This window comes from Rahnella sp. Larv3_ips (assembly GCF_003697865.1).
Taxonomy (GTDB): Bacteria; Pseudomonadota; Gammaproteobacteria; order Enterobacterales; family Enterobacteriaceae; genus Rahnella; species Rahnella rivi.
Map to the genome: position 1 here is coordinate 1 of NZ_MJIB01000005.1, position 44255 is coordinate 44255.

General features: G+C 51.4%; 46 protein-coding genes and 2 pseudogenes. 23 read left to right on the forward strand and 25 right to left on the reverse strand.

The features are described from left to right. The 3 genes from ED901_RS08570 to ED901_RS08580 all read left to right on the forward strand — a co-directional run. The coding region (locus ED901_RS08570) for a phage tail tape measure protein (protein ID WP_122095646.1) at nucleotides 1–1963 on the forward strand (1963 nt) is incomplete at its 5' end. A 10-nt stretch (nucleotides 1964–1973) separates the two neighbouring features. After that, complete coding sequence (locus ED901_RS08575) at nucleotides 1974–2438, forward strand: phage tail protein (RefSeq protein WP_122095647.1); 465 nt, start codon at nucleotides 1974–1976, stop codon at nucleotides 2436–2438. Next, on the forward strand, nucleotides 2435–3598 hold the full coding sequence (locus tag ED901_RS08580; protein ID WP_122095648.1) for a phage late control D family protein: 1164 nt from the start codon (nucleotides 2435–2437) through the stop codon (nucleotides 3596–3598). The genes ED901_RS08575 and ED901_RS08580 overlap by 4 nt, the downstream gene beginning before the upstream one ends. Nucleotides 3599–3613: 15 nt before the next feature. Here ED901_RS08580 and ED901_RS08585 read toward each other — a convergent pair whose 3' ends face one another. Then, on the reverse strand, nucleotides 3614–3949 hold the full coding sequence (locus tag ED901_RS08585) for a hypothetical protein (RefSeq protein ID WP_122096094.1): 336 nt from the start codon (nucleotides 3947–3949) through the stop codon (nucleotides 3614–3616). A 104-nt stretch (nucleotides 3950–4053) separates the two neighbouring features. Here ED901_RS08585 and ED901_RS08590 point away from each other — a divergent pair, with 104 nt between their 5' ends. Both ED901_RS08590 and ED901_RS08595 read left to right on the forward strand, forming a co-directional pair. Next, nucleotides 4054–4275 (forward strand): DNA-binding transcriptional regulator, encoded by a 222-nt coding sequence (locus tag ED901_RS08590; RefSeq protein ID WP_112168840.1) that lies wholly within the window; start codon nucleotides 4054–4056, stop codon nucleotides 4273–4275. Between the two features lie 137 nt (nucleotides 4276–4412). After that, the gene (locus ED901_RS08595) at nucleotides 4413–5468 is read left to right on the forward strand and encodes a tyrosine-type recombinase/integrase (protein ID WP_122095649.1); all 1056 of its coding nucleotides are present in this window, start codon (nucleotides 4413–4415) and stop codon (nucleotides 5466–5468) included. Between the two features lie 314 nt (nucleotides 5469–5782). Here the strand turns inward: ED901_RS08595 and ED901_RS08600 are convergent, their stop codons facing one another. The 4 genes from ED901_RS08600 to ftnA form a co-directional block, all read right to left on the reverse strand. Beyond that, a complete protein-coding gene (locus ED901_RS08600; RefSeq protein ID WP_235533464.1) occupies nucleotides 5783–6121 on the reverse strand; it encodes a YebY family protein in 339 nt (112 codons plus the stop codon). Nucleotides 6122–6168: 47 nt separating this feature from the next. Further along, complete coding sequence (gene copD, locus ED901_RS08605) at nucleotides 6169–7053, reverse strand: copper homeostasis membrane protein CopD (RefSeq protein WP_122095650.1); 885 nt, start codon at nucleotides 7051–7053, stop codon at nucleotides 6169–6171. Between the two features lie 3 nt (nucleotides 7054–7056). Next, a complete protein-coding gene (gene copC / locus ED901_RS08610) occupies nucleotides 7057–7443 on the reverse strand; it encodes a copper homeostasis periplasmic binding protein CopC (protein WP_205965095.1) in 387 nt (128 codons plus the stop codon). Nucleotides 7444–7579: 136 nt separating this feature from the next. Then, nucleotides 7580–8086, reverse strand: coding sequence for a non-heme ferritin (gene ftnA / locus ED901_RS08615; protein ID WP_056778943.1), 507 nt, complete (start codon nucleotides 8084–8086; stop codon nucleotides 7580–7582). A 406-nt stretch (nucleotides 8087–8492) separates the two neighbouring features. Here ftnA and ED901_RS08620 point away from each other — a divergent pair, with 406 nt between their 5' ends. After that, a complete protein-coding gene (locus ED901_RS08620; RefSeq protein ID WP_056778941.1) occupies nucleotides 8493–8723 on the forward strand; it encodes a DNA polymerase III subunit theta in 231 nt (76 codons plus the stop codon). 32 nt (nucleotides 8724–8755) lie between these two features. Here the strand turns inward: ED901_RS08620 and pip are convergent, their stop codons facing one another. The 4 genes from pip to dbpA form a co-directional block, all read right to left on the reverse strand. Continuing rightward, nucleotides 8756–9712 carry a prolyl aminopeptidase gene (pip, locus tag ED901_RS08625; protein ID WP_122095652.1) on the reverse strand — a complete coding sequence of 319 codons (957 nt, stop codon included), beginning with the start codon at nucleotides 9710–9712 and terminating at the stop codon, nucleotides 8756–8758. Nucleotides 9713–10159: 447 nt separating this feature from the next. Beyond that, nucleotides 10160–12199, reverse strand: coding sequence for a S9 family peptidase (locus tag ED901_RS08630; protein WP_122095653.1), 2040 nt, complete (start codon nucleotides 12197–12199; stop codon nucleotides 10160–10162). A gap of 120 nt (nucleotides 12200–12319) precedes the next feature. Then, nucleotides 12320–12685, reverse strand: a complete 366-nt coding sequence (gene yebF / locus ED901_RS08635; protein WP_122095654.1) for a protein YebF — start codon at nucleotides 12683–12685, stop codon at nucleotides 12320–12322. 164 nt (nucleotides 12686–12849) lie between these two features. Further along, a complete protein-coding gene (gene dbpA, locus ED901_RS08640) occupies nucleotides 12850–14232 on the reverse strand; it encodes an ATP-dependent RNA helicase DbpA (RefSeq protein WP_122095655.1) in 1383 nt (460 codons plus the stop codon). 261 nt (nucleotides 14233–14493) lie between these two features. On the opposite strand from dbpA, the gene purT reads away from it, so the two are divergent. After that, nucleotides 14494–15672, forward strand: a complete 1179-nt coding sequence (gene purT, locus ED901_RS08645; protein WP_122095656.1) for a formate-dependent phosphoribosylglycinamide formyltransferase — start codon at nucleotides 14494–14496, stop codon at nucleotides 15670–15672. Nucleotides 15673–15772: 100 nt separating this feature from the next. On the opposite strand, the gene ED901_RS08650 is transcribed toward purT, so the two are convergent. Continuing rightward, nucleotides 15773–15952 (reverse strand): YoaH family protein, encoded by a 180-nt coding sequence (locus tag ED901_RS08650; RefSeq protein WP_056778924.1) that lies wholly within the window; start codon nucleotides 15950–15952, stop codon nucleotides 15773–15775. 181 nt (nucleotides 15953–16133) lie between these two features. Between ED901_RS08650 and pabB the strand changes: the two genes are divergently transcribed. The 4 genes from pabB to ED901_RS08670 all read left to right on the forward strand — a co-directional run bounded on the left by pabB (nucleotide 16134) and on the right by ED901_RS08670 (nucleotide 21691). Next, on the forward strand, nucleotides 16134–17510 hold the full coding sequence (gene pabB, locus ED901_RS08655) for an aminodeoxychorismate synthase component 1 (protein WP_122095657.1): 1377 nt from the start codon (nucleotides 16134–16136) through the stop codon (nucleotides 17508–17510). Further along, on the forward strand, nucleotides 17507–18109 hold the full coding sequence (locus ED901_RS08660; protein WP_056778920.1) for a CoA pyrophosphatase: 603 nt from the start codon (nucleotides 17507–17509) through the stop codon (nucleotides 18107–18109). The genes pabB and ED901_RS08660 overlap by 4 nt, the downstream gene beginning before the upstream one ends. A 193-nt stretch (nucleotides 18110–18302) precedes the next feature. After that, nucleotides 18303–19667 carry an L-serine ammonia-lyase gene (locus tag ED901_RS08665; RefSeq protein ID WP_056778917.1) on the forward strand — a complete coding sequence of 455 codons (1365 nt, stop codon included), beginning with the start codon at nucleotides 18303–18305 and terminating at the stop codon, nucleotides 19665–19667. 431 nt (nucleotides 19668–20098) lie between these two features. After that, nucleotides 20099–21691 (forward strand): EAL domain-containing protein, encoded by a 1593-nt coding sequence (locus ED901_RS08670; protein WP_122095658.1) that lies wholly within the window; start codon nucleotides 20099–20101, stop codon nucleotides 21689–21691. 54 nt (nucleotides 21692–21745) lie between these two features. Here the strand turns inward: ED901_RS08670 and ED901_RS08675 are convergent, their stop codons facing one another. After that, entirely contained in the window at nucleotides 21746–23305 is a 1560-nt protein-coding gene (locus tag ED901_RS08675) for a TerC family protein (RefSeq protein WP_122095659.1), read from the reverse strand. Nucleotides 23306–23911: 606 nt separating this feature from the next. Between ED901_RS08675 and manX the strand changes: the two genes are divergently transcribed. From manX to ED901_RS08695, 4 genes are all read left to right on the forward strand, one after another. Continuing rightward, nucleotides 23912–24874 (forward strand): PTS mannose transporter subunit IIAB, encoded by a 963-nt coding sequence (manX, locus tag ED901_RS08680; RefSeq protein ID WP_122095660.1) that lies wholly within the window; start codon nucleotides 23912–23914, stop codon nucleotides 24872–24874. 93 nt (nucleotides 24875–24967) lie between these two features. Then, complete coding sequence (locus ED901_RS08685) at nucleotides 24968–25765, forward strand: PTS mannose/fructose/sorbose transporter subunit IIC (RefSeq protein ID WP_056778907.1); 798 nt, start codon at nucleotides 24968–24970, stop codon at nucleotides 25763–25765. 11 nt (nucleotides 25766–25776) lie between these two features. Continuing rightward, nucleotides 25777–26619, forward strand: a complete 843-nt coding sequence (locus ED901_RS08690; protein ID WP_056778904.1) for a PTS mannose transporter subunit IID — start codon at nucleotides 25777–25779, stop codon at nucleotides 26617–26619. Between the two features lie 107 nt (nucleotides 26620–26726). Continuing rightward, nucleotides 26727–27185 carry a DUF986 family protein gene (locus ED901_RS08695; RefSeq protein WP_056778900.1) on the forward strand — a complete coding sequence of 153 codons (459 nt, stop codon included), beginning with the start codon at nucleotides 26727–26729 and terminating at the stop codon, nucleotides 27183–27185. Nucleotides 27186–27251: 66 nt separating this feature from the next. On the opposite strand, the gene rlmA is transcribed toward ED901_RS08695, so the two are convergent. Then, nucleotides 27252–28091, reverse strand: a complete 840-nt coding sequence (gene rlmA / locus ED901_RS08700) for a 23S rRNA (guanine(745)-N(1))-methyltransferase (protein WP_122095661.1) — start codon at nucleotides 28089–28091, stop codon at nucleotides 27252–27254. 147 nt (nucleotides 28092–28238) lie between these two features. Between rlmA and ED901_RS08705 the strand changes: the two genes are divergently transcribed. Beyond that, on the forward strand, nucleotides 28239–28940 hold the full coding sequence (locus tag ED901_RS08705) for a polyphenol oxidase family protein (protein ID WP_122095662.1): 702 nt from the start codon (nucleotides 28239–28241) through the stop codon (nucleotides 28938–28940). 53 nt (nucleotides 28941–28993) lie between these two features. Here ED901_RS08705 and cspE read toward each other — a convergent pair whose 3' ends face one another. The 3 genes from cspE to ED901_RS08720 all read right to left on the reverse strand — a co-directional run bounded on the left by cspE (nucleotide 28994) and on the right by ED901_RS08720 (nucleotide 31470). Continuing rightward, a complete protein-coding gene (gene cspE / locus ED901_RS08710; RefSeq protein WP_002221949.1) occupies nucleotides 28994–29203 on the reverse strand; it encodes a transcription antiterminator/RNA stability regulator CspE in 210 nt (69 codons plus the stop codon). A 41-nt stretch (nucleotides 29204–29244) separates the two neighbouring features. Then, the gene (locus ED901_RS08715; protein WP_072158134.1) at nucleotides 29245–29361 is read right to left on the reverse strand and encodes a DUF2627 domain-containing protein; all 117 of its coding nucleotides are present in this window, start codon (nucleotides 29359–29361) and stop codon (nucleotides 29245–29247) included. A 1119-nt stretch (nucleotides 29362–30480) separates the two neighbouring features. Continuing rightward, nucleotides 30481–31470, reverse strand: coding sequence for an MBL fold metallo-hydrolase (locus ED901_RS08720; protein ID WP_122095663.1), 990 nt, complete (start codon nucleotides 31468–31470; stop codon nucleotides 30481–30483). Nucleotides 31471–31655: 185 nt separating this feature from the next. Between ED901_RS08720 and ED901_RS08725 the strand changes: the two genes are divergently transcribed. After that, a complete protein-coding gene (locus ED901_RS08725) occupies nucleotides 31656–31946 on the forward strand; it encodes a hypothetical protein (protein WP_122095664.1) in 291 nt (96 codons plus the stop codon). 61 nt (nucleotides 31947–32007) lie between these two features. Here ED901_RS08725 and ED901_RS08730 read toward each other — a convergent pair whose 3' ends face one another. From ED901_RS08730 to mgrB, 4 genes are all read right to left on the reverse strand, one after another. Then, a complete protein-coding gene (locus ED901_RS08730; protein ID WP_013576199.1) occupies nucleotides 32008–32244 on the reverse strand; it encodes a DUF4060 family protein in 237 nt (78 codons plus the stop codon). Between the two features lie 132 nt (nucleotides 32245–32376). Further along, a complete protein-coding gene (locus ED901_RS08735; protein ID WP_056778885.1) occupies nucleotides 32377–32691 on the reverse strand; it encodes a phage protein NinX family protein in 315 nt (104 codons plus the stop codon). A gap of 132 nt (nucleotides 32692–32823) precedes the next feature. Then, nucleotides 32824–33096: a YebO family protein gene (locus ED901_RS08740; protein WP_056778882.1), complete on the reverse strand. Its 273-nt coding sequence runs from the start codon at nucleotides 33094–33096 to the stop codon at nucleotides 32824–32826. A gap of 114 nt (nucleotides 33097–33210) precedes the next feature. Beyond that, nucleotides 33211–33333, reverse strand: coding sequence for a PhoP/PhoQ regulator MgrB (gene mgrB / locus ED901_RS25350; protein ID WP_240993898.1), 123 nt, complete (start codon nucleotides 33331–33333; stop codon nucleotides 33211–33213). A gap of 765 nt (nucleotides 33334–34098) precedes the next feature. Here mgrB and ED901_RS08750 point away from each other — a divergent pair. Together ED901_RS08750 and ED901_RS08755 are read left to right on the forward strand one after the other, a co-directional pair. Beyond that, a complete protein-coding gene (locus ED901_RS08750; protein ID WP_122095665.1) occupies nucleotides 34099–36792 on the forward strand; it encodes an autotransporter outer membrane beta-barrel domain-containing protein in 2694 nt (897 codons plus the stop codon). 177 nt (nucleotides 36793–36969) lie between these two features. Beyond that, nucleotides 36970–37206 (forward strand): YobH family protein, encoded by a 237-nt coding sequence (locus ED901_RS08755; protein WP_056778874.1) that lies wholly within the window; start codon nucleotides 36970–36972, stop codon nucleotides 37204–37206. 61 nt (nucleotides 37207–37267) lie between these two features. Here the strand turns inward: ED901_RS08755 and ED901_RS08760 are convergent, their stop codons facing one another. Beyond that, nucleotides 37268–37513, reverse strand: coding sequence for a DUF2766 family protein (locus ED901_RS08760; RefSeq protein WP_056778871.1), 246 nt, complete (start codon nucleotides 37511–37513; stop codon nucleotides 37268–37270). 203 nt (nucleotides 37514–37716) lie between these two features. On the opposite strand from ED901_RS08760, the gene ED901_RS08765 reads away from it, so the two are divergent. From ED901_RS08765 to ED901_RS08775, 3 genes are all read left to right on the forward strand, one after another. Continuing rightward, complete coding sequence (locus ED901_RS08765) at nucleotides 37717–37908, forward strand: YebW family protein (protein ID WP_122095666.1); 192 nt, start codon at nucleotides 37717–37719, stop codon at nucleotides 37906–37908. 128 nt (nucleotides 37909–38036) lie between these two features. Further along, entirely contained in the window at nucleotides 38037–39677 is a 1641-nt protein-coding gene (locus tag ED901_RS08770) for an ABC transporter substrate-binding protein (RefSeq protein WP_122095667.1), read from the forward strand. Between the two features lie 144 nt (nucleotides 39678–39821). Next, complete coding sequence (locus ED901_RS08775) at nucleotides 39822–40037, forward strand: hypothetical protein (RefSeq protein WP_122095668.1); 216 nt, start codon at nucleotides 39822–39824, stop codon at nucleotides 40035–40037. An 81-nt stretch (nucleotides 40038–40118) separates the two neighbouring features. Here the strand turns inward: ED901_RS08775 and ED901_RS08780 are convergent, their stop codons facing one another. Then, the gene (locus ED901_RS08780; protein WP_056778857.1) at nucleotides 40119–40406 is read right to left on the reverse strand and encodes a sigma-S stabilization anti-adapter protein IraP; all 288 of its coding nucleotides are present in this window, start codon (nucleotides 40404–40406) and stop codon (nucleotides 40119–40121) included. 320 nt (nucleotides 40407–40726) lie between these two features. On the opposite strand from ED901_RS08780, the gene ED901_RS25065 reads away from it, so the two are divergent. Beyond that, nucleotides 40727–40939 (forward strand): hypothetical protein, encoded by a 213-nt coding sequence (locus tag ED901_RS25065; RefSeq protein ID WP_162997838.1) that lies wholly within the window; start codon nucleotides 40727–40729, stop codon nucleotides 40937–40939. A gap of 51 nt (nucleotides 40940–40990) precedes the next feature. Here the strand turns inward: ED901_RS25065 and ED901_RS08785 are convergent, their stop codons facing one another. From ED901_RS08785 to ED901_RS08805, 4 genes and pseudogenes are all read right to left on the reverse strand, one after another. Beyond that, nucleotides 40991–42496: a sensor domain-containing diguanylate cyclase gene (locus ED901_RS08785; RefSeq protein ID WP_122095669.1), complete on the reverse strand. Its 1506-nt coding sequence runs from the start codon at nucleotides 42494–42496 to the stop codon at nucleotides 40991–40993. A 241-nt stretch (nucleotides 42497–42737) separates the two neighbouring features. Further along, nucleotides 42738–42905 (reverse strand): annotated as a pseudogene (locus tag ED901_RS08790) (NADP-dependent isocitrate dehydrogenase); the annotation flags it as partial. A gap of 239 nt (nucleotides 42906–43144) precedes the next feature. Further along, the gene (locus ED901_RS08795; RefSeq protein ID WP_162997842.1) at nucleotides 43145–43528 is read right to left on the reverse strand and encodes a DNA repair protein; all 384 of its coding nucleotides are present in this window, start codon (nucleotides 43526–43528) and stop codon (nucleotides 43145–43147) included. Between the two features lie 351 nt (nucleotides 43529–43879). Beyond that, nucleotides 43880–44255 (reverse strand): annotated as a pseudogene (locus ED901_RS08805) (hypothetical protein); the annotation flags it as partial.

Sequence of the window (44255 nt, forward strand, 5' to 3'; positions counted from 1 at the left end):
CATCACTTTTGATAAAGAGATGTCCGGCACACAGGCGATCCTCGGGCTGGATAAAACCGACAAAAAGCTGGCGGCTATCCGGCAGCAGGCGCGCGACATCGGCGGAAGTACGGCATTTTCTCCGATGGACGTTGCGCGCACGCAGGGCGTACTTGCCCGCTCCGGTTATAGCGCCGACTCCATTCTCAGCTCAACCGAATCCACGGTGAACCTGTCGCTGGCTTCGGGGATTGATATCGCCGACGCCGCCGACATCGTCACTAACATGCAGTCGGCGTTCAACATCCCAATGGATCAGATTAAGCGCGTCTCTGACGTGATGACCAAAGGGTTTACCAGCTCGAACACCAACCTGATTGAGCTGGGCGAGGCGATGAAATACGTGGCACCTATCGCCCAGGCGGCGGGTGCCAGTATCGAAGACACTACCGCGATGCTCGGCGTGCTGGCGGATAACGGCATCAAAGGCAGTATGGCGGGCACCGGTGCCAGCGCGATGTTTAGCCGGTTGCAGGCACCGACGGGGCAGTCACCGGCGGCGCTGAAGGAGCTGGGGATCAGCACGCGGGATAAGAAAGGCAACATGCTGCCTGTTCAGAAAATCCTCACCGACATCAACGCCTCATTCAAAAGGAACAAGCTCGGGACGGCGCAGCAGGCCGAATACCTGAAAGTGATCTTCGGTGAAGAGGCGATGAAAGGCGCGGTGAAGCTGGTGGAGGCCGCAGGCAACGGCAGGCTGACCGAAAAGAAAACCGCGTTGGAAAACTCACGGGGTTCGGCGGCGTCGGTCGCGAAAGTGCAGACTGATAACCTCGACGGTGACTTGAAAAACATGCAGTCCGCGTTTGAGGATTTGCAGATTGAGACCTTCGATAAACAGGATTCCAGCCTGCGAAAACTGACGCAATCCGCGACTGACTGGCTCGGCAACGTGGGCAAATGGGTGAAGGCCAACCCGAAGCTGACCGGCACTATCGTTAAGTCAGCGCTGGCGGTGACGAGCCTGGTTGTCGGCCTCGGCGTGCTGGGCGTGGTGGTCGGTCCGGTCGTGAAAGGTCTGGGTTATATCGGCATGGCACTGAAAGGCGTGGGCACCGCGCTGCTGTGGATGGGACGCGCCGCGATGGCAAACCCGCTGCTGGCCGTGGTCGCACTGGTCGCGATGGCGGCGATTTATATCTGGGCGAACTGGAGCACGCTGGAGCCGAAGTTTAAAAAAATGTGGGACGCGATTGCCGCCTGGACGACCGAAGCCTGGGCAACCATCACCGACTGGCTGACCGGCACCTGGAATAGCATCGTTGCCGGTGTGCAGGGATTATCGGATAAGTTCGCGGCGGTCTGGACGGGCATTAGAGACGGGGCAAAAACCGGATTTACCGCCTTTGTCGATTATCTCAAATCCTTTGGGCAGAAGATTATCGACGTGGTGAAAAGCCTGCCAGGCAAATTTAAAGAGGCGGGCAGCAACATGATCACCGCGCTGATGGACGGAATTGCCGCGAAGTGGCAGGCGCTGAAAGACAAGCTTTCCAGCATGACGGATTTTCTGCCGGACTGGATGAAATCGGACGGCGATAAAACCATTTCGGTGAGCGTCAGCAATAGCCTGCCGAAACCGGCGGAAGGACTTTCTTCCCCTGCGCAGTTTTACGGCACCGGCGGCGAAGCTTACGGCTATGCGGGCATGTTCGATAAAGGCGGCGACATTGCCGCTGGTGAAGTCGGCATTGTGGGCGAGAACGGCGCGGAGCTGGTACGCGGTCCGGTGAGCGTCACGGGGCGTCGGGATACGGCGGCGCTGATGCGTAATCAGGCTCCGGCTGCCGCCCCCACTTTCAACGTCTACGCCGCGCCCGGACAAAGTGCGAAGGACGTCGCCGCCGAGGCAATGCGTTTATTTGAAGATTACATGCGCCGCCAGCGTTCTGCGGCGCGCAGCTCAATGAATTACGGCTAAGGGGGTTTCTATGATGCTGGCTTTGGGAATGTTCGTGTTTATGCTGCAAACCCTGCCCTATCAGAGTTTGCAACGCTCGGCGGAATACCGCTGGCCGACCAATGACCGGATCGGCCTGCGCGCCGCGCCGCAGTTTCTCGGCCAAGGGGATGAAAAAATCACCCTGACCGGCACGCTGCTGCCGGAAATTACCGGCGGCAGGCTGAGCCTGGACGCGCTGCGCCTGATGGCCGACCAAGGCCGCGCCTGGTCGCTGATTGGCGGCAACGGTGCGATTTACGGGATGTTCGTGGTGGAAAGCCTCAGTGATGAACATTCAGAGTTTTTCGCTAACGGTGCCGCCCGCAAAATTGAGTTTACGCTGAGCCTCAAGCGGGTGGACGAAAGCCTGACCGCCATGTTCGGCGACATCAAAACTCAGGCGGGCGGCATTGCCAGCAACGCGCAGAAGTATGCAGGCGGGCTGCTGTCATGATGCCTACAATCGCAATGGATAACGGCGCACAGATTGCGCCGGACTATATGGTTAAACTCGCCGGTTCAGACATCACCGCTGATATCAGCAGGCGACTTATTTCGCTGTCGCTGACCGACAACCGCGGCTTTGAGGCTGACCAGCTCGACATCGAACTGAATGACGCGGACGGGCTGATGCAGATGCCCCCGCGCGGCGCGGTGCTGAGCGTCTTTCTGGGCTGGAAAGGTCATGCGCTGTTCCATAAGGGTGAGTTTACGGTGGATGAAGTGGAGCATAGGGGCGCGCCGGATACGCTGACGCTGCGCGCCCGCAGCGCCGACTATCGCGGCAGCCTGAATTCCCGCCGCGATAACTCATATCACGATACAACGCTGGAGGCGATAGCCTCCGCCGTCGCGGCGCGAAACAGTCTCCAGCCCGCCGTCGCCGAGTCGCTCAAGGGTGTGAAGGTTTCGCACATCGACCAGACGCAGGAAACCGACGCGGCTTTTATCACCCGTCTGGCCGAGCTGAACGGCGGGGTTGTCGCCATCAAGGCCGGGAAACTGATTTTTATTAAGCCAGGCTCAGCCCTCACCGCCAGTGGCAAACCGATCCCGCAAATGACGCTGACCCGCAGCGACGGCGACGGCCATACGTTCAATATTGCAGACCGCGATGCTTACACCGGCGTCTCGGCCACCTGGCTGCATACCAAAGAACCAAAGCCCAAAAGGGTAAAGGTACAGCGGAAGAAAAAAGAAAAGCACCTGCGCGCCCTACAACATCCGGCGGCTAAAAAGACCACGGCGAAAGCACAAAAAGTGCCGGAGGCGAAAGAAGGTGAATATTTGGCGGGCAGTGATGAAAACGTGTTTGCGCTAACGACGGTCTACGCCACGCAGAAGGCCGCCATGCGGGCAGCACAGGCCAAATGGGACAAGCTACAGCGTGGCGTCGCACAGTTCTCTATCTCACTGGCTCGCGGACGTGCCGACCTGTTCCCCGAAACCCCACTGGCGGTGTCAGGCTTTAAAGCAGTGATCGACGCACAGCCATGGATAATCAGCAAGGTCACGCACAGCCTGAACAATGGCGGATATACGACCGGGTTGGAACTGGAGGTGTTGTTGTCAGATGTAAGTTATGAGGCATCGGAAAGTGGCGAGGCGTATTAGCGCCTCGTTCTTTTGTCAAGATTTTGGTGTAAACACCCACTCACCCGGTGAAGAGTATTCGGTACCATCATCATCCATAACTTTCGCATTTAGAACTTTAGCGACTTGAAGCATTTTCAAATACAAGGCTGTATCAGGCCATTTCGTTGAGATATTGCCATTACACCACTCAAGCCATGATTCTGGATAAGCGCTTTCACCAGACCATAATGCAAAGAACTCACCACTTGGCTCATAAATGGAAAACTCAGGATCGGTATTAACAACATTCAACCATTCTTCGCTGGAAATCTGACTATCTTCATTATCAGCCCAGAACTCAGCACGTGTGATATGAAATTCGACGCCCACTGCAACCTCTTTGTTTAATGTAAAACACTGTAATAGCGAGTGTATGATTTTCGAAATAACATACAATGATTGAATCTGATTTAAATGATTATATGGTGATTATTATGATGCATTGCCCCAAATGCCAGCACGCAGCTCACGCCCGTTCAAGCCGTTACCTCAGCACTAATACCAAAGAGCGTTATCACCAGTGTCAGAATATCAATTGCAGCTGCACGTTCAAAACTCATGAAACGATCGCTGATATTATTGTCGAGCCAGGAACCGTTCATGCCGTGCTGCTGCATCCGGATAAACATAGCCAGCAGTCGTTGCAAATGCACTGAGACGAAGCCCGCGAAAGCGGGTTTTTACTTTTATAGATTCAGTGAATTAATCCCTTTCCATGTATACGACTGACTAAATCAAACATTTACACTGTTTTTATATACAGTAAAATTCGCATTCTCAAAAGGAGGATGTGATGAGTGTAAGAAAGCTGTCTAACGGTAAATGGTTATGTGAGTGCTACCCGAACGGGAGTGGAGGTAAGCGATGCCGCAGGCAGTTTGATACCAAAGGTGAAGCCGTTGCCTTTGAAACTTACACCATGGATCAAGCAAAGAACAAACCGTGGCTGGGTGAGAAGGAAGACCGGCGGAAGCTGAGCGAACTGGTCGATCTCTGGTACAGCCTGCACGGCTGCTCTCTGAATGATAAAAAGGGACGGCTGGGCAAACTGAAGATTATCAGCGCGGGAATGGGTGACCCGATAGCCAGTACCATCACGCCGAGAGACTGGGCGCATTATCGAGATCAGCGGCTGCGCGGTGAGATTGATAATGGCTACAGTACCAGTCTGGCGACCCGTAAGGTTTCGACCGGCACGGTGAACTGTGAGCACGCTTTCCTGCGGGCGGTGTTCAACGAGCTGAAACGCCTGGGGGAATGGTCGCTGCCAAACCCTCTCGAGAATATCCGCGAGTTTGATCAGCCGGAACGCGAAATGGCATGGCTGAACCAGGAACAAATTTTGCGGCTCATGGCTGCCTGTGAAGAGCATGGGAATGATGAATTAACGCTGATCGTTAAACTCTGTCTTTCGACCGGCGCACGCTGGAACGAGGCAGCCAAAATCAAAAGCTCGCAGATCTCCCCTTACAAACTCACTTTCATCAATACCAAAGGTAAAAAGAACCGTACCGTTCCCCTCGCCCGCCCGCTGTATGACGAGCTGATCGCTCGAAAAGGTGTGCCCTTAGCGCCCTGCTATAAGCAGTTCTATCGGGTGATCAGGCTGGCGGGAATCGAATTGCCGGAAGGTCAGATGACGCACGTTCTAAGGCACACGTTTGCCAGTCACTTCATGATGGCCGGCGGCAACATCATCGTGTTACAGCGCATCCTCGGGCACTCCGATATCCGCGTCACGATGCGTTACGCACACTTCGCTCCCGATCACCTGGAAGACGCAATTTACATGAATCCGCTGGCTCAAATCAGTGGCGATAAAATGGCGATGGGGAATCCAAATGAGTAACATTGAGGGTAAGTAGAATTGAGGTAAGTGCTTGTTTTAAATGTAAGTTATTGATTTTAAAAATCAACAAAAAAAAGACCGAATACGATTCCTATATTCGGTCTAGGGAAATGGCTCTTGGGAGAGAGCCGTGCGCTAAAAGTTGGCATTAATGCAGGCTGCTAAGCCGTACAATGTAAAGGATAGCCGACAGCTGACTATTTTCCACTCAACTCGTAACATAGTGATAATAACAATGCTGTATTATTTTCATTATGTGACAACATTCGCAAAGCATGAGTTTAACAACAGTCACTTATTAGCCGCACAGCAACTCAGCAGAGTGATTCCGCTTTGGTGATAAATGGCGCGAGGCTCATTTTTTGTCCCGGATTCTGCGGGTCATCAAGCCAGATTTTTTCAAGCGGAACCGCCTGAACCTGACGATTTTTCACCTGTTCTTTCGCCACATCGTTCAATGGATATTGCGCCAGTGTGCTGTCGTTAATCACATATAACGCATGGCCGGGACGGCACTGCAGCATCACCTCTTCCCGGGTGAAAGCCCATGCCTTGCCGTATTGTAAACGGCTGACGGTTTCCAGTTGTGGCGCGGCCAGACTGCTGGCGGACAAGGTCAGCAATACGCAGGCAAGCAGTGATTTCCTCATGATATTTCCTCGGTAATAATTTTATTCTTAATACGTTATTAATAACTGTTTCAGCGCGGTGCCAGCGTAGCAAAAAGGCTCACCAGCAGCAGAACGATCAACGCCAGAGCCCATTCTATCCGGGTCATCAGCACAAAACGTCGTTCGGCCTGCTCGGGTTCTTTGCTCATCAGTGGTACCAGATGATAACGGTTATATACGGCGACGGCGGCCATTATGCCAACCAGCACGATTTTGATCTCAAGCAGACACTGGTAAAGCGACGTCATATCCGTCGGCCAGCGTTGCAGGATAATGGCAGTGTTGGCGATGCCGGTCAGTATCACCAGCGCGACTGCCGCGTGGCCCCAAGTCGAAAAGCGGATAAGCGTGGCAATAGCGTAAGGCCGGACTTCAGGTTTTCGGGCGTAGAACATGCATGTCAGCAGCGGGAGCAAACAACCAAACCAGTAGGCGGCGCTAAGCAGATGAACCATATGATTGAGGCGCTGCACCAGCCCTAATAACCCCTGATGCATGGCGGCATGGCCTATCAGCGCCTGACTGAGCAGCAGGCCAAGCGAGCACAGAAATACCAGCAGGTTGCGAACCGGAAGCCAGTCCATCAGTAACACCAGCAGCAGCGCAGCAGTCAGCAACAAGTGCCAGCGCCATACTTCGCCAAAAGTGGTGGTCAGCACCAGCAACCAGACATTCAGGTTCAGGCCATCACTCCAGCCATTGCCCATCAGCGCAGCCTGAATCGCCAGCATTCCGACAGAGGTGATCGCGGCGACCACGCCGGACCACATCATCAGGGTCTGATTTCTTTGCAGTAACATCCCCGAAAAGCCGGCAGGCGCCAGCAGGGAGCAAAACACACTCAACCCGAAAATTTGCATCAGCGACGCAAAGTGGGCAAACCGGCACAGGACGAACAGTGCAGTCAGGCTCATAACTTATTTAACGGTAAAACTGTAGTTACCGTGGGTTTTATGACCGTCAACTGACACCACGTTCCACGACACCGTATATTTGCCGGATGTCAACGCATCAGGCAGAGGAACGACTGCCTGGGTATTGTCATTGGCAGCCAGTGTCATCGCGCCGGTTTTAACAGCTTTTTTGGCGGCGTCTGCCAGGGTGATTTTGCTGAAGTTCGGTTCGATACCTTCACTGAACCCAAGAGAGAGTTCGGTCGGGCTGGCAGTCAGAACGGCGTTCGCAGCGGGAGTTTGGGTTTTAAGATGTGCATGCGCGAGGGCTTGCTGTGAGATAAATCCGCTCAGCAATACGGCTGAGACTGCCATGGCACGGCAAAGAGAGGAGGTTTTTTTCAACACGATAGTTCCTTGGCTTGCGTAATGATGAATTTATAACGCCGCCACTTTATCGCAATCCCATGTAAAACGTTTGTCATAAATGCATAAAAAAACGCAGAAGCCGGAGCATTCTGCGTTTTATGACCATCACAAACCGGGTTTATACGGCCGGGGCTTGTGCCGCCATGGTTTTAAGATCTTTATCGACAAAGAACAAGCCGTTGCCGGTGTTGCTGACCAGAGCCAGCTTATCGAGAACAGATTTGAACAAGGTTTCTTCTTCATGCTGCTCTGCCACATACCATTGCAGGAAGTGGAAGGAAGAATAGTCTTTCAGCGTCATCGCCAGATCGGCCAGTTCGTTAATTTTTTGTGTGATCAACTGCTCATGCTCATAGGTCTGCATGAACAGATCAGACAGGGATTCGAAGCTGACCGGCGGTGCGGCGATAGCGCCCAGCAGCGGCAATGCACCTGTATCACTGACATATTTGAACAGGCGGTGCATGTGATCCATTTCTTCCATCGAGTGCTTTTTCAGAAACGCTGCCGCGCCTTCGTAGCCTTTGTCACTGCACCATGCACTCATCTGCAAATATAAATTGGCTGAATAAAATTCAAGGTTCAGCTGTTCATTAAGCTGATCGATCATTTCTTTTTTAAGCATGATGCGGCTCCATAAAATAATTAAGGCAGGCGGATGTGTTTATTTACCCGCATTATGCCCGTATCAATACAAAATAAGAACAGCCAATTCACATTATTATCCATACAGGCAACATTTAAAAATAATTCATTGATATATATGTACTTATTTTTATCGTAAATATCCAATAATGATAACCATTCACAACTAAATGTATATTAAAAAGAATCATTCCTATTCGCGAAATTAATTAAAAGCATGTTGATGAATATAATTATCACTTCCATAACCTGAATAGTTCTTATTTACTTAAATTGCATTTAACGAAAATGGATTTTTGAGCGGAACATAAAAGTGAGGCAACGACGTTCACCCCGACGATGTGCTCGGGTACAATGCGCGCAAATGAGATGCACGGGAGGTTGCAATGAGTATCAATCTGGCAGAAATCAGTAAAGATGAGATGGATCGGATTAACATCGATCTGGCGGCTTCAGCGGTCGCTTTCAAAGAGCGTTACAACATGCCCGTTGTGGCAGAAATGGTAGAACGGCAACAGCCTGAACATCTGCGCACCTACTTTCGTGAGCGTGTGATGCATTATCGCGGGGAATCCCATAAATTCTCCCGTTTACCTTATGAACCGAAGCAAAAGTAACGCAGCTTTAGGCAAACGGGAGGGGAAAGCGATTACCGGCGGGTGGCGAATTGCTGGTTGGTACGAATCAGCTGATCGAGGATCCCAGGCTCATCAAATGAGTGCCCTGCCCCTTCGATAATATGAAGTTCAGCTTCCGGCCAGGCTTTCGCCAGGTCCCAGGCGTTTTGCACCTGACAGGCCATATCATAGCGACCATGTACGATCACCGCCGGGATATGCCGGATACGGTCAACGTTACGTATCAACTGGTCATCACTGTCTAAAAAGCCAAGATGCGTGAAGTAATGGTTCTCGATGCGGGCGAAGGCCAGCGCAAAGTTATCCTCACCAAATGACGCCGAACCTTCCGCAGGCAGAAGCGTGACCGTCTCCCCTTCCCACAAGCTCCAGATTTTTGCAGCCTCGAGCTGCACTGCGCGATCGCTGGATGTCAGGCGTGCGTGATAAGCGGCGATAACATCCTTGCGTTCTTCCTCGGATAAAATAGAGAGGATACGCTGCCATTTTTCAGGGAAGAATCGCGACGCGCCGTCCTGGTAATACCAGGTCAGCTCCTGTTTGCGCATGGTGAAAATACCGCGCAACACCATTTCACTGACGTGTTCGGGATGGGTCTGGGCGTAAGCCAGTGCCAACGTGGAACCCCACGAGCCACCGAAGACCAGCCATTTTTCCACGCCCGCCAGCTTTCGCAGACGCTCAATATCTTCAACCAGATGCCATGTGGTGTTGTTGTCTAGGCTCGCATGGGGTGTGGAGCGCCCGCAGCCACGCTGATCAAACAGCATGACGTCATAATCATTGGGATCAAACAGCTGGCGATGTACCGATGAACAGCCGCCGCCCGGCCCGCCGTGAATAAAGACAGCCGGCTTGCCTTTCGGGTTTCCGCTGCGCTCCCAGTAAACCTTGTGACCATCGCCGGTATCGAGCAAGCCGCTGGCATAAGCCTCACACGGAGGATACAACCCTTTTAATTTTGGCATGACATTTCCTGTTCTATTTGGCCAGAGTATTGATAGATGTTTTTACAACTCAATAACAGCGCATCGGCCAGCCAACGACAAGTTGTTCTGCATCAAAATCGAATTTTTGTATGCTGTTCGCATACTTATCACGCAATTTCTTCAGGAACTCCCGGTGATGAACCGCAAGGCATGACTGTAAAGTCCTGTCAGAAACAAGAAGGGACTTGCAACCTGAGCCAATTTGGCACTAAATAGACGGGCAACCCAATCCACCAGCTTTAAAGAGAGGCAATCATGAGTAAAGGAATGGATAGCAAAAAGAATGCGAAGAAAAAGCCATTGAAAACCCCTGCCGAAAAAAAGGCTGATAAAAAAGCCAAGAAAGCATCTGCTTAACAATGTACTTCGTAGAATAAACCCGCTCAGCGCGGGTTTTTTTATGGGATTTTTTCAGGACTTGCAGGCTCAGTTTTTTGCCGCCAGCGCCAGCACAAAGGCGTATTCCAACGCGATATCTTCGTAAGCTTTGAAACGGCCAGATTTGCCGCCGTGGCCGGAATCCATATCCGTGTGCATCAGAAGCTGGTTGCTGTCCGTTTTCACATCACGCAGTTTCGCCACCCACTTTGCCGGCTCCCAGTATTGCACCTGAGAATCATGCAGGCCGGTGGTGACCAGCATGTGCGGATATGCCTGGGCGCGCACCTGATCGTACGGGCTGTATTGCAGCATGTAGTCGTAATAGGCTTTGTCGTTCGGGTTACCCCACTCGTCATACTCGCCGGTGGTCAGCGGGATAGATTCATCCAGCATCGTTGTCACCACATCAACAAACGGAACCTGCGCCACGATGCCGTGATACAACCCCGGTGCCTGATTGATGATAGCGCCCATCAGCAAGCCGCCTGCGCTGCCCCCCATGGCGTACACTTGTTTCGCATCGCCATAACCTTCAGCGATAAGTTCTTTGGTCACGTCGATGAAATCGTTGAAGGTATTCAGTTTGTTGAACAGTTTACCGTCGTCATACCACTGCTGACCGAGCTCTGCGCCGCCGCGAATATGCGCCAGAGCAAAAACAAAACCGCGATCTAACAGGCTGAGGCGGCTGCCGCTAAACGCCGGATCCATGCTGCTGCCGTAGGAGCCGTAGCCATAAAGCATCAGCGGATTCTGGTGCGGCTTAAATAACTCCGCGCGGTAAACCAGTGAAACCGGTACTTTCACGCCGTCGCGGGCAGTGACCCAAACACGTTCACTGCGATAGTTCGCCGGATCAAAATCTTTCACTTCCTGCTGTTTGAGTAAGGTGCGTTCCTGCGTATCCAGATCCAACTCAAATAACGTACTCGGCGTGGTCATGGAAGAGTAGCCATAGCGCAACAGCGAGGTGTCCGGGTCGGGGTTATAGGCCAGCCAGGTGGTGTACGTCGGGTCGTCAAACGCCAGCGACTTTTCCTCACCGGTCTGCCAGTGGATCTGGCGCAGATGTGTCAGCCCCTGCTCACGCTCTTCCACGACCAGCCAGTCACGAAACAGGCTAAAACCTTCGAGCATCACTTCATCGCGCGGCGCAATCAAAGCCTGCCAGGCGGACTCTTCACCGCGGTCACTTTGATACAGGCCAAAGTTTTTACCGTCTTTATTAGAACGGATATAAAACTTGCCGAGGTAATGATCGAGTGCATATTCGTGATCTTTCCGACGCGACAGAAAGACCTGAGGTGTCGCCTGCGGATCGTCGGCATCCAGCAGCAAAATCTCCGAGGTGGTGGTGCTGTCGAGATGGATCAGAATGTATTTTTCTGACGTGGTTTTATCCAGGCCCACATAGAAGGTGTCGTCTTTTTCTTCGTACACCAGTTTGTCTGTTTTCGGGTCGGTGCCGATAACGTGGCGATAAACCTGATACGGCAGCAGCGTTTTTTTGTGTTTGCGCACGTAATACAGCGTCTGCGAATCGTTGGCCCATTCGCTGCTGCCGGAAGTGTTTTTCAGCAGATCGTCGGTCCAGGTTTCGTCATCCAGATTTTTGATGCGGATGTCGTACTGGCGGCGCGACAGAAAATCTTCAGCAACGGCCATCAGTTTGTTATCACGGCTGATATCCAGCCCGCCCAGCGTATAAAACTCGCTGTCTTTGGCGCGTTCATTACCGTCGATCAACGTGCGCCAGTTTTCCGTCTCGTCTGCAGGTTGACGAAGATAGAGTGCGTATTCGTTGCCCGGCTCATAGCGTGTCTGATAACGGAAACCGTGTTTAATATAAGGAACGGAATGATCCTGCTGGGCAATGCGTGCCACCATCTCGCCATAAAGGGTTTCACGCAGCGCCTGATGCGGCTGCATGGCCTGATCGGTGTAGGCATTTTCGGCGGTCAGATAGGCCAGAACCTGAGGGTCGGTGCGGTCATCGTCACGCAACCAGTAATAATTATCGACGCGTTCATCGCCGTGTACGCTCAGGGTTTCAGGGCGTTTTTCAGCCTTTGGAGGTGTCATCATCGCGGGATCTCTTTGTCCTCTTAGTGGTGTGGTAAGAGTGACAGGTTTATGCGGGGAAACCAAGGGACGGAAAAGAAAGGAATAATGCGTCCGCTGGCTGGCAACGGACGCAGGAAATGCTTAAACGGGTGCGCTGTAGCTGATTTCGCCAAGCTGACAGTTGAGCGTCACCTGATAAGTTTTGTCGGTGTGATCGCCACGAACTTTCAGCGGGATCTCCCAGCGGGCATTATCGCCGCTGATACTGTCCGGAACGACCCACGCCACCGGTGTGGAAGTCCCGAGGGTTTTCTTATCGGCATCCCAGCGCGGAATACGGTTTTGCAGGAAATCACGTTTAACCAGCGCTGCAATCTCATCTTTGCTGGCGGTGGAACAAGGTGCGACCGTCGCCGTTCTGACTTCAGGTTCAGCGGCCAGCGCGATCTGACTCATCCCGCTCATTCCTGTTAACGCTATTACCACGCCTGTGATCATCTTTTTCATTGTGCGTCTTCCCGCTTTTTGTCGATCGTTATCACTGACCTTGCAGGATCCATATCCCTACAACTGACAAGGTCATCGCTTGCGTCAGATAATATAATCCTCAACAAGGTAATAACACAACATTAACAATAAGACCTGCAACGCAAAAGCGGGATGAAAATCCGTTAACGCAAGATAATAGCCTTACAGTTTTTGCCTTTGATCTTACCTTCCTGCAAACGCTGTAACGCTTTTTTGGCGCTTTTCTGACGGATAGCCACGTAAGCGTGGATCGGGAACATATCGATTTTACCCACTTCCGCAGCCGTCAGACCCGCTTCACCGGTCAGAGCACCGAGGATATCGCCGGGACGAATTTTGGCTTTACGCCCCCCGTCAATGCACAGCGTCGCCATCTCAGGATCGAGCGCCACCGGTGTCGCTGCCAGCGCCTGCGCTGCGGGCTGCCAGGTAAAGGTCTGACGGGTATAATCTTCCAGCGCGTGCACCCGCACCATCTCCTGTGGCGTCACCAGACTGACCGCCAGACCGCTGGTGCCTGCACGGCCTGTACGACCGACGCGGTGAATGTGCACTTCAGGATCGAAAGAGAGTTCGTAGTTGATGACCAGACCGAGATCTTTGATGTCCAGCCCGCGCGCAGCCACGTCAGTCGCCACCAGTACGCGGCAGCTGCCGTTAGAGAAACGCACCAGCACGCGGTCACGGTCGCGCTGTTCCAGATCGCCGTTCAGCGCCAGTGCGCTGATGCCTTTACCGGAAAGTGCATCACACACGTCCTGGCAGTCACGTTTGGTATTACAGAACACCACACACGACGTCGGCTGATGCTGATACAGCACCGCCGCCAGCAGGGACAAACGCTGATGTTTATCGGCTTCGATGAAGACCTGCTTGATATCAGCAACATCTTCCTCGCCTTCAATTTCGACTTTCAGCGGCTGACGCTGAAATTTAGAGCTGATGCGCTCGATGCCATCCGGATAGGTCGCGGAGAACAACAGCGTCTGACGGGCTGGCGGTGTATAGCTGACCACATCTTCGATATCTTCGCTAAAGCCCATATCCAGCATGCGATCGGCTTCGTCCAGCACCAGCACTTTCAGCTGATCCAGTTTCAGGGTGCCTTTACGCAAATGTTCCTGGATGCGGCCCGGCGTGCCCACAACAATGTGTGGCTGACGAACCAGAGATTCCAGCTGTGGCCCGATGGACTGGCCGCCGCACAGGGTCAGGATTTTGATGTTCTGGGTGAATCGCGCCAGACGACGTAACTCTTTACTGACCTGATCCGCCAGTTCACGGGTCGGACACAGCACCAGCGCCTGCGCGTAGAACTGTGCCACGGTGATGCTGTTCAGCAGGCCGATACCGAAGGCTGCCGTTTTACCGCTGCCGGTTTTAGCTTTCGCCAGGACGTCCTGACCTTGCAGGATGGCAGGCAGAGAAGCGGCCTGAATCGGGGTCATTTCGGCATAACCCAGTTCGGTCAGGTTAGAAAGTTGCTCAGCGGGCAATGTCAGGGCTGAAAAGGAATGCGTGCTCAAGGCGATAACTCTTTATGTGAGGCAAAAATCAGGGCAGCGGCAGAAGGTCTGACGCCATGGTTTGGCTAAATGATAACAGAGACGCCCGCCGACTGCCTTAAACGGCAGAAAACGGACTGAAAAAATCCGCACATGCCCTGGCCGGATTGCGTCGCTGAAATCGTTTAAGATGCGGCGCAATCGTTTTCGTATGGCATAAATTCAGATATACTGCGCGCCGAAATTCTCATTTTTCTTCATCACAGATCTGGGTACGAAGCTATGTTAACCATTGGTACTGCACTGCGCACCGGCGCCACCCGCGTCATGTTGTTAGGCTCTGGCGAACTCGGTAAAGAAGTGGCGATCGAATGCCAGCGTCTTGGCCTGGAAGTGATCGCCGTCGATCGTTACGCTGATGCACCGGCGATGCAGGTCGCTCACCGCAGCCATGTCATTAATATGCTGGACGGCGACGCCCTGAAACAGGTGATTGAAAGCGAACGCCCTGATTTCATCGTGCCGGAAATCGAAGCTATCGCCACCAGCATGCTGGTTGAACTGGAAAAACAGGGTCACAACGTGGTGCCTTGCGCTGAAGCGACGCGCCTGACCATGAATCGCGAGGGTATTCGTCGCCTGGCCGCAGAGACGCTGCAATTGCCAACGTCGAGCTACCAGTTTGCCGATGATGAAGCGTCTTTCCGCCAGGCGGTAGACGCAATCGGTTACCCGTGCATCATCAAACCGGTGATGAGCTCCTCCGGTAAAGGCCAGAGCCTGATCCGTGGCGCAGACCAGCTGCAATCCGCATGGGATTATGCGCAGCAAGGCGGCCGTGCTGGCGGCGGGCGCGTGATTGTTGAAGGGCTGGTAAAATTTGATTTCGAAATCACGCTGCTGACCATCAGCGCCGTTGACGGCATCCACTTCTGCGCGCCGATCGGCCATCGTCAGGAAGACGGGGATTACCGTGAATCCTGGCAGCCGCAGCAGATGACCGAACTGGCGTTACAGCGCGCGAAAGACATCGCCGAAAAAGTGGTGAAAGCCCTGGGCGGTAAAGGCCTGTTTGGCGTCGAACTGTTTGTGTGCGGCGACGACGTGGTCTTCAGCGAAGTGTCACCGCGCCCGCACGATACCGGCATGGTGACGCTGATTTCTCAGGATCTCTCTGAGTTTGCCCTGCACGTTCGCGCCTTCCTCGGCCTGCCGGTGGGCAATATCCGCCAGTTCGGCCCTTCCGCCTCTGCCGTGATCCTGCCTGAACTGACCAGTAACAACGTGACTTTCAGCGGTCTGGAAAATGCACTGACCGGATACAATCAGATCCGCCTGTTCGGTAAACCGGAAATCAGCGGTAAACGCCGTCTGGGTGTGGCGCTGGCCATTGCCGAAAATGTGGAAGATGCCGTCGCGCAGGCGAAGCTGGCCGCCGCCGCCGTGAGTGTGAAAGGCTAATCTCAGTCAGTTCATCCCGAAAAAAAGCCGGACACCTGTACAGGGTCCGGCTTTTTTTCATCACGAGATCGGCTCTTATGAAGCGTCTCAGGTTCGAATGTTATTCGTCTTCGTCATCAAAAATGACGGTCACGCGATCGCCTTTATGCGTTTCACGGATTTCTGCCGCAACGGTGGCAATGGCTTCGCCGCTGCTCATGCCGTTTTCCATTAACTGGCGGATACGATCGGCGGCCTGTTCTTGTTCGTTATGTGAAAGTGAAGGCATACCTGTCAGCATAGGAAATTCCTGTTGTACGTGTTGGATGAGGCAAGAGAGAAGCAACACCCGCAGGCTGCGGGGTTGCACAGTATACGCCTTATTCACGCAAATCGCCTGCGCTGGTTTCCGGGGGCCTGATCTATGTTAGGATCACAGGTCTGTTACATCATTTATCGCGCCAGAGAAACTGAAACCCGCCATGCAACCCGCTCACTCCGTTGTTCATCATTCGTTGCCCTATCAGCCAGATGCCTTGCTGACGCTGTTCGCGCCACTTTCTGCGTTGCCCTGGGCCATGTTGCTGCACTCGGGTGCCGCACAGCATCAGCATAACCGCTTCGACATTCTGGTGGCGGATCCGCAGATAACGCTGACCACGCGCGGCAACGTCACCCTGGTTGAGCAAAACGGCAGCGTGGCATCGCGGGAAGAAGATCCGTTCAGCCTGCTGGAAGAGCAGCTTTCGGCCAGCGGATTACAGGCAACCAGCGCGGATGATTTTCCTTTTCAGGGCGGCGCGCTGGGTCTGTTTGGCTATGATTTAGGCCGTCGTGTCGAGACACTGCCGGATATCGCACAGCGCGATATTCATCTGCCGGACATGGCCGTCGGCATTTATGACTGGGCGCTGATCGCCGATCATCATTTACAACGTCTGACGCTGGTCTGTCATGGCGATGTGCAGGCACGTCTGCGCTGGCTCGAAGCGCATGCGCAGCCGGTAAATACCGCGTCTTTTCGCCTGAATGCGCCCTGGCAGGCGAACATGAGCCGCGGGGAATACGGCGAGAAATTCCGCCAGATTCAGGAATATATTCACAGCGGTGACTGTTATCAGATCAATCTGGCGCAGCGTTTTTCAACTGATTATCAGGGAGATGAATGGCAGGCTTTCCTGCGGCTGAATCAGGCCAACCGCGCGCCGTTCTCGGCATTTCTGCGCTTGCCGGAAAACGCCGTGCTCAGCCTTTCGCCGGAACGCTTTATCTGGCTGAGGAATAAGCAGATCCAGACCCGCCCTATCAAAGGCACGTTGCCGCGCTGTGAAGATCCGCAGGAAGATGCCCGTCAGGCTGAACGTCTGGCCGCGTCGGAAAAAGATCGGGCCGAAAATCTGATGATCGTCGATTTACTGCGTAATGACATCGGCCGCGTAGCGACGCCCGGCACCGTGCGTGTTCCCGAACTGTTTGTGGTCGAGCCTTTCCCGGCTGTTCATCATCTGGTCAGCACCATTACCGCGCAGTTACCCGACGACTGCCACGCCAGCGCCCTGCTCCGTGCCTGCTTCCCTGGCGGATCGATTACCGGTGCGCCGAAAGTACGCGCGATGGAAATCATCGAAGAACTCGAGCCGCAGCGACGAAACGGTTACTGCGGCAGTATTGCTTACCTCAGTTGTTGCGGCACCATGGACAGCAATATCACTATCCGCACGTTGCTTACCGAGCAGGGGAAAATCTACTGCTGGGCAGGCGGCGGCATCGTTGCAGACAGTCAGGAACAGGCCGAATATCAGGAGACGTTCGATAAAATTGCCCGCATCCTGCCACAGTTAGGAGACGTACAGCCGTGACGTTGCTGGAACAACAGCCGACCTTGCAGGCATTTTCGCCCGCCGTGGAAGATTTTATTCTGCGCTTTCAGTTGCAGCAGCCGCGCCTGCCCGCACAACATTTGCGCGGAACCCGTCATGCCGCGGTGTTGATCCCCATTATTTGCCGTGAAGAACCGACCATTTTGCTGACCCGGCGATCAGACAGCCTGCGCAAGCACCCCGGCCAGGTGGCGTTTCCCGGCGGCGCAGCCGATGCCACCGACGCGTCGATTATTGCCACCGCGCTGCGCGAGGCGCAGGAAGAAGTCGCAATCCCGCCCGAACAGGTGCACGTGTTAGGCACGCTGGCACCGCAGGACAGCAGCAGCGGGTTTCAGGTGACCCCGGTCATTGGCCTGTTACCGGTGGATGTGACATTCCACCCGCAGGAAGACGAGGTGGCAGAGCTGTTCGAAATGCCGCTGCAGGAAGCGTTCGATCTGGCCCGCTATCACTCTCTGGATATTCATCGCAGAGGGATCCACCACCGGGTGTATTTATCCTGGTATCAGCAACAATTTGTCTGGGGACTTACCGCGTCGATCATTCGTCAGCTGGCCCGGCAGGTTAAAGACTGACCTCACTGGTTACACATCGATCACACTTTCGCATCAAATAAGTTTATTTCATGCGAAAAATGAAACTATTGGTCTTAACCCCTTTTACACTATGGATCTACCCATAAGATCAGATCTCCCCTCGGGGCCAGATTTCAGTTATGGGTGTCAGGGATCCCGTTCCCTGCCGTTATCAATTACAGGAGTATTCGACGTGATTAGCGTTTTCGACATGTTCAAGGTCGGGATTGGCCCTTCCAGTTCCCATACTTTGGGCCCGATGAAAGCAGGCAAACAGTTCGCTGATGACCTGCTCGAACAGGGCATGATGCCTGCCGTTACGCGTGTCGCCGTGGACGTTTTTGGCTCCCTGTCACTGACAGGTAAAGGCCACCACACAGATATCGCCATTATTTTAGGTCTGGCGGGTAACCAGCCAGATACCGTCGACATCGACGGTATTCCCCACTTTATCCGCGACGTTGAGCAACGTCAGCGTTTGCCGCTGGGTGAAACGCAGCACGAAGTCGATTTCCCGCGCGACACGGGCATGGTTTTCCGGAGCGAGAATTTACCGCGTCATGAAAACGCCATGCAGATCCACGCCTTTGCCGGTGACAAGCTGGTTTACAGCAAAACCTACTACTCCGTCGGCGGCGGTTTTATTGTCGATGACGAGCATTTCGGCCAGCCGGTGCTGGATGAAGTGGCGGTGCCTTTCAGCTTTAATTCGGCCAGTGAAATGCTGGCGAAGTGCAAAGAAAATGGCCTGTCGCTGTCCGGCATGATGATGAAAAACGAGCTGGCGCAGCACAGCAAACAGGAAATCGAGCAGTATTTCGAGAAAATCTGGCACACCATGCAGGCCTGTATCGATCGCGGTTTAAACACGGAAGGCGTGCTTCCCGGCCCGCTGCGTGTCCCCCGCCGCGCCTCGGCACTGCGCCGGATGCTGGTATCAAACGACCAGCTGTCAAAAGACCCGATGAACGTCATCGACTGGGTGAACATGTTTGCGCTGGCTGTGAATGAAGAAAACGCAGCCGGCGGACGCGTGGTTACTGCACCGACGAACGGTGCCTGCGGGATTGTTCCTGCGGTGCTGGCGTACTACGACAAATATATTCAGTCGGTCAGCCCGGACATTTATCTGCGCTATTTCCTGACGTCCGGCGCCATCGGTATTCTTTATAAGATGAATGCCTCTATTTCCGGGGCTGAAGTCGGGTGCCAGGGCGAAGTCGGCGTCGCCTGTTCTATGGCCGCTGCCGGTCTGACAGAATTGCTGGGCGGAAGCCCGGAGCAGGTCTGCGTCGCCGCAGAGATCGGGATGGAGCACAACCTCGGTCTGACCTGCGATCCTGTCGCCGGTCAGGTTCAGGTGCCGTGTATTGAGCGTAATGCGATTGCCTCGGTGAAAGCCATTAACTCAGCACGCATGGCGCTGCGCCGCACCAGTGAGCCCCGGGTTTCTCTCGATAAAGTGATTGAAACCATGTACGAAACGGGTAAAGACATGAACGCCAAGTACCGTGAAACCTCCCGCGGCGGTCTGGCGATCAAGGTACAGTGCGACTGATATTAACGAAGTTTTCCTTGTGCCTGCGGCGGCGAAGAACTGTTTTTTCACCCGTTCGCCGCAGGATATATCAGCCTGGAACTGTCACTTAGTCATTAACTCTTTGTTAAGAAAAACCTGTTGTATTATCAATACTTAATGGCCGTGAGACTTGCTTATACCTTGCAGGTGCGGCATGCTGATTTCCGCTTGTTTTGCCGCACAGACTGCTTCACTCTGTACCACCACGTATAAGATAAAATGAACAGACGCCAAGTAAGTGACAACGTCACAGATCTGGATTTTCTCTGATTTTCCTTCTTCACGCAGGAAGAGCATCCGGCGATTTACGGCTACTATCAATAATAATGAAACGGCTGTTTTGCATCGGTAAACCTTTAAAATGAACACTTGTAAGCCTGCACTTTACACGGGATAAAAGGATTAGAACGATGCTGTTCTCCCAGACCGGACTTGCGAAGTATCGCTACTATCGCCTTGCACTGGCCGGCGCGATGGGTATTTTTACCCTGCTGTTAACACTCAGTATCCGTATTTATGAACAAAGCCAGGTGATCACCGCCGATCAGCAACGCGTCGCCTTACACACCGTTCAGAAACTCGAAAAACTGCTTGAACCCGCTATACCTGCTGCGCAATCCACCCCTGTCGATCCGGCGCTAACCTGCCGTGAATTACAACCGGCCTTGCAGCAAACTGTCGCTCTGATGCAGACATTGCGTTCTATCACCCTCGTCAATGATGGCACCATCACCTGCTCAAGCCTGATTGGTGCACTGGATCTCAGCCTCGATAAAACGCTGCCCGATATCGCGCAAGGCAAAACGCGGCTGGAACTTCGCGCTGCAAAATTAAGCCGGCTGAACATCCCTACCCTGCTGCTCTGGCAGCCCGCCACGCCCGATAATCTCAACGGTCAGCTGTTTGTGTATAACATCGGGATCCTGTCGAATTTCCTGCTCGAACCGCAACCGCCGTATGCGCGCCATATTGTTCTGAACGTCATGAAGCAAAGTCTGGAATATGGAAAGAACGAAATTATTCCCAGTGTGAATTTGCCGCAGCAGCCGTTACTGACCGTCACGTCGCCAAATTATGATTTCACCGTGTCCATTTATGGCGAAGAGGCCTCGGCGCTGGCGTGGTCAGAACTGGCGTCTCATCTACCCCTTTCCATGTTGATAAGCTTACTGACGGCGACAGCAGTCTATTTATTGTCAGGCAGCCGGATAAGCCTTGCCTATCCGATAAGTCACGGGATTTCGCACCGCGAATTTAAGGTGTATTGCCAGCCCATTATTAACAGCGTCGATGGCCGCTGTATCGGCGTGGAAACGCTGATGCGCTGGAAAAATCGCAGGCAGGAGTGGGTGTCGCCAGATGTGTTTATTCCGCTCGCCGAGCAACACGGATTAATCATCGCGCTTACCCGCTATCTGATTAAAACCGTCACCGATAATCTCGCCGTTTTCCCCGCCACGTCGGGGTTTTACGTGAGTATTAACGTCGCAGCGCAGCACTTCAATAATATGGAAATTGTGGATGATATCCGCAAAATCTGGCTTCCGGCTGAGCCTTCCGTCTCACTGATGCTGGAACTGACGGAACGCACGCGGTTGCAGGAGCTCAGAGCTGCCGAGATTTCTCAACTGAAGGAGATGGGAATTTTACTGGCCATCGATGATTTTGGTACCGGCCACAGTTCACTGAGTTATCTGAAAACGCTCAACCCAGACGTGCTGAAGATCGACCAGGCGTTTACCGCCTCAATTGGCACCGATGCCATCAATGCCACGGTGACGGATACGATCATCACGCTTGCGCAGCGCCTTAATCTGAAACTGATTGCCGAAGGGGTGGAAACCCGTGAGCAGGTCGATTATTTGCGTAAACGTAAAGTCGACTCCCTGCAGGGCTACTATTTTGCCCGGCCAATGCCGATTGAGGTGTTTCCGATCTGGCTGGCGCGCTACGAAAAATCGACCCAGGCACTGCAACCGGTTGAAGAGGAGTCTGATGAATAACAGCCATAAAAAACGGCGACCGAAGTCGCCGTTCTTAGCAGAAGTACACCGCGGTTACTGGTCTTCTTCCCACCCGTTTTCAGACTGAATTTTCGTTATCCGTACACGCTCAATACGGTAATCCGTCACTTCAAGGATTTCAAAGTGCAGCGACGCCATATCAATCACTTCCCCGGCCACAGGCATCTGGCCTGATTTCGACAACAGCAGCCCCGCCAGTGATGCAAAATCATCGTCCGGGCTGACCAGGGTGTTGATATCCAGGATCTGCTGCAACAGATGTAAATCCGTGCCGCCTTTGGCAATCCAGGCGTCGCCATCAGCAATCACGTCAGGCGTTTCATCTTCATCAGGGAATTCACCGGCAATCGCCTCCAGCACGTCCAGCGGCGTAACCAGCCCCTGAATCACACCAAACTCGTTGCTGACCACCACCAGACGCCCTTTCGCTTTGCGCAGCACCGCCAGCAGATTGATGACATCCATGGTTTCCGGCACCACGATGGGCGGCGTTTTTTCGGCAAAGGCCACGATACTTTCACCGTTTTCCAGCGCCACCAGCAGATCTTTCGCACGCACCACACCGATCACGTCATCCAGTGAATGGCGGCAAATCGGGAACAGGCTGTGCGGCGTATCCAGCAACTGACTGCGGATTTCTGCCGGAGAACGTTCGCAGTCCACCCAGGATATTTCGGTACGCGGCGTCATAATGCTGCGCAGGGAGCGTGATGCCAGCGTCAGTACGCCGGTGATCATATGTCGCTCTTCTTCAGCAAACGTCTCATTCGCAGGCAGCACATCACCGGAAGGTTCATCTTCATTCTGATGCTGGCGTTTCCCGCCCATCAGACGCTGAATCGCCTCGGCGGTACGTTCACGCATCGGCCTGGTGGACTGGCTTTTCAGGAAGTTACGACGGGCAATCTGGTTAAACAATTCAATCAGAATGGAGAAACCGATCGCAGCGTACAGATAACCTTTCGGAATGTGGAAGCCAAAACCTTCCGCAATCAGGCTCAGACCGATCATCAGCAGGAAGCTGAGACACAGCACCACCACCGTCGGATGATTGTTCACAAAGCGCGTCAGCGATTTCGACGCCATCAGCATGACGCCCATGGCAATGATAACCGCCGTCATCATGACGTAGAGGTTATTCACCATGCCGACCGCCGTGATCACCGCATCGAGAGAGAAGACGGCATCCAGCACCACAATCTGGGCAACGACCGACCAGAAGCTGGCGTACCCACGATTTTGTGAACCGTGCTCTTCATGCCCTTCCAGCCTTTCATGCAGCTCTGTCGTCGCCTTGAACAGCAGGAAAACCCCGCCGAGTAACAGGATCAGATCACGACCAGAGAAACTAAACTGAGCAATGCTGAACAGCGGCGTGGTCAGTTTTACCATCCACGAAATCAGCGACAGCAGACCTAAACGCATGATCAGGGCTAATGACAAGCCGATGATACGCGCTTTATCACGCTGTTTTGGCGGCAGTTTGTCCGCAAGAATGGCAATAAAGACCAGATTGTCGATACCCAGAACAATTTCCAGGACGACAAGTGTCAGCAAACCGACCCATATTGAAGGGTCCATCAAAAATTCCATGTCAGACTCCGCAATGAGTTAAAGAAAAAAGACGCAAAGAAACGCGATTCGCTGAGCATTCAGACGCCCGGCAAAAAGTTTTAACTGGATAACTCACAGATGAAAGCGGTTTCAGTGCGGCAAAAATCAGGCCCATTGGGGCGGATTTGCCGGTATTGATGAGGTGAAGAAGCGAAGAATAGTGACGTCGGTGACAGTCCATAGGGAGGGCTGAGGCCCGGTACTCCTGTTCAATTATTTGGAAAATCACTTTATCAGGAATGATTATCAGGGGAAAGTATGATCTTTTACCTCCAGCATCATTCTGAAACATCTATGCTGTTTTATTGTGCACGTGAAAGCGTATTCACAATACGTCGTTGAATAACGGACAGTCGTCACAAAAATTATTTTTTCACACACTAAAATAAATCACGTTGCACAACCTGTTGAGGTTCTGCTGTTTTACTGTTTATCAGTGTTATCAGAAATTAACGGACGTTCTTTGAGTTCAGTCTCATGCAGGGAATGCCCTGTCCGCCTCAGGAATAAAAACGGGCGGATGTCATCGTCAGCACCATTACTTATGTGCATAACTCTTAACGGAGTTAACAGAGGAGGTAGCGAGTGAGTATTGCTATTATCATCGGCACGCACGGGTCAGCAGCTGAGCAGTTGCTGAAAACAGCGGAAATGATTTTAGGTGAACAGGATAACGTCGCCTATATCGATTTCGTACCCGGCGAGAACGCCGAAACCCTGATCGAAAAGTACACGGCAAAGTTGGGTGGTTTAGACACCAGCAGCGGCGTCCTTTTCCTGGTCGACACCTGGGGTGGCAGCCCGTTTAACGCCGCCAGCCGCATTGTTGTCGATAAGGAAAATTACGAAGTTGTCACCGGTGTGAATATCCCAATGCTGGCAGAAACGTTCATGGCACGTGATGACAACCCCTCTTTCGCAGAGCTGGTTGCCATTGCAGTGGAAACCGGACGTATTGGCGTGAAAGCGCTGAAAACCCCGGAACCTGCCACCGAAGCGCCTGTCGCCGCACCTGTGCCAAAAAAAGCCGCCCCGGTTCAACCTTCCGGCCCGAATGACTACATGAAGATCGGTCTTGCCCGTATCGATGACCGTTTGATCCATGGCCAGGTAGCGACCCGCTGGACCAAAGAAACCAACGTCAACCGCATTATTGTTATCAGCGATGAAGTCGCTGCCGATACCGTGCGTAAAACGTTGCTGACTCAGGTTGCTCCTCCCGGTGTTACCGCACACGTTGTCGATGTGGAGAAAGCTATCCGTGTCTACAACAACCCAAAATACGCAGGCGACCGTGTGATGTTGCTGTTCACCAATCCAACCGACGTGTTGCGTGTGGTGGAAGGTGGCATAAAAATTACGACCGTCAATATCGGTGGTATGGCATTCCGTCAGGGTAAAACCCAGGTGAATAATGCCGTGTCCGTCGACGAGAAAGATATCGAAGCATTCAAAAAATTGGATGCCAAAGGTATTGAACTTGAAGTGCGTAAAGTGTCCTCGGATTCACGTCTCAAGATGATGGATCTTATTAATAAGATGAATTAATAAGCACATGCCTTTCGGGCAGATGACCTCAACGTTATCTGTACCTTATGTGCTTATTTTTACTCAGCGTCCTTTGGTCATAGGAGAAGTGCAATGGAGATCACCACACTACAAATTGTGCTGATATTTATTGTTGCATGTATTGCCGGGATGGGTTCGATTCTGGATGAGTTCCAGTTTCACCGTCCGTTAGTTGCCTGTACTTTGATCGGTTTTGTTCTGGGTGATGTTAAAACCGGGATCATCATCGGCGGTACTTTGGAAATGATCGCTTTGGGCTGGATGAACATCGGTGCTGCTGTTGCGCCAGATGCCGCTCTCGCCTCTATCATCTCGACCATTCTGGTTATTGCCGGCGGACAGTCTGTCGGTGCGGGTATCGCGCTGGCGATCCCTCTGGCAGCTGCCGGCCAGGTATTAACCATTATCGTTCGTACCATCACCGTTGCCTTCCAGCACGCTGCTGATAAAGCCGCTGAGAAAGGGAATCTGAGCGCCATCACCTGGATCCACGTTTCGGCACTGGTTCTTCAGGCAATGCGTATCGCCATTCCAGCCGTGATTGTTGCTGTTTCTGTGGGTACTGCCATCGTTCATGATCTGCTGGCATCGATTCCGGAAGTGGTCACCAACGGCCTGAATATCGCGGGTGGTATGATTGTTGTTGTCGGTTACGCCATGGTCATCAACATGATGCGTGCTGGCTACCTGATGCCTTTCTTCTACCTCGGTTTCGTCACTGCGGCATTCACTAACTTCAACCTGGTTGCACTGGGTGTAATTGGTGTGGTGATGGCAGTGCTTTACATCCAGTTGAGCCCGAAATACAACAAATCTGCGCAAGCAGCGGCGGCTCCGGGTGTTAACGATCTCGATAACGAATTGGATTAAGGGTGAAGGACATGGTTGATAAAACTGAAGTTAAAAAACTCACGGCAAGCGACATTCGCGGTGTGTTTATGCGCTCCAACCTTTTCCAGGGGTCATGGAACTTCGAACGTATGCAGGCTCTGGGCTTCTGCTTCTGTATGGTGCCTGCAATTCGTCGTCTCTATCCTGAAAATAACGACGACCGCAAAGCGGCGATCAAACGCCATCTGGAATTCTTCAACACCCATCCTTACGTTGCAGCGCCTGTTTTAGGTGTAACGCTGGCGATGGAAGAACAGCGTGCCAACGGCGCACCTATCGACGACGCAGCCATCAACGGTCTGAAAGTCGGTCTGATGGGGCCTCTGGCCGGTGTGGGTGACCCGATCTTCTGGGGTACTGTACGTCCGGTGTTTGCTGCGCTGGGTGCAGGTATCGCGATGACCGGGAGTCTGCTCGGACCGTTGCTGTTCTTTATTCTGTTCAACGTAGTGCGCCTGCTGACCCGTTATTACGGCGTTGCATATGGCTATAAAAAAGGTGTCGATATCGTTAGTGATATGGGCGGCGGCTTCCTGCAAAAACTGACTGAGGGGGCGTCGATTCTCGGCCTCTTTGTCATGGGGGCGCTGGTTAACAAATGGACCCACGTTAACATCCCGCTGGTGGTATCGAAAATCACTGACCAGACAGGCCACACCACGGTCACCACGGTACAGACGATTCTGGACCAGCTGATGCCAGGGCTGGTGCCATTGCTGCTGACCTTCGGCTGTATGTGGTTGCTGCGTAAGAAAGTGAACGCGTTGTGGATCATCGTTGGCTTCTTCGCCATCGGTATCTTCGGTTACTGGATTGGCCTGTTAGGTCTCTGATAACCACAAGCCGGGGGATCACTCCTCCGGCTTTTTTATTGCCTTAATTTGCCCATTTCTGATTTTATTTAGTTTTGCCTGTTGGCAGTGAGCTGGAGTTTTTTTTCATGTCCGTGACCGATATCGTCCTCGTCCTCTTCATCGTGCTGCTGCTGGCTTATGCCATTTACGACGAATTCATCATGGGAACCCGCAACGGAAAAACACGTCTGAGAGTCAATCTCCGACGCCGTAACAAACTGGATTCCATCATTTTTATTGGTCTGCTGGCGATACTGCTTTACAACAATATTCAGGCGAATGGCACGCCTTTGACTAATTACCTGTTGATCGGCCTGGGGCTGGTCGCGTTCTACCTTTCTTTTATTCGCTGGCCAAAGTTGCTGTTCAAACCTGCGGGCTTTTACTTCGCCAATGCGTTCATTACCTACGACCGGATCCGTGGCATGAACCTCTCAGAAGATGGCGTGCTGGTGTTTGAACTGGAACAGAAGAAGTTATTGATTCGCGTAAACGAGTTGGACGATCTGGAAAGGATTTACAAAATCATGGTTGAAAATCAATAGACTGACCTTCAACCACTGAATGCCGTGAGCGGGCTGACGCCGCACAGTGCGACGCTCAGACTGAAATTATGACTGGCCGCTCTCGTCATCCGCTTTACGCTGGTACAGCCTGATAACGAAGTCAGTTTCACACTCGAAAGCCTGCTCTGCCTTGAGATTTTTCATCACCTCTTCGGTGGCACGCCACGCAAATGGCGTCATCTGCAATAAATCAAAGGCCTCCGCGCCGTTAAGCTGCATTCCGTAAGCCAGAGACTCCGTTGCCACGCGCTCAAATCCTTCCAGTTGTTCATCCAGTTCGGCATGCAGTTGCACATCCTGATAAATCAGCCCTTTCAGCTGATAAAGATGACGTGGCCCCGGTGCGACGGTTAAGACTATGCCACCCGGTTTTAACGCGCGGTACAGCTCCTGAGCCTTACACGGCGCGTAGATACGCACCACGGCGTCCAGCGAGGCGGCGGCGAAGGGTAAGCGGTGGCTGGAGGCGACACAGAATGACACAGCGTGGTAGCGCTTGGCCGCATAGCGAATCGCGACTTTTGCCACATCCAGACCAAACACTTTCATCGCACGCGTTTGCATCAGGCGCTCCGCGATGGCCGTGGTGTAATACCCTTCCCCGCATCCGATATCGAGCAGCGTACCGGCACTTTGCGGTAACACATCATCAAGAATGGTCACCAGACGGTCGCGCAGCGGCTGATAATGACCGGCGTCCAGAAAAGCACGTCGCGACATCATCATTTCGGTGCTGTCCCCCGGTTGCTTCGAACGTTTGTGCTGCACGGGCATCAGATTGACGTAGCCTTCCTTTGCATGATCGAACTGATGATTTTCCGGGCAACGCCATTGCTGGCCGGTCAGCTCAAGAGGCTGGAAACAAAGTGGACACTGATAAGTCATGCGGGAAACCTGCAAGGAAAGTCTGAGGGGGCGAATATTCGCAATAAGGTTAAGTCTAAAGAAGGCGACTTGCGGTTGCAACTGCTGGAAAATCGGGTGGAAAGCCAGCTACACTGGTGCCATAACATTTTATTAACGAGACTTGAGATGAGTGACAGCTCAGCCTTACTCCGTCAAATCCCCGGTATTCTTCATGGTTTCGGCGACAAACGTGCCCTGCTTCCCGTGAGGTTACAACCGTATGAGGCCACCCGTCCTGTAAAAAAACAGGTGCATGGCGTCAGGATTGTGGATGTCTCCCGGCCAGAGCAAGCCTGTGGTGAAGCTGATGGGCTTTTCACATCCACACCCGGCATTCTTCTGACTGTGTACACGGCAGACTGCCTGCCGGTCATTTTCAGCCGTAAAGATGGTCAACACATCGGGGTGGTGCACGCCGGCTGGCGCGGGCTTATCGACGGGATTCTGGAGCAGGTCGCTGCCCGCATTACGCTGTCAGGCGATACCGCTGACTGGGTTGCCTCTGTTGGCCCGGCGGCGGGGGCCTGCTGCTATGAAGTCAGCCAGGAGCTGAACGATACCTTTATACAGCGCCTCGATTTGCCTGCGTCGCTGATTTCTCCCCGGCCCCGTCATCTTGATTTAGCCGCTATTGCACAAGCCAAGTTACGCGCACTCGGTTTCACTGAAACAGACCGTGCAGGCCGTTGTACCATTTGTACGCCGGATGAAACCGGACAAGGGTTCCACTACACCAGTTTTCGTCGCAACAGCCATCAGCGTGCGTTGAATCCATCGCATCCCGGCATCAGCGGGCGAAATCAGCAGTCGGGGATCATCATCCTCTGAATGCCGGACACAAAAAAACCCGCCTTAGCGGGTTTTTTTACAGCTGACGCTGCTTAGATTGCAGTTACGTTAACTGCAGACGGGCCTTTCTGGCCGTCCTGGATTTCGAACTCTACGTTCTGGCCTTCAGCCAGAGTTTTGAAGCCATTACCCTGGATTGCAGAGAAGTGTACGAACACGTCTTTGCTGCCGTCAGCAGGAGTAATGAAACCGAAACCTTTAGACTCGTTGAACCACTTAACTTGACCTTTGATCTTTGCCATCTTGAGTATTTCCTTTGGATTGTTTAAACCGCCCGTAGGCGTTACATAGACAAACTAGAGTCGTTACTGCTTGAGGCACTAAGATAAGAATCGGCAGAGAAGCGGTATTCAACGTGAACGTCTTTACTCAGAACTTCTATACTGAAAATGCCACACATATACAGAACTGTACCTCGTTTTACCCAGAAGCGTTATCACATACTCTGAATTCGATGGCAAGCCATTTTTAATCAGCGATGGACATGTCGCACATATTTGAGCCGCTTAATGGCACTTCGTGTTCAGTTAAGCTGAAATATGTTGATAGACATGCTTTTTTCTGCTTTACAGGCACAGCGGTATATCAAACAAAACAATAACGACCTTTTTCGATTATTGATCATTTAATGCAGAACCGTAAGCGTAAAAAACATCTTTATTTGAATTTTTATGGAGAAACTGACTACAGAAGCCTTACACATCAGCCTTCAGCGCCACTTCCACGGGCAGGCTGCTGACAGTGAAGCCGGTAACCGGTGCGACCCGGACTTAAACCCTCCTCCCTTTCGGCGCAATTTTTGTCCCCACCTGCATTGTGACTGGTTATGCAATAATCAATAAGGCCATCGGTGAATAAAATGGTGCAATAAAAACAAGGAAAAGAAATAAATGCACCTTAACTGTGCGCCTTCAGAGGGGCACAGATATTATTGCTTCAGAATTTTTCCTGAAGGCTTCCAATTCCAGAAACCCTGTTCACAATATGTATATTACTTACTCAGCGTTTTTTACATTATAATGAATTAAATTTTGCGACTTAGTTAAATTAGCATTAACATTTCGCCTGTTATTTGAGCAGGCTTATTCAATAATAAAATATCATTATAATTAATAATTATTTAATACCGTGACCTGCCTCGCAAAAAATCTATTTTCCCGAACGCAATCGGGTGGAGACTTTTGCGTCTGAACTTGCTGCATAGCTCACTGTAAAACCCGCGAAAAATCCCGTCTGCGGCAGCTCTGGTGCGCTTCTCTGTTCCGGTTCAGCACAAATCTCTTTGTCGGTAACCGTTAAGCGTTGTCTTGCGGTGATAAACACCCTATTTCACCGTCAGACATGCCAATATCCTGTCTGCACCGCTTTCCAGAAAACGCTATTTAGCGTTATTTATTATAAATACTAACAATTCATTAACCCCTTCATTGATTAAGGTGAAGCATTACCACCGCTCAGGTGATAATACTTCTCATTAATAAACATAATCCCTCAGGCGTGATCATCAGCATACCTGCTTTCACTCTTTAGATATGCTGGCTCCCATTTTTAATGGCTTGAAATTCATTTCTGGATTAACGCTTTGAGCAATCGCCTGGGTTAATTCCTTTAAGGGCTGATCAAGAGATTCATCCGCTAATTCAAAAACGCCCCAATGGATCGGCACAGCTTTGTGACAACGCAGTTCTGAAAACACCCCGACAGCCTGCTGCGGATCCATATGCTGCGCGCTCATGAACCATCTTGGTGCATAAGCACCTATCGGAATGGCCGCCAAATCGAAGGGGCCCAGTCGCTGCCCTATCACTTCAAACTGATTGCTGTAACCACTGTCGCCCGAGAAATAAAAACGCATTGCCGGATGTGCAACCACCCATCCACACCACAGAGACTGATTGCGATCCCAGGGCGTCCTCATACTCCAGTGGCGCGCCGGTACGGCTGAAAACGTCATTTCGCCAAACTGCCGTTCCTCCCACCAGTCAAGCTCCTCCACAAACTTAGCGCCGCGTTTTTCCAGCCATCTTTTCATACCGAGAGGTACCATAAACTGTACCTGCGGGAAACGACGCAACAGTTTACGCACCGTGGTTTTATCCAGATGGTCATAGTGATTATGTGAAAAAAGCACCACATCGATGGGAGGGAGTTGGCTGACCGCCGCCGGAACCGGCGTTTTACGTTTGGGGCCGTAAAACCTCAACGGCGAAGCCCGTTCTGAAAGCGCCGGGTCCGTGAGAATGTATCGCCCCGCAACGCGTAACAACAAACAGGCATGGCCCAGAAACCATAATCGGTCATCAGTGCCGCTGAAGTCGGCCTGTTGCCACCATTGAGCAACAAAATGATCATAGCCTTTCTCCGGCGGGACAGGCAGTTGCTGCGCTTTCCGCTCCTGCTGCCAGCGTTTCAAATCGCCCTTCTGGCGATTATGTGGCTCGATGTTGGTGAAGCCTTCGGGCGTGTGATGACTTTTGGACGGATCGTAATACGGATTTTTACCCGGCATATAACTCCTGATGATTGTCATTCAAGGGGCGTCAGCGCCTCCTTTATCTGGATTAATTATCATACTTCCCGATATCACCACAGGCTAAAAGTGCAACATTGTGTGGGACTGCGAGTGGAGGAGTGAGTTAAGAAGATCTTAATAACTCTGTGTTTAACTGGTGACGTTCAAAAAGGAGGACATTTATGACCCGGAACACAACCGATCGCCGCAGCTCATTTTCTGCGCGCTTGACCCATATTATGCAAATTCAGACGCAATACGGACGCTTATGGCTTCGCTCCCGCTTTCGCCGGATGAGCGTTCCGCCAGCCCTTAAGCTTGTCACATTCGCTGTTTTCAGCCTGCTGATACTGGCGCTGACGGGAACAATGCTGCTGATGTTTGATCTTATCGCGATGGTTTTCCGCACGCTAAAGCGCCCTTTCCCGCGCGGCGGTTTCCGTCAGCCCCCTCTCATCAGGAAAGCCCTGTAAAACAAAAACCGTGCAGGAAGAGCCCGGCACGGTTTGAAGTAAAATTGATGTACGCTGATTATCAGGCAGGCATACCGCAAAGTTTGGTCAGATTTCTGGCTCCGATCATGAGAGTAGCAACATAGGATTGTCTGCGGGTCACCACTTCTACCGCAACACGCGCATCTTTATATTTGATGAGATAAGTCGAAGGCCAACCCTGACGCCGTTTGCCATAGGCTTTTTCATGACTGTCGATAGCTGCGTGAGCAACCACCAGATGGGAGAGAGTTTTATCACCTTTAATGATGCGCTTCATAATGGACTCCGCCTTAGACACAACTGTCAAAATGAGGAAACATTAATCACTTGATACTCATCGCTTTGCGCGACGCTTATTCGAATCACTTCTTTGCAAAACCTTGTCACAATCTGAGTATCTCTGCGCTTTTTACTCTGCGCAAGCCTTACTTTCTTTACTTAGCAGGAAACAGACCATGGCTGCCCGCAATGGACGTTTACTTTGCGCCTGCCACTGGCCATGAGGGCTTTGAATTTCTGCAAGCCAAAGAGGATCGCTTTGTAACTCTTTAAAATTTATGCTGATTTTGTTGGCGCAAATAATAGGCCACGCATCGGAGGGGTTGTTGCAATAATCTTTGCCTTTGATGCCGCCGTAGGGATACCACTTCTCAGGCTCTTCCCCGGTCAGTAAGGCGATACTGTGGTTTACATCGGTGTCGTTTTCTTCAGACCATTTAATCATCGGTTCTTCCCTCTCACAGAGCACATGCGTGGAGACTACCGGATGATTAAGACAGATTTATGAATGGAAGGTCTAGGCGGTCATGAGCAAATGTAGGGTAAAAACCCGCACGGGGCGGGTCAGTAAAACCACTTATCTTTCAGGAATAAAACCACGCAGGCTGAGAGCGGAATCCTCTTCTGCGTCGGCAACAGGCTCGGCGCCTTTTGCCCTGGCGGTCAGGATCTTGAGCAACTCCGTTTGCTGACGTTGCTGCTCAGCAATTTCCTGAAGCAATTCAATCTGCTGGTTTGCCCTGACACTGGCCCGGCTAACAAAGAACCAGACCAATAAGAATAACAGCGCTGAAAGTGCACACAGCGCCAATGAAGCCAGGCTGTTTTGGCCCATAGCGAAATCAAACATTTACGACCCTACCACTGGATGTTCTGAGCGCACATCTTATCATTCCCGGCGGGACAGGGAAGTGGATCACAAAAAAACAGGAATTTCTTACGCAGGGCTCATGGCTGGCGGCGTTTAAAAAGGGATAAATGAGGTGATGGCGCACACGCCGAGGTCAAAGTTCCCCCCCTGATCGCAATAGCTGTTGAGCGCCATCAGGTAAAGGCCAACGCAAATAAGCAGGAAAAGAACGAACACGACGACCTTCCTGAACTTGAAAACAGGTTTTTTCAATTTGATTGCGGTTCTCTTCTGGTTTACTGCGCGTCTGTCAGGGCTCAATGGCAACGTCCAACATGATATGGAACAGATTTCCATAGTACGACGGAAATCTTAAACAACGATATAACGAAGCGCGGCCTTTTGCACACAGATTGGCGTGAAATAATCACGTACGTAAATCATACATAAAAATGCATAATTCTTATCAATATATTGACCTCTAACCTGCTTGATCTGAATCAAATAAAAATGAATCTCTCTGCTTCGCGCTCTGTTCATTATTTCATTGCGTTGTTTCCTGAAAATAGATTTTTTTAATCAATTTATATTCACGCGGATTTCCGAATAAAAAAGAATGAATAAACCGAAAATAATTTCATCCTGAAAATGGTTCAGCGCTGACTGCGCGCCTTATTCTCTGGTCAACTCTCCGGTGCACCATGATTTTTCTTGCGCGCCCTCTCACACTTTAAATCAAGCTATAACTACCATTTAGAAATTATAGGGAAATACGCTGCTTTAAATAACATAAATAAACATCAATTCCTTTTGACGTATAAAAAAATAATTCATTTTTCCCTCTGTTTTCTTTGAACTTATTTATTGAATTACACACCTCATTAAAATATTATCCCGCCGTCGAACAGGTCTTCTGTCTCTTCGTTATATAAATGAAAGCATAATAACCGGGGTCATTCCCGGTTGATTCATGCTGATGATTTTTTGTTGAGGGATTAATAAATGCATGCATGGAATAAAAAGTTCTTCGTTTCTAAAATAGCGCTGGCCTGCGCTGTTGCAGTCGCTGCACCTGCTGCGATGTCAGCCGACATCTCCGGTACCGTATATGACACGTTCTATCATGACTCTACGCTGGCGAATCATATTGGCTATCGTGGTTATGCGGATAATGATGGTGCAGATAACGGTTACGTTGGCGGAGACATCTACTATTCAATCAATAATGCTGTGGTGAACGGCGTTATCTCAACTCACTATTTGGGCTTTGATAACGGCACAAATAATACGCTCAATATCACTAACACTACCGTCAACGGCATGATCACCTCAGAGTGCATGACCACCGATTGCGGTACTGCACGTAATGATTATGATCAGTCTCCATTACAGCTGACTATCGATAACTCCACCATTAATGACACATACGAACATTTCGACTACGACGTTACTGATGCTAATAAAGTTCGTGACCATGAAACCCTGAATACCTATGACATGGGTGTGGCCGTGACATTGGATCAGGAAAGTAATATCGTCATCCAAAATAACTCACACGTTGCTGGCATTGCACTGTCGCAAGGTTACGAATGGGTTGATACCGACGTTAATAATGCGAACACGTTCGATAATAACCTGACCGTTAATGATTCCGTGCTCACTTCCGGTTCTTATACCGAATTGCAGACCAGCGGATTCTACGGTCAGTCTGACAAGCCAAGCGATTACGGTAATATCAGTGCAAATGGCATTGCTGCTGACGATGTCGCCTTATCGGTTGTCGCCAATGCCACAGCTGATAATGCGATGAAAACAAATGCTGTTTTCAATAATTCCACGATCACAGGCGATGTTTCTTTCGTCAGTACCTTCGATGAAAACTATTATCCTGGTGGCCAAGACAACAATGCTGATGGGGTGCCGGACAGTAATGGCTGGGACGACACTGACGAACTGAACCTGACGCTGAATAACGGCAGTAAATGGGTCGGTGCGGCAATCTCTGACGTTGAGGCAGATGCCTATCTCTATGATCGCTCAGCTAACAGCATCTGGCCTGGATCTGTCTTAAGCGACACAACGGGGTACCTGATTGGCAAAGATGTTTACCAAAGCGGCCTGTTTAATATTGCGCTGGATAATGGTTCAGAATGGGACACGACCAAGATGTCTAACGTTGACAATCTGACCGTAGACCACAAATCACAAGTCAATGTTGCTGAGTCTGGCTTGCTGGCGGACAACATTTCTCTGGCTAACCAATCCAGCCTGAAAATCGCTGCACATGGTGCAGTCTATACCAATGCCCTGAACCTGAACTCAGGCAGTAAAGCGACGCTGACTGAAGAATCAGCTTCCCTGTATGCCAATACCGTCACTGTAGGCAACGGTTCTGAGCTGAATTTAGGCGCAGGCCAGGTTGATACGCACAATATGGTGCTGACCGACGACGGTACGTTTAACACCGGCAGCCGCGAATATGTGCTGAACGCCGACCTTAACAATGCGCGTGACAAAACTGCCGCTGACTATGTTTACGACCGCGGTACTATCGGCATGAATTCCGATGGTCACCTGGCCGTAAATGGTGTGGCTGACGGTAACTATCAGGTGCGTATCAACAACGCCACGGGCGAAGGCCGTGTAGCGGATTACCAGAACAAAGAGCTGATCCGCACTTATGGGGGTAACGCCTCCTTCACCCACGCAAATTCCGCTGATCTGGGCGCCTACAAATATCAGGCACAACAAGTTGGCGATACCGTGGTTCTGGCTAAACAAGGCATCACGTCTACTGCGAACGCTGCGCTGAGCCTGCCTTCTTCCAACGCTGCAACCTGGCATATGGAGCAGGATACCCTGAGCAACCGTATGGATAGCTCTCGTCATACCCAGGGTAATGACAAAGGCGGCGTCTGGGTGAATTACTTCGGTGGTCAGCAGAACGGTGACAATGGGGTTGTTGATTACGATCAGGACGTTAACGGCATCATGGTCGGCCTTGATACCGTGACAGAAGGTGGCGGCGATCGTCAGTGGCTGGTGGGTATGGCGGCAAGCTTCGCGAAATCCAGCCTTTCTATGGATGATGCAGACGCAGACACTGACAGCCAGTCAGCACGCGTTTACTCCAGCCTGGACTTCAAAAATGGCGTATTCATTGATACCTCTCTGAGCTACAGCCACTTCAGCAACTCGACTGACAGCACCATGAGCGATGGTCAGCAGGTTTCTGGCGATAGCACTACCGATGCCTGGGGCTTTGGTTTGAAAGCCGGTTATGACTGGAAATTCGCACCACAAGCTTACCTGACACCTTATGCAAGTATCACAGGCGTGTTCATCGGCGATGACGACTACAGCATGAGCAACAACATGAAAGTCAGCGATCAGGCCTATGACAGCATGCGTTACGAACTGGGTGGGAATATCGGCTACACCTTCGATCTGGGTGCCGATCAGGCGATCAGCCCTTATGCAACGCTGGCGTATGTCTATGAAGATGCCAATAACGATGCAGATATCAACGGTGACCGTATCGACAACGGTATCGATGGTTCCGCAGTGCGTGTTGGTTTAGGTGGACAGTTCGATATGAGCAAAAACTTCACCATTTACGCAGGCGCTAACTACCTTGGCGGCAGCGATGTTGACCAACCATGGGCTGCAGATCTGGGTATGAAATACCGCTGGTAAGTGCTGTTCTGAATTGACGCAGTGACATCAATTGGCTCCTTTACAGGGGCCAATTTTTTGCTTTGACATAAAGAAAGCCAGATTAAGACTCTGCTGAGATGACAACGCACCAGAAATAACATCTACTCTGTTTATCAATATCCTGAATGTCAGGATAGATAATCAGGAGTTTCTCGAATGAGTGTTATCAAAGCCATTATTGTGCTGGCCGTTATTTATGCGATTTTTCTCTTTTCGGGCTACGGTGTTACCGTTGGCAGCAGTGAAAATGCAGCGGGCTTAGGCCTTAAATGTCAGTATCTGACGGCCAGAGGGATTGTCAGCTCGCAGTACATTCATTCGGACAGCGGCGTTATTGGTGTGGCGAATTGCCCGATTTTCAAGCAAATGGGTGAAGTGGTCGATAATAAATAACGCAGGCTTTCCAATCTTCCACGTTGTGATGCCCGTCTGACAGGCATCACAACGTTGGATATCAGCTGTCGTGTTTCGTGAATTTAAGCTCGATGAGTGAAATCGCTTTTTCGATAGCACGTTTGGTCACCGGATCAGCTCCAGCCGGGTGATGATTAAAATCGATACTTTTTAACTGATGAGACATTTTGTCGCGCACTTCAGCAGGCGCAATAATCTCAATCACATCCAAAATTTGCTTAATCACCAACTGGCAGGCGACCAGATCGGACTCATATTCTTGTTCTCTGGTTAAAGCGTCAGACATCGGGTGCTCCTTTCATCAAGATCATTCGTAAAAATTATGGCCGCGAGGATATCACGCTCTCTGATTAAATTCTCGCTACGCTAAATAACAGCCCCGCCGGCCCGCTTCAGCGAACAATTAAACAGCAAACAAACATCGACATATGTTGTTAACGGCAGAATGCTTCTATGCTTACCCTTGCGGGAAAAGGAAGGAGGAGCGCTATGTTTGCACTTGTGTTGACCATTTGTTATCTGGGAGGGGGCTGCGATGAATTTGTCGTGGATGCCTTTAATACTCAGCAACAATGTATCCTCGCGATGCAACAACAGGGGCTGCGTCAGGCAGGTTGTTATCCTATCGAAGATTTCATCGATGGTTACTGGATCCCTGCGCATGACAATGCTGACTTTTGATGCAGTGCGTGAGCATTCACAGAGTCACTACTAATAATCTCATAAAGATTGCTAAACTGCCCGAACAACGGTATGAATACCCTGTTACTCATTGATATTTAACCATATTGACAGGGCAGGAAATGGCAATGACGATACGTAAAACTTATGGCTGCTTTAAAAAGCTACCGCTCGCACTCCTTCTTTCAACCAGCTTTCTGACTTCTTTTTCTACCTGGGCCGCGAATGTTCCCGCAGGCGTCGAACTGGCTGCAAAACAAGAAATCGTCCGCAATAACGGCAGCGAACCGGCATCACTGGATCCGCACAAAGTAGAAAGTGACGTTGAATTCAATATTCTCAGCGACCTGTATGCCGGGCTGATAACGATTGACGACAACGGCAATGCACAGCCTTCGCTGGCGGGCAGTTGGGAAACGAAAGACAACATCACCTGGGTCTTCCATCTTCGTCCCGGGATTGTCTGGTCTGATGGGAAGCCGATCACCGCGCAGGATGTAGTTTTCAGCTGGCAACGCCTGATCGATCCAAAAACCGCCTCACCTTATGAAAGCTACCTCGGCAGCATGCATGTGCTGAATGCGGGCGACATTATTGGCGGCAAAAAAACGCCGGACCAGCTGGGTATCAAAGCGCTCGATAAACAGACCCTTGAAATTACCCTCGATCAGCCGCTCTCCTACTTCCTCGGTATGCTCGCCCACCCTTCGCTCTCGCCGATAAGCCAGGCCGATGTGGAGAAGTTCGGTGATAAATGGACGCAGCCAGGCAATATGGTCAGCAGCGGACCGTTCAAACTCGATACCTGGACAGTCAACGAACGCATCACCGCCGTCCGCAACCCTACCTACTGGGATAATTCGCACACAGTGATCAACAAGGTCACCTATTTACCTATCGCTTCTCCGACTGCGGACGTAAACCGATTCAAGGCCGGAGAAATCGACATTACGGCAACCATACCTGCAACCCTGTTTGCCTCACTGAAGAAAGAGCTGGGTTCGCAGGTGCATGTCAGCCCTTACCTTGCCGTTTACTATTACGCAATGAATACCCAAAAGCCGCCATTCAACGATGTTCGCGTGCGTAAGGCGCTGAATCTGGCGATCGATAAATCCATTATCGCCGATAAAGTATTGGGCCAGGGACAAACACCGGCCTGGCACTTGTCTCCGGATAACACGGGTGGCTTTACTTTCGCAAAACCGAAAGAAGCCAGTCTGACGCAAGAGCAACGTAATGAGGAAGCGAAGAAACTGCTGAAAGAGGCGGGCTTTGGCCCTGATCATCCGCTGAAATTCAACCTGCTTTACAACACTTCAGAATCACATCAGCGCATTGCTATCGCGGCCGCCTCGATGTGGAAAAAGAACCTTGGGGTAGATGCGACATTGCAGAATCAGGAATGGAAAACCATGCTCGATACCATGCATCAGGGCACCTATGACGTTGTCCGTTATGCCTGGATTGCAGACTACAACGAGCCTTCCACCTTCCTGAATACCCTGCGCACCGGCAACAGTGAAAACACACCGAAATTCAGCAATGCTGCCTACGACAAAGCGCTGGATGATGCGCTTAAGGCCACCGACAAAGCCGATGTCGGTAAGGCTTATCAGCAAGCCGAGGAAGTGCTTACAGAGCAATCACCGGTCATTCCGTTGTATCACTATGTCAGCCCGCGGCTGGTGAAACCTTATGTCGGCGGTTTCAAAGACAACCTGCTGAACTACATCTACACCAAAGATCTTTATGTGATTAAGCACTAACGCGTCCCGGCCTCTTCCACTCACCCGGTGGAAGAGGCATCACAATTTTGCGCCACTTATCTCATCCGCTTTCACCTCGCCCCCTCTTTGCCGCCTGCGACTCAGATGATAGATTGTACGTAAATCACACAAACGGGAGCGATGATGAAATTCTCGGAAAGTGAGATACAACCACTATGGGATGAAGTTGCGCGGATTATTGGCGACGGCGTGATTCAGATGCGCCACAGAGGCGAGCCTCTGAGCGTTGATGCGCTGATTGGGTATCTTGATGGGCAACTGGCCAGCGCAACCGGCGTTCAGCGCCGGATACTGCTTGGTGCGGCGATCAACATGCTCAAAGCTGACCGCCGCTCCTGATCCCAGACACACAAAATCCTCGTCACCTTTCCCGATGACGAGTTTGCTCAATTACGACGTTGCGCGACGCGTTACGTCACGTTATTTAGACTGCGCAGCGCGGCCTTGTGCAAACAGGAAAATGCGCTGAGTGATGTCATCCGCGCCGAGAATATTCCCTTTCTGCTCCAGATTAGCCCTGGCATACGCCATATCGTGAGCCTGATCGACCATATTGATCACCCGGTCACGCGTGGATTTATCAAGTGTTCCTAACAGCGTCGTCAGAATGGCCTGATAAGCGTTTGAGGCGTAAGTGAGCTGCTTTTCACGTTGTTCCAGCGCGTCAATGCGAACCATCAGGGCCTGCAATTGTTCTTGATGCGTCATAGCGGCATCCTTCTTCACGGGTGGAAATAACCGGAGACAGCAGAGAAGGAGGATCTCCGCCGGTTACTTTTCTAAGTTTAGCAGAGTTATGAAAAGGAACGCCTTACCCGACACTTCGCCAATGTAAACCTTACATCAATGAGCCTTTTAGCCCCTCTGACAGATGTAACCGTGACTTATCTCAAACTCCCCGTCAGCAAAGCCACGTTCCGGCCCAACCGGTAACAACGGCAGCAACTGCTTACAGATGCCGAAATGACAACGTGCAACCCGATGTGACATTTTCTGGCTCAGCACTATTTGTTCATTCAGGGGGATATGTGGGTAAGAAAACAATTTTTGGCGCAATCATAGCTGGCATGTTGTTGACCAGTTCATTTGCTCAGGCAGCAGGATGCCTGAAGGGGGCGGTGGTGGGCGGCGTGGCCGGGCATCTTAAACATCACGCGGTGCTCGGCGCCGTGGCCGGGTGTGCCGTGGGGCATCATCTGGCGGCGCAGGCGAAAAAGCAGCAGGCTTCGGCGGCAAAATAACGCATGACCATCAGGGCCGGTGTTGCCCTGATGGTCATCGCGCAATCGGGATTATTGCGAAATCACTACGCGATTGCGCCCTTCTTTCTTAGCTCTGTACAGCGCTTCATCCGCGCGCTTCAGTGCTTTGTCAGGCTCGCCCTGTTGCTGATTCCAGTATGCGACGCCGAGAGAAATGGTGATCGGCTGAATGCCTGGCAACATCAGCGTTTCTACATTTTGTCGCAGACGTTCAGCAATCATTCCCGCTTCTGCAAGCGGCGTTCCCGGTAGCAAGACCAGAAACTCTTCGCCCCCCACACGGCACAAAATATCGCTTTCACGCGCATTGTGACGAATCTGCTCAGCCAGTGACTTGATCACTTCATCGCCGATATCATGGCCATAAGAGTCGTTAATTGCCTTAAAGTGATCGATATCGAGCGTGATGGCGGAAAACTGCTGACGCAGTTGTACAACGCTTTCGAGCGTCATCGCCAGCCCCCGTCGGTTGAACAAACCGGTCATCGGGTCAGTCTGTGTTTCAAATTTCAGCTTGCCGATTTTCTTTTGCAGCAGGCTGATGCCAATCAGCAACGCGCGCTTGAGCTGCGTAGATTCGAAATACCAGGAAGGAATTTCGCGAATATTGCTCGAAACATCCGGCTTATCCATCTCATTGGCGCTACGCGCAAGCAGCCAGAGAGGCCGCGCGATTAATCGGGAGAATAGCCAGACAATCAACAGCGTGACAATCGCCAGTGGCGTCAGATGCCGGAGAACTTTATACATCAGCCCCTCAAGCGGTTTTAGCGTGGCGTCGGTGGGTCGCTGCGTGACAATCTCCCACCCCGATGACGGAACCACCGCATACCCGGCCAGCATCGCCTTGCCGGCGAGGTTAGTGACCATCAGGCTACCGTTGGCACTGCTTTTTGGCGCCTCCGTCAGAGGGCGCGGCTTGACCACTTCTCCGATACGATTTGCATCCGGGTGATAAAGAATGCGCCGTTCATTATCAAGCACGGCGATATAGGAACCATCGCGGTAATAATGCTCGCCCAGCAGCTCGTTGAGGATGCTTTTCTGCCGCAAATAAATGGTGCCGCCAATGTAGCCCAGGTATTCCCCTTGCTCAGAGACTACCGGCGTTGAAATAACGATCACCAGGTTTTTAGCCAGAGAAATATAGGGTTTGCTGATCATTGGCCGTCGCATTTTGAGGGCTTCCAGCGCGCCCGGCGTGTTCACCGTATGGCCGATAAGTTGCAGACTGTCAGGCGAGGTCGCGAGGATCTTTCCTTTCATGTTGGTGATCACGACCGAGTTAAAACTGTCGGTCTGATACTTCAGACGGGCGGTTTCTGCCTGCAATATTTTGGGATCGTCGAAATGACTCGCTGCGATAACACTGCTGTAAGCGAGCTGCTTTTGCATGCTTTTCAAAAACTGTTCAGTGCTGGCCGCCAGTTTTGCGGCATAGACACGGTTCTCTTCAAGCGTATTGTCGATTAACAACTGGCGCTGGACGCTGTAGCTGGCATAGAAGCTGTTTGCCAGCGTCACGAAGGCGCTCATGACGGCTAAACTGAGGATCAGGCGTCGAAGATCGATACGAAACAAGGAGTTGGAAAGGAATAAGCGCAACGAGAATTCAATCCACTGTCAAAAAAGTGGCTCATATTTAACACCCGCGGCCCGGATGCACAATAAGGCTGAAAAAATAAACAATAAGCCCCTGAAAATGAGATAAAAAAAGGGAACCCTCAGGTTCCCTCAGATAGCGTTAATCAGGCATCAGATTCTGATGACTGTCAGCTTACATATTGGCGATCATGTCGTCGGCAAACTCGCTGCATTTACGCAGCTTAGCGCCTTCCATCAGACGTTCGAAATCGTAAGTCACGGTTTTAGCCGCGATTGCGCCTTCCATGCCTTTCACGATCAGGTCTGCCGCTTCGAACCATTCCATATGACGCAGCATCAGCGCGAAGAATATAACTTAGTTGATTGATTTGTAATGATAAAATCATTATGTAAGTAAACAACCCAATGAAAAAACGCCTCTTTGCAACCTACTGATTTATTACAGTATAAATTTTGTTTTGCAGAAGGAATTTTTTCTTAAAACCGTCTAAGATGATTTTAGCTGACACAAGATCAGCAAGCCTGCCAAGGCCATGAGTACCTACCTACTGATAGCCCGCCGTTAACGCGGGCTCTTTTTTAAATGCACGGGGTGTCGTCGAAGACATCGTTTCTCATGTCCAGTATTGCATGTGTGATAACCCCTTCTACCTCGATTGCATCATCCATGAATTCGTCCCCAAACATGATGAAAGTATCTTTATCGATTAAAGACTCAAGCCCTCTCCGCAAGATAGTCACCAGGCGCCATACTCCGAGCTCACCATCTACCCTGGCAAGCAATAGATGACCATCCACTGGCTTAATCGAAGAGTCGATCACCAGCGTAGAACCTGCTTTTATACTTTGCCCTTGATACCGGTCAGTAACGTATAACCGGGAGGATGGTCCGCCATAATGGCAAATCTCATTTAGATTTATGCCTGCTTCTACGTAATCAGCTGCTGGCGATGGAAATCCCATGTCAAAGGCCTCCATTTGGGTTGAAGATAGCGAATGTTCTGGCCTCGCCCTCCTCTATTGATATGTCATGGAACGTAGTTACCCGTTCCTCTATCCACTGGTTCGCTTCGCGCAGCTCCCAAATCCAGTTTCGCTTCGCCAGTTCTGCCACGAAATCTACTGTGGTGACGGTCCTCCGGCCTTTATCACTAATCTTAATTGCATGTCTAAAGGCAACCTCGATTTCATATCTTCTCGGCATAGCCACCTCACAAAATACTGTTCATGCATACAGTATAATCATGAGTAACATGCGGATGAAAGTCCGAGCAGCGACATTTCTTTTATACCGCTGATCGGCAAGGGAAGAAATTATGTGGTGGGTTCTTCATAATCTTCGGAGCTGGGCACGGTAAGGACAGGCGGCGCTTCTTTCCACGGGTCTTCATTTTCAATCACGGTATTTTTAATAACTTCGGATTGCTCTTTGATGCTTGCAATCAGCGCTCTTGCATCATCAGGCTTATCCAGTGCCAACTCCACCAGTTCGAATAGAGTCTTGATAGCCTCGGTGTGATACGCCGCTGCCGCGCCTGCTGTGTTCAGGTATTTGAAGTTGGGGATAACGGTCCCGTCGCTAAACTTCCTATCACCGTTGTAGGTAATCGCCTCTTTACATGCCCGTTCCACGTCCTGCGCAATCAGCCCGACTTCTCTTCCCCCGTCTTTTTTACCGTAGATAGAACCG

Coding starts and splice junctions, on each gene's coding strand:
- ED901_RS08575 (WP_122095647.1), top strand. CDS start 1,974: ATGATGCTGGCTTTGGGAATGTTCGTGTTTATGCTGCAAACCCTGCCC.
- ED901_RS08580 (WP_122095648.1), top strand. CDS start 2,435: ATGATGCCTACAATCGCAATGGATAACGGCGCACAGATTGCGCCGGAC.
- ED901_RS08590 (WP_112168840.1), top strand. CDS start 4,054: ATGATGCATTGCCCCAAATGCCAGCACGCAGCTCACGCCCGTTCAAGC.
- ED901_RS08595 (WP_122095649.1), top strand. CDS start 4,413: ATGAGTGTAAGAAAGCTGTCTAACGGTAAATGGTTATGTGAGTGCTAC.
- copD (WP_122095650.1), bottom strand. CDS start 7,053: ATGAGCCTGACTGCACTGTTCGTCCTGTGCCGGTTTGCCCACTTTGCG.
- ftnA (WP_056778943.1), bottom strand. CDS start 8,086: ATGCTTAAAAAAGAAATGATCGATCAGCTTAATGAACAGCTGAACCTT.
- ED901_RS08620 (WP_056778941.1), top strand. CDS start 8,493: ATGAGTATCAATCTGGCAGAAATCAGTAAAGATGAGATGGATCGGATT.
- pip (WP_122095652.1), bottom strand. CDS start 9,712: ATGCCAAAATTAAAAGGGTTGTATCCTCCGTGTGAGGCTTATGCCAGC.
- ED901_RS08630 (WP_122095653.1), bottom strand. CDS start 12,199: ATGATGACACCTCCAAAGGCTGAAAAACGCCCTGAAACCCTGAGCGTA.
- yebF (WP_122095654.1), bottom strand. CDS start 12,685: ATGAAAAAGATGATCACAGGCGTGGTAATAGCGTTAACAGGAATGAGC.
- purT (WP_122095656.1), top strand. CDS start 14,494: ATGTTAACCATTGGTACTGCACTGCGCACCGGCGCCACCCGCGTCATG.
- ED901_RS08650 (WP_056778924.1), bottom strand. CDS start 15,952: ATGCTGACAGGTATGCCTTCACTTTCACATAACGAACAAGAACAGGCC.
- pabB (WP_122095657.1), top strand. CDS start 16,134: ATGCAACCCGCTCACTCCGTTGTTCATCATTCGTTGCCCTATCAGCCA.
- ED901_RS08670 (WP_122095658.1), top strand. CDS start 20,099: ATGCTGTTCTCCCAGACCGGACTTGCGAAGTATCGCTACTATCGCCTT.
- ED901_RS08675 (WP_122095659.1), bottom strand. CDS start 23,305: ATGGAATTTTTGATGGACCCTTCAATATGGGTCGGTTTGCTGACACTT.
- ED901_RS08685 (WP_056778907.1), top strand. CDS start 24,968: ATGGAGATCACCACACTACAAATTGTGCTGATATTTATTGTTGCATGT.
- ED901_RS08690 (WP_056778904.1), top strand. CDS start 25,777: ATGGTTGATAAAACTGAAGTTAAAAAACTCACGGCAAGCGACATTCGC.
- ED901_RS08695 (WP_056778900.1), top strand. CDS start 26,727: ATGTCCGTGACCGATATCGTCCTCGTCCTCTTCATCGTGCTGCTGCTG.
- rlmA (WP_122095661.1), bottom strand. CDS start 28,091: ATGACTTATCAGTGTCCACTTTGTTTCCAGCCTCTTGAGCTGACCGGC.
- ED901_RS08705 (WP_122095662.1), top strand. CDS start 28,239: ATGAGTGACAGCTCAGCCTTACTCCGTCAAATCCCCGGTATTCTTCAT.
- cspE (WP_002221949.1), bottom strand. CDS start 29,203: ATGGCAAAGATCAAAGGTCAAGTTAAGTGGTTCAACGAGTCTAAAGGT.
- ED901_RS08715 (WP_072158134.1), bottom strand. CDS start 29,361: ATGTGTGGCATTTTCAGTATAGAAGTTCTGAGTAAAGACGTTCACGTT.
- ED901_RS08720 (WP_122095663.1), bottom strand. CDS start 31,470: ATGCCGGGTAAAAATCCGTATTACGATCCGTCCAAAAGTCATCACACG.
- ED901_RS08725 (WP_122095664.1), top strand. CDS start 31,656: ATGACCCGGAACACAACCGATCGCCGCAGCTCATTTTCTGCGCGCTTG.
- ED901_RS08730 (WP_013576199.1), bottom strand. CDS start 32,244: ATGAAGCGCATCATTAAAGGTGATAAAACTCTCTCCCATCTGGTGGTT.
- ED901_RS08735 (WP_056778885.1), bottom strand. CDS start 32,691: ATGATTAAATGGTCTGAAGAAAACGACACCGATGTAAACCACAGTATC.
- ED901_RS08740 (WP_056778882.1), bottom strand. CDS start 33,096: ATGTTTGATTTCGCTATGGGCCAAAACAGCCTGGCTTCATTGGCGCTG.
- ED901_RS08750 (WP_122095665.1), top strand. CDS start 34,099: ATGCATGCATGGAATAAAAAGTTCTTCGTTTCTAAAATAGCGCTGGCC.
- ED901_RS08755 (WP_056778874.1), top strand. CDS start 36,970: ATGAGTGTTATCAAAGCCATTATTGTGCTGGCCGTTATTTATGCGATT.
- ED901_RS08760 (WP_056778871.1), bottom strand. CDS start 37,513: ATGTCTGACGCTTTAACCAGAGAACAAGAATATGAGTCCGATCTGGTC.
- ED901_RS08765 (WP_122095666.1), top strand. CDS start 37,717: ATGTTTGCACTTGTGTTGACCATTTGTTATCTGGGAGGGGGCTGCGAT.
- ED901_RS08770 (WP_122095667.1), top strand. CDS start 38,037: ATGACGATACGTAAAACTTATGGCTGCTTTAAAAAGCTACCGCTCGCA.
- ED901_RS08775 (WP_122095668.1), top strand. CDS start 39,822: ATGAAATTCTCGGAAAGTGAGATACAACCACTATGGGATGAAGTTGCG.
- ED901_RS08780 (WP_056778857.1), bottom strand. CDS start 40,406: ATGACGCATCAAGAACAATTGCAGGCCCTGATGGTTCGCATTGACGCG.
- ED901_RS08785 (WP_122095669.1), bottom strand. CDS start 42,496: ATGAGCGCCTTCGTGACGCTGGCAAACAGCTTCTATGCCAGCTACAGC.
- ED901_RS08795 (WP_162997842.1), bottom strand. CDS start 43,528: ATGGGATTTCCATCGCCAGCAGCTGATTACGTAGAAGCAGGCATAAAT.